Annotated in this window: 56 protein-coding genes and 1 tRNA gene (2 of these 57 only partly in view); 28 read left to right on the plus strand and 29 right to left on the minus strand. The window is 58.7% G+C overall.

What is annotated here, in order from left to right:
- Positions 1 to 356 carry the 3' portion of a TrkA family potassium uptake protein gene (locus MHY24_RS00540; protein ID WP_005329053.1) on the plus strand. It extends 337 nt beyond the left edge of the window, so 356 of the gene's 693 nt are visible here — the last part of the coding sequence; its start codon lies beyond the left edge, outside the window; its stop codon occupies positions 354 to 356.
- Here MHY24_RS00540 and pth (MHY24_RS00545) read toward each other — a convergent pair.
- On the minus strand, positions 353 to 1,000 hold the full coding sequence (gene pth, locus MHY24_RS00545) for an aminoacyl-tRNA hydrolase (protein WP_239227993.1): 648 nt from the start codon (positions 998 to 1,000) through the stop codon (positions 353 to 355). The two genes, MHY24_RS00540 and pth (MHY24_RS00545), sit on opposite strands and share 4 nt — an antisense overlap.
- Before the next feature lie 35 nt (positions 1,001 to 1,035).
- Between pth (MHY24_RS00545) and MHY24_RS00550 the strand changes: the two genes are divergently transcribed.
- Together MHY24_RS00550 and MHY24_RS00555 are read left to right on the plus strand one after the other, a co-directional pair.
- Positions 1,036 to 2,019 (plus strand): nitronate monooxygenase, encoded by a 984-nt coding sequence (locus tag MHY24_RS00550; protein ID WP_239227994.1) that lies wholly within the window; start codon positions 1,036 to 1,038, stop codon positions 2,017 to 2,019.
- Positions 2,020 to 2,074: 55 nt separating this feature from the next.
- Positions 2,075 to 3,538, plus strand: a complete 1,464-nt coding sequence (locus tag MHY24_RS00555) for a glyceraldehyde-3-phosphate dehydrogenase (RefSeq protein ID WP_204609698.1) — start codon at positions 2,075 to 2,077, stop codon at positions 3,536 to 3,538.
- A 137-nt stretch (positions 3,539 to 3,675) separates the two neighbouring features.
- Here MHY24_RS00555 and MHY24_RS00560 read toward each other — a convergent pair whose 3' ends face one another.
- The 11 genes from MHY24_RS00560 to MHY24_RS00610 form a co-directional block, all read right to left on the minus strand.
- On the minus strand, positions 3,676 to 5,076 hold the full coding sequence (locus MHY24_RS00560) for a hypothetical protein (protein ID WP_239227995.1): 1,401 nt from the start codon (positions 5,074 to 5,076) through the stop codon (positions 3,676 to 3,678).
- Between the two features lie 82 nt (positions 5,077 to 5,158).
- On the minus strand, positions 5,159 to 5,872 hold the full coding sequence (locus MHY24_RS00565; RefSeq protein ID WP_239192698.1) for an ATP-binding cassette domain-containing protein: 714 nt from the start codon (positions 5,870 to 5,872) through the stop codon (positions 5,159 to 5,161).
- An 86-nt stretch (positions 5,873 to 5,958) separates the two neighbouring features.
- Positions 5,959 to 6,669: a response regulator transcription factor gene (locus MHY24_RS00570; protein ID WP_239227996.1), complete on the minus strand. Its 711-nt coding sequence runs from the start codon at positions 6,667 to 6,669 to the stop codon at positions 5,959 to 5,961.
- Positions 6,611 to 7,795, minus strand: a complete 1,185-nt coding sequence (locus tag MHY24_RS00575; RefSeq protein WP_239227997.1) for a sensor histidine kinase — start codon at positions 7,793 to 7,795, stop codon at positions 6,611 to 6,613. Before MHY24_RS00575 ends, MHY24_RS00570 begins: the two co-directional genes overlap by 59 nt.
- A 29-nt stretch (positions 7,796 to 7,824) precedes the next feature.
- Positions 7,825 to 8,712, minus strand: coding sequence for a polyphosphate kinase 2 (gene ppk2 / locus MHY24_RS00580; protein WP_150851573.1), 888 nt, complete (start codon positions 8,710 to 8,712; stop codon positions 7,825 to 7,827).
- A gap of 76 nt (positions 8,713 to 8,788) precedes the next feature.
- Entirely contained in the window at positions 8,789 to 9,649 is an 861-nt protein-coding gene (locus MHY24_RS00585) for a fumarylacetoacetate hydrolase family protein (RefSeq protein WP_239192692.1), read from the minus strand.
- A gap of 5 nt (positions 9,650 to 9,654) precedes the next feature.
- Positions 9,655 to 10,185: an aminoacyl-tRNA hydrolase gene (gene pth, locus MHY24_RS00590; RefSeq protein WP_239227998.1), complete on the minus strand. Its 531-nt coding sequence runs from the start codon at positions 10,183 to 10,185 to the stop codon at positions 9,655 to 9,657.
- A gap of 92 nt (positions 10,186 to 10,277) precedes the next feature.
- Positions 10,278 to 10,928, minus strand: a complete 651-nt coding sequence (locus MHY24_RS00595) for a 50S ribosomal protein L25/general stress protein Ctc (RefSeq protein WP_239192689.1) — start codon at positions 10,926 to 10,928, stop codon at positions 10,278 to 10,280.
- Between the two features lie 242 nt (positions 10,929 to 11,170).
- Positions 11,171 to 12,145, minus strand: coding sequence for a ribose-phosphate diphosphokinase (locus MHY24_RS00600; RefSeq protein WP_204609681.1), 975 nt, complete (start codon positions 12,143 to 12,145; stop codon positions 11,171 to 11,173).
- 15 nt (positions 12,146 to 12,160) lie between these two features.
- Entirely contained in the window at positions 12,161 to 13,606 is a 1,446-nt protein-coding gene (glmU, locus tag MHY24_RS00605; RefSeq protein WP_239227999.1) for a bifunctional UDP-N-acetylglucosamine diphosphorylase/glucosamine-1-phosphate N-acetyltransferase GlmU, read from the minus strand.
- A gap of 67 nt (positions 13,607 to 13,673) precedes the next feature.
- Complete coding sequence (locus MHY24_RS00610; protein ID WP_239228000.1) at positions 13,674 to 14,870, minus strand: MFS transporter; 1,197 nt, start codon at positions 14,868 to 14,870, stop codon at positions 13,674 to 13,676.
- 122 nt (positions 14,871 to 14,992) lie between these two features.
- Between MHY24_RS00610 and MHY24_RS00615 the strand changes: the two genes are divergently transcribed.
- The 3 genes from MHY24_RS00615 (at position 14,993) to mfd (ending at position 20,113) form a co-directional block, all read left to right on the plus strand.
- Positions 14,993 to 15,709 (plus strand): trimeric intracellular cation channel family protein, encoded by a 717-nt coding sequence (locus tag MHY24_RS00615; protein WP_239192683.1) that lies wholly within the window; start codon positions 14,993 to 14,995, stop codon positions 15,707 to 15,709.
- Between the two features lie 159 nt (positions 15,710 to 15,868).
- A complete protein-coding gene (locus tag MHY24_RS00620) occupies positions 15,869 to 16,474 on the plus strand; it encodes a TetR/AcrR family transcriptional regulator (RefSeq protein ID WP_005329018.1) in 606 nt (201 codons plus the stop codon).
- Positions 16,475 to 20,113: a transcription-repair coupling factor gene (gene mfd / locus MHY24_RS00625; RefSeq protein WP_239228001.1), complete on the plus strand. Its 3,639-nt coding sequence runs from the start codon at positions 16,475 to 16,477 to the stop codon at positions 20,111 to 20,113.
- Here mfd and MHY24_RS00630 read toward each other — a convergent pair whose 3' ends face one another.
- Positions 20,114 to 21,589 carry an amino acid permease gene (locus MHY24_RS00630; protein WP_239228002.1) on the minus strand — a complete coding sequence of 492 codons (1,476 nt, stop codon included), beginning with the start codon at positions 21,587 to 21,589 and terminating at the stop codon, positions 20,114 to 20,116.
- A 57-nt stretch (positions 21,590 to 21,646) separates the two neighbouring features.
- Between MHY24_RS00630 and MHY24_RS00635 the strand changes: the two genes are divergently transcribed.
- From MHY24_RS00635 to eno, 3 genes are all read left to right on the plus strand, one after another.
- Positions 21,647 to 22,234: a MazG nucleotide pyrophosphohydrolase domain-containing protein gene (locus MHY24_RS00635; RefSeq protein WP_198492789.1), complete on the plus strand. Its 588-nt coding sequence runs from the start codon at positions 21,647 to 21,649 to the stop codon at positions 22,232 to 22,234.
- Between the two features lie 11 nt (positions 22,235 to 22,245).
- On the plus strand, positions 22,246 to 23,007 hold the full coding sequence (locus tag MHY24_RS00640) for a lytic transglycosylase domain-containing protein (RefSeq protein WP_239228003.1): 762 nt from the start codon (positions 22,246 to 22,248) through the stop codon (positions 23,005 to 23,007).
- Positions 23,008 to 23,097: 90 nt separating this feature from the next.
- On the plus strand, positions 23,098 to 24,375 hold the full coding sequence (eno, locus tag MHY24_RS00645; protein ID WP_239192666.1) for a phosphopyruvate hydratase: 1,278 nt from the start codon (positions 23,098 to 23,100) through the stop codon (positions 24,373 to 24,375).
- Here the strand turns inward: eno and MHY24_RS00650 are convergent.
- Positions 24,365 to 25,540: an HNH endonuclease signature motif containing protein gene (locus tag MHY24_RS00650; RefSeq protein WP_239228004.1), complete on the minus strand. Its 1,176-nt coding sequence runs from the start codon at positions 25,538 to 25,540 to the stop codon at positions 24,365 to 24,367. The genes eno and MHY24_RS00650 overlap by 11 nt on opposite strands.
- Before the next feature lie 290 nt (positions 25,541 to 25,830).
- On the opposite strand from MHY24_RS00650, the gene MHY24_RS00655 reads away from it, so the two are divergent.
- The 7 genes from MHY24_RS00655 to MHY24_RS00685 all read left to right on the plus strand — a co-directional run bounded on the left by MHY24_RS00655 (position 25,831) and on the right by MHY24_RS00685 (position 31,954).
- Positions 25,831 to 26,391, plus strand: coding sequence for a septum formation initiator family protein (locus MHY24_RS00655; protein WP_239228005.1), 561 nt, complete (start codon positions 25,831 to 25,833; stop codon positions 26,389 to 26,391).
- A gap of 8 nt (positions 26,392 to 26,399) precedes the next feature.
- The gene (locus MHY24_RS00660) at positions 26,400 to 26,948 is read left to right on the plus strand and encodes a DUF501 domain-containing protein (RefSeq protein ID WP_239192654.1); all 549 of its coding nucleotides are present in this window, start codon (positions 26,400 to 26,402) and stop codon (positions 26,946 to 26,948) included.
- A 10-nt stretch (positions 26,949 to 26,958) separates the two neighbouring features.
- Complete coding sequence (locus tag MHY24_RS00665) at positions 26,959 to 27,924, plus strand: Ppx/GppA phosphatase family protein (protein ID WP_049379137.1); 966 nt, start codon at positions 26,959 to 26,961, stop codon at positions 27,922 to 27,924.
- Positions 27,925 to 27,964: 40 nt separating this feature from the next.
- A tRNA-Leu gene (locus MHY24_RS00670) sits at positions 27,965 to 28,041 on the plus strand.
- Between the two features lie 210 nt (positions 28,042 to 28,251).
- The gene (locus tag MHY24_RS00675; RefSeq protein ID WP_239228006.1) at positions 28,252 to 29,001 is read left to right on the plus strand and encodes a Bax inhibitor-1/YccA family protein; all 750 of its coding nucleotides are present in this window, start codon (positions 28,252 to 28,254) and stop codon (positions 28,999 to 29,001) included.
- Between the two features lie 362 nt (positions 29,002 to 29,363).
- On the plus strand, positions 29,364 to 30,062 hold the full coding sequence (locus MHY24_RS00680; protein WP_239228007.1) for a hypothetical protein: 699 nt from the start codon (positions 29,364 to 29,366) through the stop codon (positions 30,060 to 30,062).
- A gap of 308 nt (positions 30,063 to 30,370) precedes the next feature.
- The gene (locus tag MHY24_RS00685; RefSeq protein ID WP_239228008.1) at positions 30,371 to 31,954 is read left to right on the plus strand and encodes a hypothetical protein; all 1,584 of its coding nucleotides are present in this window, start codon (positions 30,371 to 30,373) and stop codon (positions 31,952 to 31,954) included.
- 45 nt (positions 31,955 to 31,999) lie between these two features.
- Here the strand turns inward: MHY24_RS00685 and MHY24_RS00690 are convergent, their stop codons facing one another.
- From MHY24_RS00690 to MHY24_RS00700, 3 genes are all read right to left on the minus strand, one after another.
- A complete protein-coding gene (locus MHY24_RS00690) occupies positions 32,000 to 32,278 on the minus strand; it encodes a thiamine biosynthesis protein X (RefSeq protein WP_239192640.1) in 279 nt (92 codons plus the stop codon).
- Between the two features lie 41 nt (positions 32,279 to 32,319).
- On the minus strand, positions 32,320 to 32,841 hold the full coding sequence (gene greA / locus MHY24_RS00695; protein WP_239228009.1) for a transcription elongation factor GreA: 522 nt from the start codon (positions 32,839 to 32,841) through the stop codon (positions 32,320 to 32,322).
- A 120-nt stretch (positions 32,842 to 32,961) separates the two neighbouring features.
- The gene (locus MHY24_RS00700; protein ID WP_239228010.1) at positions 32,962 to 33,432 is read right to left on the minus strand and encodes a DUF4307 domain-containing protein; all 471 of its coding nucleotides are present in this window, start codon (positions 33,430 to 33,432) and stop codon (positions 32,962 to 32,964) included.
- A gap of 95 nt (positions 33,433 to 33,527) precedes the next feature.
- Here MHY24_RS00700 and mca point away from each other — a divergent pair, with 95 nt between their 5' ends.
- The 3 genes from mca to MHY24_RS00715 are packed head-to-tail and all read left to right on the plus strand — an operon-like array spanning position 33,528 to position 35,522.
- Positions 33,528 to 34,418 carry a mycothiol conjugate amidase Mca gene (gene mca / locus MHY24_RS00705; protein WP_239228011.1) on the plus strand — a complete coding sequence of 297 codons (891 nt, stop codon included), beginning with the start codon at positions 33,528 to 33,530 and terminating at the stop codon, positions 34,416 to 34,418.
- Positions 34,419 to 34,421: 3 nt separating this feature from the next.
- On the plus strand, positions 34,422 to 34,733 hold the full coding sequence (locus MHY24_RS00710; RefSeq protein WP_204609642.1) for a hypothetical protein: 312 nt from the start codon (positions 34,422 to 34,424) through the stop codon (positions 34,731 to 34,733).
- A gap of 18 nt (positions 34,734 to 34,751) precedes the next feature.
- Positions 34,752 to 35,522 carry an isoprenyl transferase gene (locus tag MHY24_RS00715; protein WP_269953294.1) on the plus strand — a complete coding sequence of 257 codons (771 nt, stop codon included), beginning with the start codon at positions 34,752 to 34,754 and terminating at the stop codon, positions 35,520 to 35,522.
- A gap of 3 nt (positions 35,523 to 35,525) precedes the next feature.
- On the opposite strand, the gene coaA is transcribed toward MHY24_RS00715, so the two are convergent.
- Positions 35,526 to 36,452, minus strand: coding sequence for a type I pantothenate kinase (gene coaA / locus MHY24_RS00720; RefSeq protein ID WP_204609640.1), 927 nt, complete (start codon positions 36,450 to 36,452; stop codon positions 35,526 to 35,528).
- 118 nt (positions 36,453 to 36,570) lie between these two features.
- Between coaA and glyA the strand changes: the two genes are divergently transcribed.
- Entirely contained in the window at positions 36,571 to 37,854 is a 1,284-nt protein-coding gene (gene glyA / locus MHY24_RS00725; RefSeq protein ID WP_005323605.1) for a serine hydroxymethyltransferase, read from the plus strand.
- Here the strand turns inward: glyA and MHY24_RS00730 are convergent.
- On the minus strand, positions 37,851 to 38,180 hold the full coding sequence (locus tag MHY24_RS00730) for a DUF5997 family protein (protein ID WP_023021891.1): 330 nt from the start codon (positions 38,178 to 38,180) through the stop codon (positions 37,851 to 37,853). The genes glyA and MHY24_RS00730 overlap by 4 nt on opposite strands.
- Positions 38,181 to 38,251: 71 nt before the next feature.
- Here MHY24_RS00730 and MHY24_RS00735 point away from each other — a divergent pair, with 71 nt between their 5' ends.
- From MHY24_RS00735 to MHY24_RS00750, 4 genes are all read left to right on the plus strand, one after another.
- Positions 38,252 to 38,926: a LysR family transcriptional regulator substrate-binding protein gene (locus MHY24_RS00735; RefSeq protein ID WP_239228012.1), complete on the plus strand. Its 675-nt coding sequence runs from the start codon at positions 38,252 to 38,254 to the stop codon at positions 38,924 to 38,926.
- Between the two features lie 146 nt (positions 38,927 to 39,072).
- Positions 39,073 to 39,714 carry an LGFP repeat-containing protein gene (locus MHY24_RS00740; protein ID WP_239228013.1) on the plus strand — a complete coding sequence of 214 codons (642 nt, stop codon included), beginning with the start codon at positions 39,073 to 39,075 and terminating at the stop codon, positions 39,712 to 39,714.
- Positions 39,715 to 39,898: 184 nt separating this feature from the next.
- A complete protein-coding gene (locus MHY24_RS00745; protein ID WP_239228014.1) occupies positions 39,899 to 41,263 on the plus strand; it encodes a PhoH family protein in 1,365 nt (454 codons plus the stop codon).
- Between the two features lie 78 nt (positions 41,264 to 41,341).
- A complete protein-coding gene (locus MHY24_RS00750; protein WP_239228015.1) occupies positions 41,342 to 41,911 on the plus strand; it encodes a GNAT family N-acetyltransferase in 570 nt (189 codons plus the stop codon).
- 310 nt (positions 41,912 to 42,221) lie between these two features.
- Here MHY24_RS00750 and MHY24_RS00755 read toward each other — a convergent pair whose 3' ends face one another.
- The 4 genes from MHY24_RS00755 to glpX all read right to left on the minus strand — a co-directional run bounded on the left by MHY24_RS00755 (position 42,222) and on the right by glpX (position 47,081).
- Positions 42,222 to 43,790 carry an MDR family MFS transporter gene (locus tag MHY24_RS00755; RefSeq protein WP_239228016.1) on the minus strand — a complete coding sequence of 523 codons (1,569 nt, stop codon included), beginning with the start codon at positions 43,788 to 43,790 and terminating at the stop codon, positions 42,222 to 42,224.
- On the minus strand, positions 43,784 to 44,407 hold the full coding sequence (locus tag MHY24_RS00760) for a TetR/AcrR family transcriptional regulator (RefSeq protein WP_239228017.1): 624 nt from the start codon (positions 44,405 to 44,407) through the stop codon (positions 43,784 to 43,786). Before MHY24_RS00760 ends, MHY24_RS00755 begins: the two co-directional genes overlap by 7 nt.
- A 174-nt stretch (positions 44,408 to 44,581) precedes the next feature.
- Positions 44,582 to 45,982 (minus strand): class II fumarate hydratase, encoded by a 1,401-nt coding sequence (locus tag MHY24_RS00765; RefSeq protein WP_239228018.1) that lies wholly within the window; start codon positions 45,980 to 45,982, stop codon positions 44,582 to 44,584.
- Positions 45,983 to 46,067: 85 nt separating this feature from the next.
- Entirely contained in the window at positions 46,068 to 47,081 is a 1,014-nt protein-coding gene (glpX, locus tag MHY24_RS00770) for a class II fructose-bisphosphatase (protein WP_239228019.1), read from the minus strand.
- Between the two features lie 188 nt (positions 47,082 to 47,269).
- Here glpX and MHY24_RS00775 point away from each other — a divergent pair, with 188 nt between their 5' ends.
- Entirely contained in the window at positions 47,270 to 47,839 is a 570-nt protein-coding gene (locus MHY24_RS00775) for a DUF4245 domain-containing protein (RefSeq protein ID WP_200435108.1), read from the plus strand.
- Here the strand turns inward: MHY24_RS00775 and MHY24_RS00780 are convergent.
- The 3 genes from MHY24_RS00780 to xseA are packed head-to-tail and all read right to left on the minus strand — an operon-like array spanning position 47,823 to position 49,723.
- Positions 47,823 to 48,191 carry a hypothetical protein gene (locus MHY24_RS00780; protein ID WP_239228020.1) on the minus strand — a complete coding sequence of 123 codons (369 nt, stop codon included), beginning with the start codon at positions 48,189 to 48,191 and terminating at the stop codon, positions 47,823 to 47,825. The genes MHY24_RS00775 and MHY24_RS00780 overlap by 17 nt on opposite strands.
- Positions 48,191 to 48,460: an exodeoxyribonuclease VII small subunit gene (locus tag MHY24_RS00785; RefSeq protein ID WP_150851804.1), complete on the minus strand. Its 270-nt coding sequence runs from the start codon at positions 48,458 to 48,460 to the stop codon at positions 48,191 to 48,193. Before MHY24_RS00785 ends, MHY24_RS00780 begins: the two co-directional genes overlap by 1 nt.
- A 21-nt stretch (positions 48,461 to 48,481) precedes the next feature.
- Positions 48,482 to 49,723 (minus strand): exodeoxyribonuclease VII large subunit, encoded by a 1,242-nt coding sequence (xseA, locus tag MHY24_RS00790; protein ID WP_239228021.1) that lies wholly within the window; start codon positions 49,721 to 49,723, stop codon positions 48,482 to 48,484.
- A 141-nt stretch (positions 49,724 to 49,864) separates the two neighbouring features.
- On the opposite strand from xseA, the gene MHY24_RS00795 reads away from it, so the two are divergent.
- Positions 49,865 to 50,815, plus strand: a complete 951-nt coding sequence (locus MHY24_RS00795; protein WP_239228022.1) for a 4-hydroxy-3-methylbut-2-enyl diphosphate reductase — start codon at positions 49,865 to 49,867, stop codon at positions 50,813 to 50,815.
- A 65-nt stretch (positions 50,816 to 50,880) separates the two neighbouring features.
- Here MHY24_RS00795 and MHY24_RS00800 read toward each other — a convergent pair whose 3' ends face one another.
- The 3 genes from MHY24_RS00800 to MHY24_RS00810 all read right to left on the minus strand — a co-directional run bounded on the left by MHY24_RS00800 (position 50,881) and on the right by MHY24_RS00810 (position 54,323).
- Positions 50,881 to 51,684: a DUF6542 domain-containing protein gene (locus MHY24_RS00800; protein ID WP_239228023.1), complete on the minus strand. Its 804-nt coding sequence runs from the start codon at positions 51,682 to 51,684 to the stop codon at positions 50,881 to 50,883.
- Between the two features lie 62 nt (positions 51,685 to 51,746).
- On the minus strand, positions 51,747 to 52,817 hold the full coding sequence (locus tag MHY24_RS00805) for a DNA recombination protein RmuC (RefSeq protein WP_239228024.1): 1,071 nt from the start codon (positions 52,815 to 52,817) through the stop codon (positions 51,747 to 51,749).
- A 36-nt stretch (positions 52,818 to 52,853) separates the two neighbouring features.
- Entirely contained in the window at positions 52,854 to 54,323 is a 1,470-nt protein-coding gene (locus MHY24_RS00810; RefSeq protein WP_204609608.1) for an AI-2E family transporter, read from the minus strand.
- A 47-nt stretch (positions 54,324 to 54,370) separates the two neighbouring features.
- On the opposite strand from MHY24_RS00810, the gene ychF reads away from it, so the two are divergent.
- Both ychF and MHY24_RS00820 read left to right on the plus strand, forming a co-directional pair.
- Complete coding sequence (gene ychF / locus MHY24_RS00815; RefSeq protein ID WP_239228025.1) at positions 54,371 to 55,456, plus strand: redox-regulated ATPase YchF; 1,086 nt, start codon at positions 54,371 to 54,373, stop codon at positions 55,454 to 55,456.
- Between the two features lie 130 nt (positions 55,457 to 55,586).
- On the plus strand, positions 55,587 to 56,063 hold the 5' portion of the coding sequence (locus tag MHY24_RS00820) for a type 1 glutamine amidotransferase domain-containing protein (RefSeq protein ID WP_239228026.1). Its footprint extends 57 nt past the window's final position; 477 of the gene's 534 nt are visible here — the first part of the coding sequence; it begins with the start codon at positions 55,587 to 55,589; its stop codon lies off the right edge, out of view.

Raw genomic sequence — 56,063 nt, forward strand, 5'->3', positions numbered from 1 at the left:
CCAAGGCTGATTCGGAAGCACACGCGCGTATTCTCAGCCAGATTGGTACCCACCATGTCATCCGGCCAGAGCGTGATACCGGCCGCCGCGTGGCTTATCTTTTGGGCGGGCGTTTCCGTGATTTTGCGGAGATTGCCACCGATTATGGCGTGACCCAGATGGCCGTGCCTAGCTCATTGGTGGGCCGGCCGCTCGACCTTTCTGCCATCTGGCGCACGCACCGCGTGCAATTGGTCTCTGTGCGCCGCGCGGAAGGGGAGTGGGCCCCGCTTGCCGACGCCACCGAGCTCACCCCCACCGATTTCATCGTCGCCGCCGGCAGCCCCAAGGCACTAGAAAAATTCTCCCAGTGCTAGCGCGAGTGGATCTGGTTTTGGGCCTTGCCTAGCCCATCCGTCACGATGAGGCGGGCGGCCTCGGCCGCGGTGGCGATGGCGTCATCAAAGCCTGCGCCCGCATCCACGGGGCCCAATACGTAATCCGGAATGGACGAACCCTTGGGCGGCCGGGCAATACCAATGCGCACGCGCAGATAGTCGCGGGTGCCCAAGCGCTCAGTGAGCGACTTGAGGCCGTTGTGGCCGTTTTCATTTCCACCCTGCTTGATCCGGATCTTATTGGACGGAAGGTCCAGCTCATCGTGGAGAACAATGACGTGATCTGCGGCGATGCCAAGTTGTTGTGCCAGTGGCGCTACTGGATCGCCAGAAAGGTTCATAAAGGTGCCCGAACGTACGGCAAGTACTTTCTGTCCCGCCCAGCTAAGCGGCGCGACCTGCACATCCATCCCACGTACCGGCTCCAGCACGTCACCGCCTGCGGCTAACAGATCATCGATGGCCATATAGCCCACATTGTGGCGGGTAGCGGTATACTTCGCGCCGGGATTGCCCAAGCCCACAATAAGCCACTCCGCCTCTAGCACATCCGGATTGAGGCCTGGGGTGGGTTTATTCTTCGAGCCGAAGAATCGCGCGAAAAAATCTCCTAAAGGTGCCACTGCACTAGCTTCCTCTCTCGGTAGGGTGGGGTGCTATGAGTCAGGTTATAAGCTCCCTTTCCCGTAGAGTAATCCCCGCGCCCATGGCCGGCGGTCCCACCACCCCGGAACTTGTGCGCGCTGCTTATGCAGCCGGTTCATTTGGCACTCTTGGTTTGGGCTCTGCCAGCATAGACGCTGCCCGCACGCAGATTGACCAGTGCGCCGGCATTCCGTTTGGAGTAAATCTCTTTTGTCCACAACAGCCGCTTTCCGGGGCGCAACATGCCGCCGCACGCGAGCTGGCGCAAGCAGAAAACCAGCCACTGCCTGATCCCGATTACTCCTTTGGCTTCGAAGAGAAGCTGGATCTAGCGCTGCGCGGTGGCGCCCGCGTGGTGTGGTCCATGTTTGGCACCTTCACACCCGAACAGATAGAGCGGATCCACACCGCGGGGGCAGAGGCTTGGACCACCGTCACCACCCCTGCGGAGGCAACCGTGGCCGCGCGTCGGGGGGTCGACGTGCTCTGCGTCCAAGGCCCAGCCGCCGGCGGCCATCGCGGAACCTGGGACTTAGCCGCGACTCCCGATTCCCGGGATCTGGAAGAGCTAGTGTCCGATGTCCATACAGCAGCCCCTGATCTTCCTCTGATCGCTGCTGGCGGCCTGCGCTCTGCAGACGATATAGCCACCGCTATGTCCTGGGATGGCGTCGCCGCATGTTCCTGCGGTTCCGCATTCTTGCTCACCGAAGAGGCGGAAACGAGTGACTACAACCGGCAGCTACTGCGTCGTGGTGGGCAGACCGTGTCTACCCGTGCTTTCTCGGGCCGCTTTGCCCGTGGACTAGAAACTCAGTACACCCGCAGTCACCCCAACCTTCCCCCGGTTTATCCGCTCTTGAACCCTGTGCTTAAGGAACGCCGTGCGCAGCACGATGATGCCGTAGCCTACTGCCTCGTAGGTACCGACGTGGCAAAAATTAACGGGGGTACTGTGGCCAACATCCTGAACGATCTATGCCAAAACCCACACTAGTAAGCGCTAATATTTATGTTTGAAGATTTAATGCCACCCCCGTGACAGAAAAGGAATGAATTACGTGACTGCGAACGCACATGTTGGCCATGATGATTGGAACGAGCGCCTCGAGCTGGCGCAGCAGATGATTCCGCTCATCCACCAGCTGCACCGCAACAATAACGTTGTCACCACCATCTTCGGCCGCCCACTGGTGGGCCAGACCGATATCGACATCATCAAGTCTCACCGCTATGGCCGCCGCATCGCGCAGCGCCACCTGTCCACGGCGGAGACCCTGCCTATCCTGGTGGAATTGGCAGACATGAACCTGGGCGCCGCAAGCGTCGACCTCGGCCGCTTGGTCCTCGGGTGGGAGGAATCCAACGAGGAAAACCTCCGCATGTACTTGGAAGGCGAGCTGTGCGAGATCGTCGGTGCTGGCGTTGACCTAGAGACCACCGACGTCGTCCTCTACGGCTTCGGCCGCATCGGCCGCCTGTTGGCCCGCCTGCTCGTCGCCCGCGAGGCAGCTTACGGTGGCGTTCGCCTGCGTGGCATTGTCCTGCGCAAGAAGGGCGACGGTGACATCCTCAAGCGCGCTTCCTTGCTGCGCCGCGATTCCGTCCACGGTGCTTTCAACGGCACCATCTCTGTAGATGAGGAAAACGAGGTTATCTGGGCTAACGGCACCAAGATCCAGATGATCTACGCCAACGATCCCGCCGAGATTGACTACACCTCTTATGGCATCAATAACGCCATCTTGGTGGACAACACCGGCGCATGGCGCGACCGCGAGGGCCTGTCTCAGCACCTCAAGGCCAAGGGCATCTCCCGCGTGCTGCTGACCGCACCGGGCAAGGGCGATATCAAGAACATCGTCTACGGCATCAACAACGACAACATCAGCGATGAGGATCAGATTCTCTCCGCTGCATCCTGCACCACCAACGGCATTACCCCGGTTCTTAAGGTCATCAATGACCGCTACGGTGTAACCCACGGCCACGTGGAGACCGCGCACTCCTTCACCAATGACCAGAACCTCATCGATAACTACCACAAGGGCGATCGCCGCGGCCGCGCCGCAGGCCTGAACATGGTGCTTACCGCCACCGGCGCAGCCAAGGCTGTTGCTAAGGCTCTGCCGGAATTTGAGGGCAAGCTCACCGGCAACGCCATCCGCGTTCCTACCCCGGACGTGTCCATGGCTGTGCTCAACCTCGAGCTGTCCAAGGAAGTAGAGCGCGATGAGGTCAACGACTTCCTGCGCAATGTCTCTTTGCACTCCGACCTGCGCCAGCAGATTTCCTACATTGCCTCCCCAGAGGTTGTTTCCTCTGACTTCATCGGCAATACCCACGCCGGCATTGTCGACGGCGTTGCTACCATCGCCTCCGGCAAGCACCTGGTGCTGTACGTGTGGTACGACAACGAGTATGGCTACTCCAACCAGGTAGTACGCATCGTAGAAGAGCTCGCACACACCCGCCCGGTTGTTCTGCCGAAGCGCGTATCTCCTTCTGAGCTTTAAGCTCACCTAGCTCTAGCCCGCGGTTTCCGCGGGCTTTTGCCGTTTTCTCCCGGCTCCAACCACCCCACCCCGAAAAGCAGCCACGCTATCGGCCTGGAAGCACGCCAATGGACTTGAAACGTGTCTGCATTATGCGGTTAATCCATTGGCTGCAGTGCTTTTGTCTGCAGCAGCCGTTTCGCGGTCCATGAACCAACGGCGGCGATGAGCAATGTTAAGAATGCCGCGACAGCGTAGCGTGCAGGAGTGTTGGCATTTATCGGCCACGCCGAAAAGGCAATTAGCCACAGGTAAGTCTTGGCGAGGACATCACCGCCGAGAGTTGCAGAAACAATGGTGCCCATGATGGTGAGGGCGAGTGCACTAATAATCCCGAAGCGCACCACGATGCACAGGGAAATCACCGCAATACTGAAACCTACACCTACGGCCAGCGGCAGTCGTCCCAATACAGCAGGAGCAGAAGTACCGGCGCAGATTGAAGCGAGCGAAGCAGCCGTGCACACGAATACTATTGCCCCAAAGATCCAGATGAGAAGGGCGTTAGGGCTATGACGTGATTCGCTGTAGCTCAGCGGCCACGCCGCCTCTAGCAGTGGCCACACTATGCAAGGGAGGACTCCCGCGCCCACAGGCAGGAGCGCAAAGACGAAGAAGCCGTGGACATAATCGGCAGGGTAGGTGAGGGCAATGACGGCTAAAGCCACGATGCTCAGCACTAGACACCCGATAAGCAAGGGACTGAACGCCGCACGGTGCAGCCCGATCAGCGCGCCAGATAGCTTGGACCGAGCGGAAGCTCTCGGAGTAGCAGTAGGGGTCCACTCCCCACCAGTGGTGATTGCGCCAGCATCTTTATGAGTATCGCCCTGGGGCAGGCGCAATCTAAGAGGTTGTTTGCGGCGAGGAGTAAAGATTGCCGCGCACGTACCTACAGCCGCAAGAACTAGGCATAGCAGTGCGGCGGGCAGTGGACCTTCTTGCAGTAGCGGATCATCTGGATCGAGAGGAACAGAGTTCTGATGAATCCGCAGGGCAGAAAGCAATAATCTCATCGGCCACGCAGGTGGGAATGCCCACCACGCGTTGCCCTCGACAGTGCTCGGTAGAATTCCAATTCCTTGCCAGACAATGCTTCCAGCCAACGCGGCGACGAGGCCGCAGCGGCGCGCGCACCCTGCAGCGAGCCCGGCGATCCCGATAGCCCCTAGGAAGGAAAAGAGCCCAGCCACTACTAATAGCTGATGGTTGGCACGGCCCTGAAGAGCCACGATTGCCCAAGAAAGGCCGAAATTGAGGACATGGAAGATCGCCAGGCTAGAAAGTATGACAAGAAAGCGCGAGGTCTGTTCATAGTGGGCGTTGAACCGGCGCCAGAGCGTACCGCCGCCGCGAGTACGGACTTCTCGGCGCTCGGGAATGGCGGCAAAAAGCGCAATGAGAGGTGCATACATGCCCGTGATGAACATGGACTGCCATCCCAATACGCCGGTGGCGTCCTGCGTGGGAGAAGCAAGCGCGGAAAACAACGCTGTCATTACCACTAATGGTACGGCCAGTAGAGGGAGCCATTGCAGCGCGCTCCCGCGGCTGCGAAGGACCTCGGCGGAAAGGTAGCGATTAAACATGAGCCTCACCATCCGGGGAGGTCAGGCGGAAAAACTCGGCTTCCAGCTGACCACTGGGAGCCAAATTCTTAAGCGAACCAGAATAGCGGATGGTGCCCTCGGCAAGGATGGTGATGTCCTGGGCTAAGTGGACAATCTCACCGAGCTGATGGGAGCTGACGATGACGGTATGACCGGCGCCGGCCAGGTTCTGCAGGAGCTCACGAAGCTCTACGATGCCCTGCGGATCAAGGCCATTTTGTGGTTCATCGAGAACGAGGATTTCGGGATCACCGAGCAGTGCTTGGCCTAGGGCGAGCCGTGCCTTCATGCCAGTAGAAAATGACTTAGCCTTTTTCTTCCCAGCCCCGTTGAGGCCCACGATGGCAAGCACTCGCTCTATCTCGGATTCTGGTAGACCAAGCAACCGCGTATGGACGCGAAGATTGGCTGCTGCAGAAAGGTGCCCATAAAAAGCTGGACCGTTAACGGAAGCCCCCACGTGGTCGAGAACCTCGCGTGACCAGGGCGCACCGGCCACGCGAATAGTCCCGGAATCGGCGGCAAGAAGGCCTAGAAAGATGGAAAAGAGCGTAGATTTGCCGGCGCCGTTACGCCCTAAAAGAGCATGGACGCGACCAGGGGTGATGCTAAATTCTACATCCCTCAAAACTGTGTGGGAGCCAAAAGACTTTGAGACCTGCTCAAAGGAGATTTCATAATTCATACTGCGAAGTCTCGCGTGCTGGGGCGCGAAAATCTTCCGCCCGCAAGACGGACTTCGCAGTGAATGTCTCCTACTGCAGTAGGAGACTAGGCAATTCCAGCGCGCTGGGCGAACAGCACCAGCGCCACGCGGTCGCGCGCCGCAAGCTTAGACATGAGCGAAGAGACGTGCGTCTTTACCGTCGTTTCCGCAATGACCATCTCGGCGGCGATCTCGGAATTTGTAGCACCGCGTGCGATGAGCGAAAGAACTTCCATCTCGCGCCGGGTTACCAGGCTAAGCCCTTGGCGCTCCTGCGCGCTCAACTGGCCGCGGGTAAGGGCGGTGCGATAGGCCTCCAAAACTGGTCCGGTGACCTGAGAAGCCAGCACCGATTCGCCCTTGGCGACGTCCCAGACTGCTCCCACTAGCACCTCCGGATCTGCATCTTTGAGAAGGAACCCATGCGCGCCAGCGGCGATAGATTGAGCCACCAATTCTTCTTCATTAAACGTGGTGAGCATGATGATTCGGCATTCGGGGACGCGGGAAAGAATTGCTTGAGCCGCAGCGATGCCATCCATGCCGGGCATTCGGATATCCAGGATGGCTACGTCAGTGCGGTGGCTCAATGCCGCGGTGACGGCCTCTGAGCCGGTATTTGCGGTGGCCACGACCTCAATATCATCTTGTGCGTTAAGGATGGTAGACAATGCGGCAACAAGCATTGCTTGGTCATCGGCGAGTAGGACACGAATCTTAGGTACGGTTTTCCTTCTGCATCGGTAGTTCGGCACGCAGTATGAACTTTGTTGCATCACCCGAGCTCTCTAGTTTTCCACCTAACGTGTGAGCACGCTCTTCGATGCCGATTAGACCAACACCACTATCGGGGATTTCGCTGGGAGTCGGGGAGGGATTGGTAGAGGTTAGGGTGATCCGGGCGGCGTCGGCAAGCGCGAGCTCTACTTCTACCTGCGTGCCGGGGCCCTGGTGGCGCAGCGCATTGGTCAGGCCTTCAGAAATGATGCGTACCAAGGCCAATTGCGTAAGTGCAGGCGCCTCATAGGTCTCTGGTAAGTCCGTAGCAATCTCCAAGCCCGCCGCGCGGAAACCATCGATGATTCCCTCGATGTGCTCTAGCTGCGTGGTTGGCTTCAGTGTGGTGGGACCAGTGCTGCGCAGCGCCGTGACGATGCCGCGAACCTCTTCCAACGCAGAATCTGCACCATCGCGAATGCTGGCCAGCGCTTCCTCGGCAGCTTTAGCATCTGATCGCCCGGCAATGATTCCAGCATTGGCCTGAACCTTTATCAAAGTTAGGGAATGGGCCAGTACATCATGCAACTCTCGTGCGATGAGCAATCGCTCTTCCTCTTGGGCTTGGTGGAAACGCTTTTGGGCTAGGTGCTCGCGCTGGCGTGCCAAATCGAAGTAGCGTGCGGCGGCGAAGTATGTGGTGCCCAAAACAGCCCAGTGCACGACCAACATGGCCAAATAGCGGCGGTCCAGTTGGTAATGCAAAACGAAAGATTCCGGATCTATGCGCCACATGAATGGCGAAATGAAGGAGCCAAGAATCGTTAGAGCCAGTACCGTGCGGGGAATGGCGCGGCGCGTGACATAGCGGGAGGTGGAATACACCGCCATGGGTGCAGTCAAGGCCCAGGGGGTAAGTCCTAGATTGGTGGGAAGCTGGCTCATCCAAGCCGCGGCCCATGCCGCGAGCAGCACAATAAAGCCCGTGGCGCTGAGCACGGGACGGCTCCGCCAGATCCACATAAATGGCAGGAATAGCAACGATAGACCTGCCTGAATAATCTCAATTATGCTGGGATTCTTCGCGGCAGTAATGACATACACATACAACAGCGCAATGAGCACCGCCACCGCGGTGAGGATTTTATCTCCTAAACGCGCTTGCGCGACGGTGTCAGTGCTCATGAATGAAGATAGTAATACAGCCGGTGCTGCTACTTCTTCTTATCCTTCTTCTTGCCCTTTTTGGACGTCTTCTTCGCTGTCTTCTGTTCGGACTTGCGCTCTAGCTTGGCAGCGACGTCCGGTACGTAACGGAACTCTTCGCGGGCAGGGCGTTCATAGGTTTCGCCATCGGAATCCGGGCGCTGCGGAATCTCCGGCATTTCGCGCTCGATCTTCTCGTACGGAATGGTGCTCAGAAGGTGCGAAATGACGTTAATGCGGGAGCGTTTCTTATCTTCTGATTCCACGGTGTACCACGGGGCGGTTGGGGTATCGGTGTGGATGAACATCGCATCCTTGGCACGGGAGTAGTCCTCCCAGCGGGTAATGGACTGCAGATCCATAGGGGAGAGCTTCCACCGGCGCAGCGGATCGTTGCGGCGGGATTCAAAGCGCTTAATCTGCTCCTCATCAGATACAGAGAACCAGTACTTGCGCAGCATGATGCCGTCTTCTACCAACATCTGCTCAAAGGTGGGTGCTTGGTGCAGGAAGCGGACGTATTCCTGATCGGTACAAAAGCCCATGACGCGCTCGACACCGGCGCGGTTGTACCAGGAGCGGTCAAAGATGACGATTTCGCCCTTGGTGGGCAGCTTTTCCACGTAGCGCTGGAAGTACCACTGGCCCTGTTCGCGAGAGTTCGGTGCGGGCAGTGCCTCGATGCGGCAGGTGCGCGGGTTGAGGTACTGGGTGATGCGCTTGATCGCGGAGCCCTTGCCGGCGGCGTCGCGGCCCTCCATGATGATGACTACGCGGGCGCCGGTTTCAACGACCCATTGCTGCATGTCCACGAGCTCCGCCTGGAGGCGTTCGAGCTCCTTTTCGTAGGCCTTCTTGTTGAGTTTCTTAGGGGCTTTACTGCTTTTTGTGCTCATTAGTCCAGCTTAACCGGCACTAGCGGCTGGGATGAAAACGGGACCGCCCACTTTGGAGTGAGAACCTGGGCACAGCCTAGGAGCAGGTACAGCTGGGGCCGCAGCCGGGCTCGCCATAGCGGGTGGTATTGGAAATATGCCCCAAGCCTTCGATGGCGATGGTGACGTTTTGGCCGTCCTCGATAAATTGCTGCGGGGTGCGGGCAAAACCCACGCCCTCCGGTGTGCCGGTAATGATGACGTCGCCCGGATTGAGTGGATAGAGCTGTGAGCAGAACTCAATGAGCTCAGCTACGGAAAAGATGAGGTCATCGGTATTATCGCGCTGCCTTTCCTCACCGTCTACGGTAGTGGTGAGGACAGCTCCGGACCCCGGTGACCACTCATCCGCGGTGGTAAGCCAAGGGCCGAAGCCGGCGGTGCGATAGAAGGATTTACCGGCATGGAACTGGCTAGTTTGGCGCTGGAAGTCACGCAGTGTGTAGTCATTCATGATGGCGTAGCCGGCCACATAATCTAGGGCCTCGTCGCGGCTGACACGGTGGGCGCGCTCGCCGATGATGACCGCCAATTCTCCCTCATAATCCAGCTTCTGTGTGCCATATTCGGGAATGAAGACATCATCATAAGGGCCGGTGAGGGCGTCGGCGAACTTGATGAACAAGGTGGGATGTTCGGGGAAATCGCGTCCCATTTCGCGGATGTGCTTGGCGTAATTGAGCCCCACGCAGATGACCTTCCCGGGAGTTGGTACGACGGCTTCCAAATCAGCGTGGTCGAAGACCACGGGCTCGCCGGAAAGCTGGGCGGCCTTGCGCCAATCTTCGCTGCGCAGCAGCTGGCCGACATCTTCATAATCCAATTCAACACCCACGTTATCGCCGTCGATGCGGATAGCGGAAGTTCCAAAGCCAGTGCGTAGGGTAGCCAATTTCATGGCGACTATCCTACGCGCAAGATTTCCTCGACCGCGTCGGCGCAAAGGATGGGGATTTCTGCCTTTTCCTGCTTTGCCCAAGGCTTGAGCACAAACGACGCCGGATCCATGCGCCCCGGTGGGCGCCCGATTCCTACCGAAAGGCGCTGATAGTCTTTGGTGCCCAGGGACTTTGTGGTTGAACGCAACCCATTGTGGCCATGGTCGCCGCCGCCTGTGCGGAGCTTTATAGTGCCGAAATCGAGTTCTAGCTCATCGTGAACAACGATGATGTCGGCGGCGGAGAGATGAAAGTATTGGGCCAAAGCTTTGACCGGCCCGCCGGAGAGGTTCATATAGGACCGTGGCTTTGCGCAGATAATTTTGCGGCCGCCAGCTATGCCCTCAGCGACTTCGGTGTTGGTCTTTTTGTGTACCGAAAAGCTGCTCATGAGCTCTCCTGCGAGTTCATCTGCCACATCGAAGCCGATATTGTGCCGGGTGCCTGCGTACTTGAGGCCGGGGTTGCCAAGGCCTACTACGAGAAGTGGAGTCACGCGCTCAATTGTCTCATAGACAGAGAGAAAAACGGCAAGGCCGCCGCGAGAAGTGATTCTCACGGCGGCCTTTGCGTGTAAAGGGGAGGGGATTACTCCTCGGAGTCGGAGGACTCTTCGCCCTCGTCGACGGACTCGGCACCAGCGTCAGCGCCGCCTTCCTCAGCAGCCTCGGCTGCTTCCTCGAGCTCCTCATCAACCTCAGGCAGGGAGATGGAGACGATAACGGTGTCTTCCTCTGCCACCAGGGTGGTGTCTTCCGGCATGGTGACGTCGCCAGCGGTGATAACTGCGCCGTCCTCGAGGCCTTCGATGGAAACCTCGATCTCTTCCGGAATGTTCAGTACGTCTGCCTCAACCAGCAGTACGTCAGCATCCTGGATGTGCATGGTGCCTGGGGCCGCCTCGCCGGTCAGGGTAACCGGAACCTCAACCTCAACCTTCTCGCCGCGCTTAATAGCCAGCAGGTCAACGTGGTCGATGTCGAAGGTCAGAACGTTCTGGTCAACGTGCTTAACCATGGTCAGGTACTGCTCGCCGTCGATCTCCAGCTCCAGAACGGCGTTGACGCCGTTGTTGCGGACGAGGGACTGGATGTCCAGCAGCGGAACTGCGAAGTGGACCGGCTCCTGGTGGGAACCGTAGATGACGCCTGGAACCTTCCACTCGCGGCGCAGGCGGCGTGCGACACCCTTGCCGAATTCGGTACGTGCTTCAGCCTTGATTACTGGGCGCTGTGCCATGCTTCATTCTCCTTAGTTAAAGTAGTGCGGCGCGGCCAACGCGATAAAAACGACGAAAGCCTGCCGATGGACGTCTTGGACGAGTCATCGCAGGCGTATATAAAAAGCAACATGCTCTAACTTCAATCGCGTCGATAACGGCTTCCTCATCCTGAGGTCGCCCTCGCCGAGACTGAGTTAGATTAGCACGCGCACCAGAAGCAAATCAAAAGCCGCCGAGGTAAGTCTCGGCGGCCCTGCGCTTAGGCGCGATCGAAGAGGGTGGTTACGGAACCATTCTCAAAAATTTCGTGGATGGTCTGTGCCAACAGCGGAGCGATGGACAGCACCGTGAGGTTGGACCAGCCCTCGGTGGACTGCGGCAGGGTATCGGTGGTGATAACTTCCTCCGCGCCGCACTCGGAGAGGCGCTCGCGGGCTGGATCAGAGAAGACGCCGTGGGTGCAGGCAATGATGACCTTCTTCGCACCGGCGTCCTTCAGAACGCGCACGGCGCCGGCGATGGTGCCACCGGTGTCAATCATGTCGTCGAGAAGCACGCAGTCCTTGCCGTCAACATCGCCTACCACGCGGTTGGACACCGTCTTATTGGCCTCGGTATTGGAGCGGGTCTTGTGTACGAAGGCCAGTGGGGCATCGCCCAAGTCGTGGGCCCACTTTTCCGCAACCTTCACGCGGCCGGCGTCCGGGGAAACCACGGTGATGTTATCGGTGGCGTACTTGGACTTGATGTAATCGGTCAGGATGGGCTGAGCGTGCATGTGATCGACCGGGCCGTCGAAGAAGCCCTGGATCTGATCGGTGTGCAGGTCCACGGACACGATGCGGTCCGCACCAGCAGCCTGCAGAAGGTCTGCTACCAGGCGGGCGGAAATCGGTTCGCGGCCCAGGTGCTTCTTATCCTGGCGTGCATATGGGTAGAAGGGCAGGATGGCGGTGATGCGCTTAGCGGAGCCGCGCTTCAAAGCATCGATCATGATGAGCTGCTCTACCAGCCACTTATTGAGCGGCTGGGTATGAGACTGCATTACGAAGCAGTCGGCACCACGCACGGACTCTTCAAAGCGGATGAAGATTTCGCCGTTGGCGAAGTCGCGGGCGGTGGTAGGAACCAGATCGGTCTTGAGCTCCTTAGCCACAGCCTCTGCCAACTCTGGGTGTGCACGCCCAGAGAAGAGCTTCATGTTCTTGCTGCTACCAGTTACCTTGCCAGTCATGGGAGAATATGCCCCTTACTTTTCGTTGTCCTGCGCACGGGCTGCGGCCTCAGCCGCGGGAGTACCCGGACGCTTCTTTTGAACCCAGCCCTCGATGTTGCGCTGTTTGCCACCGGAGACTGCGAGTGCTCCCGCAGGAACATCGTCTTTAATTACTGTACCCGCACCGGAGTATGCGCCATCACCGACATTGACCGGAGCGATAAACATTGTGTCCGAACCGGTGCGCACGTGGCTGCCGATGGTGGTGTGGTGCTTGTTTACGCCGTCGTAGTTGACGAAGACCGAGGAGGCACCGATATTGGATTGCTCGCCCACGGTGGCATCGCCGATATAGGTCAGGTGCGGAACCTTGGAGCCGCGGCCAATCTGGGCGTTCTTTGCCTCTACGAAGCCGCCGAGCTTTCCGTCCTCGCCCACCACGGTCTTCGGGCGGATATAGGTAAACGGGCCGACCTTGGCGTTGGTACCAATGACGGAATCGCTGCCATGGGTGCGCACGACGGAAGCGCCCTCGCCCACCTGCATATTGGTCAAGGTGGTGTCGGGGCCAATCTCGGCGTTATCGGCAATGCTGGTAGCGCCCCACAGCTGCGTGCCTGGGTGAATAATGACATCGGAGCCCACGGTGACGTTGACGCCAATCCAGGTGGTCTCTGGATCCACGATGGTGGCGCCGCCGCGCATCGCCTTTTCTACCATGCGGCGGTTGAGCTCACGGCCGGCAGCGGCGAGCTGCACGCGGTCATTGACGCCCGCGAGTTCGGCCGGATCCGCTGCTACGTGCGCGCCGACGCCGTGTCCTGCGGTGCGGGCAATCTCGAGCACATCGGTGATATACAGCTCGCCCTGGGCGTTATTGGAGTCCAGTTTCTGGAGGGCGTCGGCAAGCACGCGCCCATCAAAGGCAAAGACGCCGGAATTGACCTCATCGACCTGGCGCTGCTCTTCGGTGGCATCCTTTTGCTCCACGATGGCAGACACGCTGCCGTCCTCAGCGCGAATGATGCGGCCGTAACCGGTCGGGTCAGCCAGGCGCATCGAGAGCACAGTGACCGCATTGCCCTGCTCGGTGTGGGTGGCGCGCAGGCCCTCGATGGTCTCTGGGGTCAGCAGAGGGACATCGCCGTTGGTGACAATGACGGTGCCCTCGAAGTCCGGAAGCGGCTCCAAGCCGCAGGCTACGGCATGACCGGTACCCAGCTGCTCCTCCTGCACCGCCTGCAGTACCTCGCAGTCCAGCTCCTGGGCGATGGCATCCACGGAGGGGGAGACCTGATCGCGCTGGTGTCCTACCACCGTCACGATGCGCTCCGGGTTGATCCCGGCCGCAGCATGCAGAGCGTGGCCGAGCAAAGTGCGCCCGCCAATCTCATGCAAGGTCTTCTGCTTGGTGGACTTCATGCGGGTGCCGGCGCCAGCCGCAAGGACGACGACAGCACACGAGGTTGTTGCTACCACGGGTTATTGAACTCCTGGGGTCGAGTCTGATTCTTATCCGGACTACATCCTATAGCCCGAGTGCGATTTATGTGTGAGAAACCTCTTTCAGGCCGCGGGCGCGCCACACACCGAAAAAACCAATGAGGGCAAGGAAGAGCAGCGCCGCCTCAGGTCCGGCCAGTGCCACCACGGAGGAGATGCCACCGACGATAAGCAAGATAATGCCCATCATCGTATTGGCCGCACCTACGTACTGGGTGCGCTTATCGCCGCCGGCCATATCCACCACGTAAGTCTTACGCGCCACGCGAATGGCCGTGTGCGCCAGGTTCACGGCGAAGAAGCCAATCGGCATGACCCAGGCATTGACCGCATCCGGTGCCCAGTGCGAGCTGGCGACCAAAAGCACCAGCACGACGGAGGCCACGGCCGCGCCCACGGCCATGGTGTTCTTAGAGGACTTATCCGAATACACACCGGAGATGCGCCCGCCCACCAGAGAGGCTAGGCCGGAAGCTAGCACGAATCCGTAGAGCCCAGAAAGGTTGCTGCTGAGCAGCACAATAAAAGAGGTCGATAGCGCCGAAACGAGCAGGAGCGCGCGGACGATGACGAAGTTACGAAATTGGCCGTCGCTGGTAAAAAGCTGCCAGGTATCTTGCCACCAGCGCTTATCGATGCCCCCTTCGGCTTCCTCTGGCACCGGCTCATCCACGTGCGAAAAGACCCACGCGGCAATGGCCCAGGTGGACGCACCAATGGCGAGGACCGTGCCCATCATGGGAATGCTGAGCTCGCCCAAAAAGTAGAGGATAATGCCGGTCAGCAAAGTAGCACCGCCACCGAGGGCTGCCGCGCTACCGGTCACCCGGCCGCGTGCGCCCTTAGAAATCGTGCGCGCCTGCACGTCCTTGCCCGCAATCGAGCACAGCGCGCGGAAGAGGGAAAGTGACGCCAAGGCCACCAGCACCACCACGCCCAATACAGCCCCGCGGGTAAAAAATGCCGCGAGCGCGATGACCGCGGCGGATACCGCTTGGCCCAAAGAGCCGATGATCCATAGGCGCTTGCGGGCCCTATAGGTAGTCACCCACGGGGTCAGCGCCGCCTGCGGCAGCATCGAACCGGACTCGCGGATAGGGGTGAGCAGACCGGTAAAGAAGGCAGGCACTCCGGCCGCACTAAAGAGCGCGGGCAGCACCGTCTTGGCGGCAACAATCTGATCGCCCAAATTTTGCAGGCCATTGGACCAGATGAAATACCGGGCATTGGATTTAGACATGAGAAATGCGATCTTTCAGAGAAACGAGTTGGTTAAATAAGAGCCATGCTGACACGCCGGAGAGTAAAACACGGCCGCAGTCACGCCGAAATTCTACCCGCGCGGCAGGAGGCCTAAGAATCATGCACGATGTCGATCCCCTCATCAATTCGCTGTACCAAGCCTTCGATCTTCTCGGCGTGGTTTTGAACGGCATCATTGGCGGCACCCTTGCCCGCCGCCGTGAATTCGACATCGTGGGCTTCGTGTTCCTCGCCCTCTTTTCTGGGCTGGCCGGTGGCATGATCCGCGACATGCTCATCGGGGATGGAGCAGCGGCAGCGATCTCAGACCCGTGGTACCTCGGCCTTGCTTGCTGTGGTGCGCTTATTGCGTTTCTTATCGATCTCAAGGGCAAGGAGTGGGAGCTTTTCCGCGAACACGGCGATGCCATCATTCTCGGCGTGTGGTCCACCACCGGCTGCGTTAAAGCGCTCACCCACGGCATGCCACTTATTCCCTGTGTCTTTCTGGGCGTGCTTACCGCGGTGGGCGGAGGAATGGTCCGCGATATAGCTTCGGGGGAAATCCCGTCCATCTTTGGCGGCAGCCCCCTGTATGCCGTGCCCTCTATCCTCACCGGCATCGTCATGGTTACCTTTGCCGATTATGGACAGTTTGCACTCGGCATGGTGGTCGCGCCGATCGTCGGCAGTGGCATGGCCATCGTGTCCTATTGGCGCGGCTGGGTCCTGCCCCGCGCCGGTGTCGCCCCCGTTAACTACACCGCTGCCCAAGTGGCGGCGATTGCGAAGAAAGCCGAGCTCAAAGGCTTTCGCCGCGGCAGGAAGAAAAACTAAAAAAGCTTCCCCACCAGGACTCGAACCTAGAATGACGGTACCAAAAACCGTAGTGTTGCCGATTACACCATGGGGAAACACAGCAAAAGCCGTAGGCATAGCGTACCTGACACCCCCGGGTAAATCACAAATTGCGGGGCAAAGGATAGGGTGGAGGGCATGGCTCGACAAAGGATGACCGGCCGGGAACGCCGCGAACAACTCATTTCCATCGGACGCGCTGCATTCGCGGAACTAGGCTTTGAAGGAACCAGCGTCGAAGAGATCGCGGCACGCGCCGGGGTATCCAAACCCGTTGTCTATGAGCACTTCGGGGGCAAGGAAGGCCTTTATGCGGTGGTTGTTGACCGCGAGATGCTGGCCCTGGAAAAGGTCATTACTGATTCCTTGAAGACCGGCAGCTGGCGCGAGCGCATCGAGCAGGCCGTCATGGCCATTTTGACCTATGTTGAGGAAGAAACTGATGGCTTTCTCATCCTGGTGCGCGATGCCAAGCCCGGTGACGAGCGCAGCTTCTCCACGTTGTTGAATTCCGCGGTGGGCCAGGTTTCCTATATTTTGAGCGAAGCATTTGAGCACCGTGGCATCGACCCGGATTTGGCGGATATTTACGGTCAAGCGCTGGTGGGAATGGTATCGACCACTGCGCAATGGTGGCTGGATGAGCGCAACCCGGACAAGGAAGTCGTCGCCACGCATATTGTCAATCTATGCTGGAATGGTTTGTCCGGTATGGAAGTAAAGCCCAAGCTAGGAGGCAAATAGATGGCGACCCCAATGCTGGCCGGCCTGCTCAAGGTAGCGGCCTCGGATCCCAAGCTCAAGGGCATGATTTCTCATGTGGGCGAAGACCTCCACATCACAGGCTTGGATCAGTCCCGGCCGTGGGCCTTGGGCACCTTGGCTCATCATGCCCCAGTGCTCGTGGTAACCGCTACGAGCCGCGAGGCCGAGGACCTCACGGCGGAGCTTACGGCGATGCTGGGGCAGAAGGTGGCCATGTTCCCCTCCTGGGAGACCCTGCCGCACGAGCGCCTGAGCCCCGGCGTAGACATCATCGGCCGCCGCGCTGAAGTTCTGCACAATCTCGATAGCCTGCAGGTCATCGTCACCGCCGCCCGCGGCCTGTCCCAGCCCATCCTCCAGGAGGTGGAGGGCCGCGCTCCCGTCCACCTCGAAGAAGATCAAGAATATGACTTCGATGAGGTAGTCCGCGAGCTCGAGTTCCGCGCCTATAAGCACGTAGACATGGTGGCTAAGCGCGGCGAGTACGCTACGCGCGGCGGCATCATCGATATTTTCCCCACCACGCTGGATTATCCGGTCCGCGTGGAGTTTTGGGGCGATGAGATTACCGATATCCGCCAATTTTCCGTAGCTGACCAGCGCACCATCCCTGAAATCGAGGTGGGCCGCGTAGACATTTTCCCGGCCCGCGAGCTGCCTATTACGGACGCCATTGCCAAGCGTGCGGCCGATCTCGCCGTCAATCACCCCGGCAATCCCGCCTTGGTGGAGCTGCTGACCAAGGTAAGCGAGCACATCCCGGCCGAAGGTATGGAGGCGCTCCTGCCCGCGCTTTCCGACGCCCCCATGATCACCCTCCCCGAATTCCTGCGCCCCTCCACCCACGTGGTGATGGTCGGCCCGGAAAAGATTCGCCGCCGCGTGGCAGATCTAGAAAAGACCGATGCGGAGTTCCTCGCCGCCGGTTGGGAGGCCGCGGCCATGGGTGCCGATGGCCCGCTGGCTACCGAAGGACTCGATACCGAGGCATCCAGCTATCGCTCCTATGAGTCGCTCGAGGTCTCCATCAGCGAGTCCGGCTTGCCTTTGTGGACTTTCTCCCCACCGGGAATGCTCGCCGCCCCGGAAGAGGAGACCCTCCCGCTCGAATTCGAACCAGGGCCCACCCCGCGCGGCAATATCGAAGAAATCGACGCCATGATGGCCCAACTCCTCGCGCACACCAACGCCGGCGGCCGGGCAGCTTTCATCGCGCCGGCGCAAGGTGCCATCAAGCGCATGGTGGACCGCTTTGCAGAAAAGGGCATCCGCACCAAGGTAGCCACCCCTGGCTGGGAACCCACCGCCGGTGAAGTCACCCTCTACCAAGCACTAAGCCACGCCGGCCTGGTATTTCCTAAGGTGAAAAAGCCTAAGGATGCCGAAGCCCTCCCGCTGGTCGTTGTGACCGAGACGGATCTGACCGGTAACCGCGTTGGCGATATCGCCGAAGCGAAGCGCCGGCCCGCCAAACGCCGCAATAAGGTTGACCCGCTCGCCCTCAAGCAGGGCGATTTTGTGGTGCACGAGACTCACGGCATCGGCAAGTTCCTCAAGATGGCCGAGCGCACCATCCAGTCCGGCGATGAAACCAGCCGCCGCGAATACATCGTGCTCGAGTACGCGCCCTCCAAGCGTGGTCAACCCGCCGATCAGCTCTGGGTTCCCATGGACTCGCTGGATCTGCTCAGCAAGTACACCGGTGGCGAATCGCCCCACCTGTCCAAGATGGGCGGTTCCGACTGGAAGAACACCAAGAAGAAGGCGCGCGCCGCCGTACGCGAAATCGCCGGCGAGCTCGTCGAGCTCTACGCTAAGCGCCAGGCCGCGCCGGGGCACCAATTCTCCCCGGATAATCCGTGGCAGGCGGAGATGGAGGATAATTTCCCCTTCGTCGAAACCGAAGACCAGATGCTGGCTATTGACGCCGTCAAACACGATATGGAGTCCACGGTGCCGATGGACCGCGTGGTCGTCGGCGATGTGGGCTACGGCAAGACCGAGGTGGCCATCCGTGCCGCCTTCAAGGCCGTGCAAGACGGTATGCAGGTGGCCGTCCTCGTGCCCACCACGCTGCTGGCGCAACAGCACTTTGATACCTTCAGCGAGCGCATGACCGGCTTCCCCGTCAAGATTGAGGTGCTTTCGCGCTTTACCTCAAAGAAGGAAGCGAAGGACATCTTCAAGGGCCTGGCCGATGGCAGCGTCGATATCGTCGTCGGCACCCACCGCCTCCTCCAGACCGGTGTGCACTGGAAGAACCTCGGCCTCATCGTCGTGGACGAGGAGCAGCGCTTCGGCGTGGAGCACAAGGAACACATTAAGGCGCTCAAGGCCAGCGTGGATGTGCTTACCATGTCCGCAACACCTATTCCGCGCACCTTGGAGATGTCCATGGCTGGCATCCGCGAGATGTCCACCATCTTGACCCCGCCGGAAGACCGCCACCCGGTGCTGACCTACGTCGGCGCTTACGAGGACAAGCAGGTAGCCGCGGCCATCCGCCGCGAGCTGCTGCGCGATGGTCAGACCTTTTTCATCCACAACAAAGTCTCTGATATCGAAAAGAAGGCCCGCGAGCTGCGCGACCTGGTACCGGAGGCCCGCGTCGTCGTCGCGCATGGCCAGATGAACGAGGAGGTGCTCGAGCAGACCGTCCAGGGTTTCTGGGACCGCGAGTACGACGTCTTGGTGTGTACCACCATCGTGGAAACCGGCCTGGATATCGCCAATGCGAATACCCTCATTGTGGAAAACGCCCACCATATGGGCCTGTCCCAGCTGCACCAGCTGCGCGGGCGCGTGGGCCGCTCCCGCGAGCGCGGCTATGCCTACTTCCTGTACCCCAAGGGAGCTACGCTCACGGAAACTTCCTATGACCGCCTGGCAACTATCGCGCAAAACAATGACCTTGGTGCTGGCATGGCCGTAGCCATGAAGGACTTGGAGATGCGCGGTGCCGGCAACGTCCTTGGCGCCCAACAGTCCGGCCACATTGCCGGTGTGGGCTTCGATCTCTACGTGCGCCTCGTTGGCGAGGCGGTCGAGACCTTCAAATCGCTCGCCCGCGGCGAGGCCCCCACCGTTACCGATGAGGGCCCGAAGGAAATCCGCATCGATCTCCCCGTGGACGCGCATATTCCGGAAGGCTATATCGACTCCGAGCGCCTGCGCCTGGAGGTCTACCGCAAGCTTGCGGCCTCGCAGAATGACGATGATCTCAAGGCCGTCATCGAGGAGATGGAAGACCGATTCGGCCCGCTGCCGCAGGAGGTGCTGCGCCTGCTTTCGGTAGCGCGCCTGCGCCACCAGGCGCGCCGCGCCGGCATCTCCGATATCACCGTGCAAGGCACCCGCGTCAAGTTCCATCCAGTGGAGCTGCCGGATTCCAAGCAGGTACGCCTCAAGCGCCTATATCCGGGCTCCAGCTTCCGCGCGGCCGCGAAGGCAATCAACGTGCCATTCCCCAAGGCGGGGCGCAATGTCACCTCCCCGAAGCTGCGCGATACCGAGCTCATTCAGTGGGCGGCGGACTTCCTAAGCGCGCTTTTCGACGTCGACGCCATCAACGTCAGCGGCGCCCAGCCGACCTCGAACGTGGTCAGCGTAGGGGAGTAGCTAGAGGGTGAGCCAGCCGGTGCTCAAGCCCCAGATGGCGGTGGCGGCACCGGCAAAGACAATGGCCACCACGCACCACTCGAAGGTGTTGAAGATGCGTTCCTTCTTCCACAACCGGGTGCCGACATACGGAATAAGTCCCGGTACCACGGCCAATGCGCCGAGTAGGACGTAGACGAGGTCGGCCGCATAAATTAGCCACAGGGAGTAGATAAACGCGAGCAAAGAAATGACCAAGTGCTTGCGGTTATCCTTGCGGCCTACCTCTGGTCCAGAAAGATCGAACTTGATACCCGCCTGCGGGTGAGACAGCCCCTTGCCCCGCAGCGCCAAGAGCAGCAGGTACAGGGAAGAGAAGATATAGGGCAGCAAGTACATGATGGTTGCCAGCTGCACCATGGCGTTATAAGACGCCTCGTTGAGGTAGAAGACGATGATGAACAACTGGATGGCCATCGTGGAAATCAGCTGCGCTACCCACGGCGCACCCGCCACGTTAATGGTGCCAATGCGGCGGGGAATGAGGCCGTCGATGGCCATCATTACGATGGGCTCGGCGCACAACATCTGCCAGGAGACATAGGCGCCCAGAACCGACAAGCACAGTCCAATAGATACCAGTGCGCCGCCCCAGGGGCCGATGACCTCGGTGAGCACAGATGCCATGGAATTATCTGGCAGCGCGGCTAATTCTTCTTTGCTCATCACGCCAAAGCTCAAGGTAGACACGGAAACCAGCAGCGCCAGCACGGAGAAGAAGCCGATGACGGTCGCGCGGCCGACGTCGGTGCGCTTAGAAGCCTGCTTGGAATAAACGGATGCGCCCTCCACACCAATGAAGACCCACACGGTAAAGAGCATGATTCCCTGGACCTGCTCAAAGACGCTGGCCTCAGACGCGCGTCCCCAGAAATCCAAGGTGAATTTATCCCAGCTGAACCCGAGGAACGCAATGAGCACCACGAAGGCCAGGATGGGCACGATCTTGGCAGTTGTGGTGATGAGGTTTATGAAGGCGGCCTGCTTGATGCCGCGAGCAAGCACCGCGAAAATACCCCAGGATAGGAGGGAGACGGCGATGGCGGAGGACCAGTAATGGTCGGCGTCGAAAAGCGGCAGGTAATGGCCCAGCGTATTGAAAAAGAGGGTGGCATACCCCACCTGCGCCATAACGGAGCCCAGCCAGTAGCCCCAGCCGGAGGTAAAGCCAATAAAATCGCCCAGGCCGGCGCGCACATAGGAATAGACGCCAGAATCAAGGTGCGGCTTGCGGCGGGCCAAAATCTGGAACACAAAAGCCACAGAGAGCATGCCGATGCCCGCTACCAGCCATCCAATGAGCATCGCGCCCGGGCCGGCAACGGAGGCAATGTTTTGTGGCAGCGAGAAAATGCCCGCGCCCACGGTGGAACCGATAATCAGCGCGACGAGGGTCCACAACGTCACGGAGTGGGATTTATTCTGGCTGGAGGTCATTGGCCTAAAATACCTTGAATAGCCCCATAATGGGAACTCGGGCTAGACTTTGTGCACATGACTGTGCTGTTGCTCGATGAACGCTGGCCCACCATGATCCCCATGCAGGCGCACGGGAAGCTGCGTGGCCCTGTCCACTTCACGGGTGAAGTACCCGTGTCCGTACGGTGGAATTTCTCCGATCTGCTGGTAGGCGAGGACGCCACCGGCACCTTGGTAAGCACCGACGAACACGATCCGGAAACTCGCGCCCGCCTCGCTAGCGGCGAGTCCGTCATTCGCGCCGAATCCCTTGCGGATCCCATCATGCAGGCGCGCCAGACCATGGCCACGGCGCGGCGCATTGGGGAGTGGGAGCGCGAGCAAACCCATACCTCACTCTTGCCTTATCTTGAGGAGGAATCCGCCGAATTCGCCGCGGCCGTGCGCAATCGCGAACCGGAAAGCGAGATGCTCAAGGAATTGGGCGATATCTTCCTCCAAGTACTTTTCCATGCGGAAATCTCTACCTTTTCGCTTGACGACGTCGCCCAGAGCTTCCTCACCAAAATGCGCGCCCGCGCCCCATATCTCTTTGATGGCACCACGGAGATTGTCGACGTTGACACGCAAGAGAGGCTGTGGCGCGAAGGCAAGGGAATGTAGGATGGCTTCTCATGAAGAGGCTCCTGCAGATATTCGGGGGCTGCGGGGTGGCCGTAGCCGTGATCATCGCGTTGGTGGCATGGCTGTTGACGGGGTACGGCACTTCACAGGAGCCCGTACCGGAGAACATTCCGCCCGTTGAAGGCAAAGAGGTCGCGCATATTGACGTCAACGCCCCCGGCCGCACCGCGGATAAGCTTACCTACTGGGCCTCTGACCTAGCTGAGCAGACGGGCATCCCGCCGGCCGCCCTGCGCGCTTATGGCAACGCCGAACTCATCGCTCAGCAAAAATGGCCGAATTGTCATCTGCGCTGGAATACCCTTGCCGGGCTGGGCTACGTGGAGACCCGCCATGGCACCTACAACGGCAATTGGTTTAAGCCCTCCAAGCTTGACGACGCCGGCTACCCCCAACCACCCATCAACGGCATCGCCCTCGATGGCCTGAACAATACGGCGCACACCCCAGATACCGATAATGGCGACATCGATGGGGATTCCGAATATGACCGCGCCGTCGGCCCGATGCAATTTATCCCGACCACGTGGGAGTCGGTGGGCGCTGATGCCAACGGCGATGGGAAGGCGGACCCCAACCAAATCGACGACGCCGCAGTTGGCGCCGCCGGACTTTTATGTTTTGGTGATAGAGATCTCTCTAACCCAGAACAGTGGGAGGAAGCAGTCCTAAATTACAATCAGTCCAGCGAGTATTTGCATAAAGTTGCACACGCCGCCAATGCTTACTCGGTTCCGCAAAGTGCCAAGTAGCGTCACACAGTAAAGTTTTCTGCAACAATTGACAACGTAGCTGGGCCGGCTGGTCCAGAGCGAACTTTTTTATGAGGAGTGAAAAACAGCATGGCTGATATCATCCACACTTTCGCCCGCGAAATTCTTGATTCCCGTGGCAACCCAACCATTGAGGCCGAGGTCTTCCTTGATGACGGCGCCCGCGGTGTTGCCGGCGTTCCTTCCGGTGCTTCTACCGGTGTGCACGAGGCTCACGAGCTGCGCGACGGTGGCGAGCGCTACCAGGGTAAGGGTGTTCTGAAGGCTGTTGAGAACATCAACGAGAAGATTGCCGATGAGATCGCCGGCTTCGAAGCCGACGACCAGCGCCTCATTGACCAGGCACTGATTAAGCTGGACGGTACCGATAACAAGTCCGAGCTCGGCGCAAACGCCATCCTGGGCGTTTCCATCGCCGCAGCCAAGGCCGCTGCAGAGTCCGCTGCACTGCCGCTGTACCGCTACATCGGCGGCCCAAACGCTCACGTGCTGCCAGTGCCAATGATGAACATCCTCAACGGCGGCGCACACGCTGACTCCGGCGTTGACGTTCAGGAATTCATGATCGCTCCGATTGGTGCGGAGTCCTTCGCCGAGGCTCTGCGCATGGGCGCCGAGGTCTACCACGCACTGAAAGCAGTGCTGAAGGACAAGGGTCTGTCCACTGGCCTGGGCGACGAGGGTGGCTTCGCTCCGTCCGTTGACTCCACCAAGGCTGCTCTCGACGTCATCGTGGACGCCATCAAGAAGGCCGGCTTCGAGCCCGGCAAGGACGTAGCCCTGGCACTCGACGTTGCTTCCTCCGAGTTCTTCAAGGACGGCAAGTACCACTTCGAGGGTGGCGAGCACACCGCTGAAGAAATGTCCAAGGTCTACGAGGACCTCATCGACCAGTACCCGATCGTCTCCATCGAGGATCCGCTGCAGGAAGATGACTGGGATGGCTACACCGCCCTGACCGCCGCAATTGGCGAGAAGGTACAGATCGTCGGCGATGACTTCTTCGTCACCAACCCTGCCCGCCTGCAGGAGGGTATTGAGAAGAAGGCTGCTAACGCCCTGCTGGTTAAGGTCAACCAGATTGGTACCCTGACCGAGACCTTCGACGCAGTCGAGTTGGCTCACCGCAATGGCTACCGCACCATGATGTCCCACCGCTCTGGTGAGACCGAGGACACCACCATTGCGGACCTGGCTGTCGCTCTGAACTGCGGCCAGATCAAGACCGGTGCACCGGCTCGTTCCGAGCGTGTAGCTAAGTACAACCAGCTGCTGCGTATCGAGCAGGAGCTTGGCGACGGCGCAGTTTACGCCGGCCGCTCCGCTTTCCCGCGCTTTAAGGCTTAATCGCCTCCTTTCGTAGCGCCCTCGCATTGCCGCGGGGGCGCTTTCGCATGTCTAGGTATTGTTGCCAGGTTTGCTTCCAATTCATGGTCCGCGGTGCTAAAGGCCCTTGGGCACGGCCAATTTCGAAGGTGCCGTCCGAAAAGAGCCAGGCAACGTCCCCAGTGATGGGATCCATGATGTAGCGTGCCCTACCATCGGTCTTTACGTTGTGGTGGTGTTGACAGAGAGTGACAAGATTATCGACGCTCGTCGGTCCGCCGTCGGCATACTCCACTCGATGATCAAGCTGGCAGTAATGCGCCGGCATGGAGCACCCCGGCCAACGGCACGTGGCATCGCGACCGTGAACCCATGTCCTGATTTGTTCGGTGGGAACGTAGGAGGATGTTTCTTCTGGGCACAGCTCGCGAGTCATCGAGTAATTGCTTAAATGTTCTGTAAGAACGCACCATCCCGCCGAAGGTATGTATACGCGAGAAGCATCGTCACCCGCTGCGTAGGTATTGATTACTACTTTTGTCTGGGTGCGATTAAAGATCAGCGCCTCCAAAGCCTCTGGCTTTGTGATGCTCTTCTTTCGCGCTGCTTTATCGATGTGCCGTGAAATAGCACCGGCGGTTGCTTTATCCGTTTTCAGGGTGATGGTGGCTTGGCCTTTGGAATAAGAAATGGAAACAGACCGCTCAATTTCCTTCTCAATAACTGGCTTGAGAATGCCATCGATGTAATCGCGCAAGAATCTACGGATTTCAGATTCCGTGGGGACATGCTGAGCAGGTTCCTTCGGGGTGAGGAAATCTGCAAGGGCGGCATCGACTAGTTGGATGCCCTCGGCGTCGTCGCCAAGCGGGGCAAGCTCGGCATCAATGACGTGCAGCCGCGGGAGGTCAAGAATCCAATGTTCGGTCTGTACTGCCGTGGTTAACGGCAACTCACGCATGCGCAGGTGAGAGCGCAGTGCGGATAAAACGCGCCAGTAGCTCAAGCCCACCCGCTTAGCCAAAGCAGCGGTAGTGCATTCGACATCGTCTTCTAACCGTGGAAGTACAGATTGGTATAGCTGCCAGGATTGAATGCGTTGGAGCATACCCAAAACGCAAACCGTGTCGTCGAGGTTATTGGTAGAAAAATAAGCTTTCTTTGGTGGTGCGTCGCTGACTGTCACGGAAAGTTCCCCCCTCTGGAATAAATCGCACACACAATCGAATTTCTACCCTCAGTATAAGCCGCCTTGCTGGCTTGCGCAAGGTTTGAAGCGAAAAAATGTGCGAATTTTAGGAGAGATTTGGGCGGAGGGGCTGCAGCTGGCGAGGAATAAGGTTGCGGTGAGAACGGGTAGGAGGCGTTTGAGGGACATGAAACTTCCTCCCTGTGCGGGAGAATTTCCTTTAGTGTATCTAAATTGCGCGTGCCACGTCCCTGTTACAGGAGTGACAGCGCTAGGATTAAAGGCCTATGGCACGCGAAAAGAAGACGCAGCGAAACCGGAGCCGTACTAGGGTTCCGGTAGCCTCGCGTGCTGCGGATATCCGTAAAGCTCAGCGTGCACAGCTGAAGCAGAAACAGAAGCCGGACCGGATGAGTATTGCCGGAGTAGGCGTAATCGTAGCTATAGTGCTTGTTGTTTTGTTTGCTATTACCATTCCGCTGCGCAATTACTACCACGGCCGGTCCGAAATTGCCCGCCTCAATGAGTCAATCGCTGCCAAGCAGGATGAGAAAGCTGCTTTGCTGGAGAAGATTGATAGATATAAATCCGATGAGTACATCAAGCAGGAGGCGCGGCGCCGATTCGGGGTCGTCGATGAGGGCGAGACCGCCTACCGCATCATTGACCCGCAGATTAAGCCGGATGACCAGCTCACCACAGATGGTCAGAAGGAAGAAGATTCCCGCGAATGGTACGAAGTTTTGTGGGATTCCGTAGCCGAGCCGCCTGAGGAAGAAGCTCCGTCCGAGCAGGTAAATCATCTTCCGATTGAGCCGGCGCCGGAAGAGAATCCAGATGTGCGATAATTGTCCGCATGACCGTCACTGATGCAGATATCGCTGTAGTAACTGAGCAATTGGGCCGCACCCCGCGCGGGGTCCTGGAGGTTTCTTATCGCACGCCGGATGGGCAGCCCGCGGTAATTAAGACGGCGCCCAAGCTTGCCGACGGCACCCCATTCCCCACCCTCTACTACCTCACCGACCCACGGCTTACTGCCGAAGCCTCACGCTTGGAGGTTGCCCACGTTATGAAGTGGATGGAAGCCCGCTTGGGTGAGGACGAGGATTTGGCTGCCGACTATCAGCGCGCCCACGAATACTTCCTGGCCAAGCGCAATGACATCGAAGACCTTGGCACCGATTTCTCCGGTGGCGGGATGCCCGATCGGGTGAAGTGTCTGCATGTGCTCATCGCGTACTCGCTTGCTGAGGGCCCACAGCATTTCCGGTTGGGAACTGAAGCGGTGGCCATGGCCGCTGACCACGGCAAGCTACGAGGCGCTGCCATCCCGCAGGACTGGCCCAGCGTCGAGGATCTGGGGATTGACCTGGCCCAGTTCGATTTCTCTAACGCGGAATAGGAGGGCTGCTATGACTCGCGTTGCTGCGATTGATTGCGGTACGAATTCGATTCGCTTGCTCATCTCTGAGATTCAGGATGACGGCAAGGTCCGCGATATTACCCGCACCATGGAAATCATCCGCCTGGGAGAGGGAGTCGATGCCACTGGCGAAATTGCCCCTGCGGCCCTAGACCGCGCCCGCGTGGCCTTGGAAGGCTACGTACGCCAGATGAAGTTTGAGAAGGTCACCCGCGTGCGGATGGTCGCTACCTCCGCTACTCGCGATGCCAAGAATCAACAGGAATTCTTCGACATGACCGCTGAGTTGCTCGGCCAAATTCAGCCTGGCGCACAGGCCGAGGTCGTCTCGGGCGAGGAAGAGGCTCTGTTGTCCTTTAATGGCGCCGTGGCCGATGTGGAGCCAGACCGCGGGCCATTCTGTGTCATCGACCTGGGCGGCGGATCGACCGAGTTCGTCGTCGGCACGGCCGATGGCGATATCTTGGGCACCCACTCTGCCCGCATGGGGTGCGTCAGGCTAACCGAGCGCATTATGCGTACCGATCCGCCTACCGAGTCGGAGATTGAGATTGCTTCCGAGTACGTCGGCGAGCGCACGGCGGAAGTGGAGAAGATAGTACCTATTTCTAAGGCCCGTACCATCGTCGGTTGCGCAGGCACCTTCACCACTCTTTCCGCATTGGCTCAGGGCCTTGAGCGCTACGACGCCGATGCCATTCACGGGTCTGAGCTCCGCTTCGATGCCCTGCGCGTGCTTTTGCAGCAGCTAATTAGCCTGCCTTCCGACGTCCGCGCCCTCAACCCCGTCATTCACCCCGGCCGTGCCGACGTCATTGGCGGTGGGGCGGTAGCCGTCGAAGGCATCATGCAGCTTATCGAGCGCAATTGCGATGCGCGCAGCTTTTTCATCAGTGAAAAGGACATTCTCGACGGCATTATCGCTGGTCTGGCTGCTGAGGGTACCCCTCGTTAACTCCCGTAGGGTGGGGTGGCCTAAAATATTCCTTGCCCTTGCCCCCATAGCCCAATCGGCAGAGGCAGTCGACTTAAAATCGATTCAGTGTGGGTTCGAGTCCCACTGGGGGCACCATGTGAAGTCTCGAGACATCGTTCCGGTCGGTGTCTCGAGACTTTTCTAGTCAACAGGTCTCCACAGACTTTATGCGGAAGTTGCACACAAAACTTCTAGCTAAATGGAAAGAATGTGGAACTTTATGGGGTGGTGTCTCGTTGAATGGGGTGAGATAGCTAATTTGCACCTCTCTTAGAAAGGACAACCGTGCGTTCAAGCAATCCGGTAATGAGTTCTCTGACCGAAAATAGTAGCCGCCAAAACTCTGGTTATGAGGACGTATCTACTCGTCCCATGACCGTGGATGACGTAGTGACCAAGACGGGTATTACCCTCGGCGTTATCATCGTCGCCGCGGCCATCAACTTCGCCCTGGGAATGCTAGTAAGCCCGGGTATCGCTATGGCCTTGACTCTGGTCGGTGGTATCGGTGGCTTCATTACCGTGCTCGTTGCCTCTTTTGGCAAGAAGTGGGGTTCTGCTGCAGTCACCCTGATTTATGCCGTATTTGAAGGCCTATTTGTCGGTGGCTTCTCCTTGATGTTCGCCAACGTTAACTTCCAGGGCGAAGGCGGCATGGCCATCATTGGCCAAGCAATTGTCGGCACGATTGGTGTATTCATTGGCATGCTGATTGTGTACAAGACTGGCGCAGTGAAGGTGACTCCGAAGTTCACCAAGATCCTTTTCGGCCTGATTGCTGGCGTTGCTGTCATGGCTCTTGTTAACTTCTTGGGCGCGATTTTCTTTGACTTCAACCCACTGCGTGATGGTGGCCCGATTGCCATCATCTTCTCGCTCGTCTGCATCGTTCTTGGTGCCCTGTCCTTCCTGACTGACTTTGATCAGGCTGACCGCATGATCCGCGCCGGTGCTCCCGCTAAGAACGCATGGGGCGTAGCTCTCGGCCTCGCAGTTACCTTGGTCTGGCTCTACACTGAGATTCTCCGTCTGCTGAGCTATTTCCAGCGAGACTAATTGACTTTTTGTATTGGCCCGCACTTCGGTGCGGGCTTTTTTGTTGCCGAGAATCGCTTACAAACGTGTAATTTCTGGGGTAATCCTGGGGGATAAAGTGCGGGTTTAACCTTCATTTGGTCTACAAAACCACTCCCAGGACTGATACAGCTAATGAGCAGGAAACTTCGCCTTTTAGGCGTGATGGGTGTGACATATGGGACAAATAATTTTGTTAAATTGCCGTTAACGTTTGCGGTTGTGTAGAAAATTCTTGGAGTCTCATGCATGCTGTGTACCGGAACGGGAAATACGAAGTGAAAAGTTCTCTGTTTCACTCTTCCTGTTCCTCTCGTCAGGAAGTGAGTGCGCGAAGGATTGTTGTGAAGCGTCAGGTCACCGTAGCAACGTTGATGGTCAGCACCGTTATGCTGAGTAGCTGCGTTGCGGATATCGGCACGAGGAGCGCGTCAGAGGAGACCACCAAGGTGGGCGAGGCTGGCGGCATTAGTTCGACCGACGGTGCAGGGGGAGCCAACGGGGACCCGGGGGATGACGCGGAAGGCAATCAGGGGGAAACGGCACACACTAATGGCGGGAAGAATGCGGACGGCGCCGGCCAACCGGGGGAGGCCGGCGCCACGGGGTCGGGAGACACTTCCGGCGTTCTACCGCCACTGGGGGAATTCGATCCGGCTCAGCCAGGGTTCCGAGTATTCGATCCTTGTACAGAGGTTACGGAAGCTCAATTGCAGGAGCGGAAAATAGAACGATTTGGGGAGCCAGATTTTGTAGAGTCTGGTCACAAGGGGTGTAGTTATAAAGCATTTCCTGAGGGCACAGAATTTTCAATTACAGCATTCCGTGAGCAAGTGGATAGTAAACCCGAGCTGTTGGTTCAAATAAAAGAAGAGCAAGAGGCTGGGGTTGTCCTATCGCGGGGAGAAGTATTTTCCGATTCCATGTGTCGTGCTTCTGCATCGACAGTCCGGGGAGTTGTCACAATTACCGTAAGTGACTTTTCGTCGAATATAGACCAGATTTGTTATCGGGCTAACGAATTGTTTAATGAATTAATTTAACTTTTACTTTTGGGGGAAGTATGAAAGTAAATACTGAGAATTTGAGCCAGAATGCGCGCGGAATTCTTGACATCATCAGTACGGCCCAGAGCGTGGCAGCGGACACACAAAGTCCACTAAATAGAGGATTTACTAGTGTAAGTGGGTTGGACCATGTTGGCGATGTTCACGAAAGAGTCTTAACCACGGACCCTGGTTCTGCCTTGAAATCTTTGGAGAGCTTTGTAAAACAGCTGGAGTGGCTGTCTGATTCTTTGGGGCGGGAGGCCCGAGGGTTTCAGGCGCAGGAGGACGCGAATAGTCGGGGAATGGAGATCGCGGATGCGGGTGGGGATATCGGCATTGAGTCGATGCCGATTATGAACCAGCCGGAGCCGGGGTACAGCCCATTTGGGTTTTCCATGCCGGTGGTGAATGTCGGTACGGACATTGTGAAGCTGGCTACGGACCTGATGTCGACGCAGATTTGGAATGTGTCGGAGGCGAATGCGCGGTGGACCTCGTTGGCGTCGGAAGTCGACGATATCGTTAGCGGGTTGCAGGAAGCAGCTGGGTCGTTGGAAGGCGAGAACGACAGCGAAGCCACGTCGAGAGCGGCGGCCAAGATTAGGGAAGTGGCGGCGTCGGGAAGCCACTTTGTTGCAAATGCCAAGGTCATGGGGGAGAAACTGACCGGATTCCACGCCAAGCTGATGGGCATGCAGCCGACTGCGATGGCCATGGCGATGGAAGTGATGGCCATCCCGGAACCGGTTGAGCGCGAGATTGCGGAAAAGGCCGCATTGGCCGCGTTGCAACCTGACCTGCAGCGCTTCGCGGTAGAAGCAATGCCGTACCAGCACGCTTTGATGGAACAATCGCCGGCGTCGGGAGGCGGCGGTGTCGACGCGGGCCTTGCCGGAGTTGACGGTGATGGGCAGCGCTACACCACCGATGCCGTGGTATGGCCAAAGAAGATTGCGGAAGCGATAGCGCGCGGTGATTTGGGGCCGGGGAACTTCGACGTCGTCAATGGCAATGTGGACGGGCTAGAAGCAGTGGGGATGAGCCCACAAGAGATTAATGATTTTCACCAGCAGATGCATACTAGCGGCAGGAATGCGCTGGAAAGGCTTGGTCTGGGAGACCAAGTAGCCATCGGTGGGAATGAGGTGTCCACCCAAGGGGCGTCCGTGCCGAGTGTCGCTTCGGCTAACGGGGCGATGGGGCAGGTTCCTGGTGGTACAGCGCATCCGGTTGCCGCAGGAGCACATGCAGGCGCACTTAATAGCAGCGGTGCGATGGCACCGGTAGCTACAGCGCAATCCGCTACTTCTGGGATGGCGCCGATGATGGCAGCCGGACGGCCTGCGGACGCGGGCCGCGGCGTACTCGGCGGTCAGTCGCTACGAGGCGGAATTGGATCCGCTGCAGGAAATGTAGGTGGCGGCGCCGATGTGGTGCGCGCCGGAAGAGGAGCGCAGTCGGGCCTGCACCTTGCACGCGGAGCCGGGGCGCCCTACGCCGGTGTCGGTTCAGGCGTGCGCGCTGGCCATGGCAATGCACTCGGCGGCGGTTCTAGCATGCGTGCTGGTCTTGGCAGCGGTGCTGGAACCGGTGCTGGTGCGGGCATGCGGCCCGGCGTAGGTGGCAGCCTTGGTCATGGAACAGGCGGCGGTGAAAGTGCCGCGGCAGCGCGCGGTGGCAATGCAGGCCGCTCCACCGGAGGGGCGCGAGCCTATGGTCCAATGATGGGGATGCGCGGAGGCAAAGACAGTGAGAAAAAGCGCGTAAAGTCCGTCACCACGCAGGTGGAACGGGATCCAAATAAGCGCGACCTCTTGGGAGAGCCGCCTGCTGTCGTACCCGGTGTCATCGGGGATTGGGTGCGGGAAGTGGACCCAGAAAAATAGCATGAAAAAAGGGCCGAGGAAATCCCTCGGCCCTTCAAGCCCTTATTACTGCTGTGGCAGCTCGGTGGCGGTACCGTTCAAATGCGGCTGCGCTGGCTCTTCTGGAACACCGGACTCGACTACAGGTGCTTCCTCTTCAATAACGGTTTCGGGTGCGGAAGAGCTGGTCTCAGCGTCCTTCTGCATCGGGGCCTCACCGGTGAAGGTGGAGGCATTTTCTACCTTGGAATCAGAATCCTGCTGGTTCGGTGGGTGGCAAGCAGCGAGGGAGAGGCCAGCAGTGAAGACCAGGCCAGCGGCGGCGAAACGGGAGAACTTCTTCATGGGGATGTGCTCTTTCTCCAGAGTGGTAAGTGGTTAAAAGTTTAGGACTCGCGTGGTGCAGCGGCCTTAGCAGAATCATACGGCGCTGCGGACTCGATGGTGACCGAAATGGTCTTGCCATTCGGAGCGGTGTACTCGCGGGTCTCGCCCTCTTGTGCGCCAATGATGGCAGCGCCCAGCGGGGACTGCTCGGAATAGGTTTCTAGGTCCTTGTTATCGGAAGCAGCGGCGCGGGTACCGATGAGGAAGGTCTCCTTATCGTCCTTGTCACCGTTGTAGTAAACGTGAACTACGGAACCGGTGTGGGCAACGCCCTCCTGAACAGCACCGCGCTCGGTGGTGGCATTCGCAAGAACCTCAGAAATCTGCTTAATGCGGGCCTCTTCCTGGTCCTGCATCTCACGTGCGGCGTCGTAACCGGCGTTCTCTTTGAGGTCGCCTTCCTCACGGCGCTCGTTGATTTCAGCCGCGACTACTGGGCGGTGGTCGATGAGCTCTTGCAGCTCGGCCTCGAGCTTCGCCTTGGTCTCTGGGGTGATGTACTGCTTTTGCTGCTCAGCCATTCTGCAACCTTCCGTAGATAGGAATTGTGGTCAAAGCCCCTGCTAATCCCTGGGGCTATAGGTAAAAGTGGAACTGGGCATATATCCAGTTCTAGGCGCTACAAATCCTAGCACACGCGGCTAGCGGCTTTCCGCGTAGTCAGGGTTATCCATATCCAAGTATTCGGGGATATTGCCGGAACAACCATAGGCCCCGCCAGCTACGGCACGAGCGTTGGTTGGGACGTCGACAGCGATGCGCTGGGTTTCGTTTCCGCCCGCGGGAACAGGGAATTCACGGCGGCCTACTTCGGCCTTGGAATAGTCATAGGCTTGGACAATGCAGTAGGCATCTTCATCGGTGTGATTGCGGGTGACATCGACCCAAACGCGGGTGGAATCATCGCTCAAAACCTCCTGGGTCACGATGGACACCTGTGCGTTCACCCGCTCCTTTTCCTGGAAATACCGGAAGCCGAAGAAAATAAGTGCAATAAAAATGGCGACAAAGATAAGCACCAGCGCCTTATTAGTCCAGCTACCAGAGTTCTTTTCAGAGGAGCCGCGGGAGCCGTAGCGGGCGGCTGAGCGAGAGTTTCCGGCGGAAGTCATGGCTTCCACTCTAGTCGAGGACCATGGTTTTCCAATTATCTACTAGGATAATCATCTGTTCAAAGAACCTAGATTAATAAGGGGATGGATTTTCAGTGAGCGATTTTCGCCTACTAGCTATCCACGCGCACCCAGACGATGAATCTTCCAAGGGTGCCGCAACCACCGCGCGCTATGCCGCAGAAGGCAATGAGGTTTTGGTGCTGACCTGTACCGGTGGTGAGCGCGGCGATGTGATTAACCCTGCCATGGACCGTCCGGAAATCAAGGAAAAGATGGGCGAGGTCCGCCGGGAAGAAATGGCTAACGCTGCGCGGGCACTGGGCGTACAACATCGCTGGCTGGGCCACGTTGATTCCGGATTGCCGGACCCGGTTGAAGGCAAGACTATGGAGGAATTGCTGCCGGAGGGCTGTTTCGCGTTGCTGGGAGATGACACCGTCGCGCAGGAATACGTCCAGGTTATCCGTGAATTTCGACCACACGTCATTGTCACCTATGACGAAAATGGTGGCTACCCGCACCCAGACCATTTGATGGTGCACCGGGCTTCTATGATCGCGTGGGAGAAGGCAGGCGATGCCGCGTACCACCCAGAGCGGGGTAAGCCGTGGGAGCCGCTGAAGCTGTACTACTCGCACGGCTTCGTCTACCAGCGCATGAAGATGTTCCATGATTTGCTATTAGAAGAGGGGAATACCAGCCCCTATGGGCCGATGCTGGCGCGCTGGGACACCACTTTTGGCGATATCATGGCGCGTGTAACCACCCAGGTGGAATGCGCGGATTACTTCAGCAATCGCGAGGAGGCCTTGCGGGCGCACGCCACGCAGATCGATCCGGCGGGTGCCTTCTTGGCGACGTCGGTGGAGGTACAGCAGCGCCTTTGGCCCACCGAGGAGTTTGAACTGGCGAAGACCCGCGTTTCTACCTCCCTGCCAGAAAATGACCTTTTTGCCGGCATCGAAGAGAAAGAGGAGGCCTAAGACATGAGCATGTATGGCTCTTTCGTTCTGGCCGCACATGACGTATTTGTACTAGCCCAAGGAACCGAGGGCGCCGAAGGTGGCCCAATGGGCCCTGAATTTGGCAAAGCTTCGCCCATCGGTCTACTGATCTTGGCGCTTATGGGAGTTGCGGTGCTGTTTGCAGGCTGGAATTTCCATCGCCGTTACTCACGCTTTCGTCGTCGCATGATGTTTGCGGAGGATCACGGAATCGATCCGTTCGATGAGGAAGCCGTGGATGAGGCGATGAAGGAAGCCGGCATTTACGATAACCGCAAGAAGTCCATTTTCTAGGCGGATAGACTGATGAGCGTGAGTTCTCTCAAGCAGCTGGCTTACCCAGCTTATGAAGCGCGGCTGGCGCGCCTGATCAAGGGCAAGCCGCAGCCTAAGCACATCGCCATTATGGCCGATGGCAATCGTCGGTGGGCGCGTGAGGCTGGTTTCACCGATATCAGCCATGGTCACCGCCAAGGTGCGAAGAAAATCGGAGAGATGATTTCGTGGTGCCGCGATACCGATATCGAAGTGGTCACCATTTATTTGCTGTCCACGGAGAATCTGAAGCGCAGCGAGCAGGAAGTAGAGCTGCTCTTTGACATTATCTCGGATGTGGTCACGCACCTATCCCATAGCGACGTCGGCTGTCAGGTGCGCTTGGTCGGCCACCTCGATCTACTCCCGGATGATATTCGCCAGCGCATGGTGACGGCGGCAGCGGAAACCAAGGACAATACGGGTGTCATCGTCAATGTGGCGGTGGGCTATGGCGGGCGCCAAGAAATTGTGGACGCCGTGCAGAACTTGGTGCGTGCGGAAGCAGAGAAGGGAACTACCGCAGCTGAGATGGCGGACCGCGTCACCGCAGAATCCATTGGGGAGCACCTGTACACCAAGGGTCTTCCGGACCCAGATTTGGTTATCCGCACTTCTGGTGAACAACGCCTGTCGGGCTTTCTGCTGTGGCAGGCCGCGTACTCCGAAATCTGGTTTACGGATACTTACTGGCCTGCATTCCGCAAGGTGGATTTCCTTCGCGCCTTGCGGGATTACTCCCAACGTTCGCGCCGCTTTGGCAAATAGGCTCTAGAGCTTGCGCATTCGCACCTGTTCTACCAGGTGATGCGAGCCCTTTTTCAGCACGAGGGAGGCTCGCACACGGGTGGGCAGGATATTTTCCACCAAGTTCGGCAGGTTAATGGACTGCCAAATTTCGCGGGCTTGGGCGCGGGCTTCCTCATCGTTCATGTCTGCGAAGGAAGAGAAGTGGGCGTTGGGCTCGCGGAAAGCGGTGTGGCGCAGAGTAAGGAAGCGGTCGATATACCACTGCTCGATATCGTCGGTGCGGGCATCAACGTAGACCGAGAAATCAAAGAGGTCCGCCACGGTCAACGTGGGGCTCGTTTGTAGCACGTTGAGCCCTTCCAGGATGAGGATGTCGGGCTGGTGAACTTCTTGGTACTCACCGTCCACAATGTCATAGGTGATGTGGGAATAAAGCGGTGCCTTGACAAATGGCTTTCCTGATTTTACGTCTGTGACAAAGCGGAGGAGTGCGCGCCGGTCATAGGATTCCGGAAATCCCTTGCGCTGCATGAGGCCGCGTTCCTTGAGAGTCTTGGTGGGGAAGAGGAAGCCGTCGGTTGTCACGAGCGCCACCTTGGGGTGGGATTCCCAGCGTTGCAGCAGCACCTGCAGGAGACGGGCGGTGGTGGATTTTCCCACTGCCACGGAGCCGGCCACACCGATGACAAAGGGAACGTGCGTCGGAGGATTGCCTAAGAAGGATTCGGTAGCCGTGGTGAGCTGCTGGCGTGCCATGACCTGCATATGGATGAGGCGAGAGAGGGGAAGGTAGACATCAGCTACCTCGTCTAGGTCGATGCGGTCTCCTAGGCCGCGAAGCTTTTCCACCTCGGTTTCCGTGAGCACCTGAGGCATGGATTTACGCAGTTCACGCCAGGTCTCGCGGTCAAAATCTAGGTAAGGACTCGAATCCAATGTGCGCGCCATGGCTCTATTGTCGCACTTGCATAATCCGTGGGTAAAAGTATGCCCCCTAAGGGTGCATGGCACGATAAGATATGCAGCATCCCATACCGCTTGATTTTGAGAAGGGGACCACACCTTTATGGCTTCTTTTACCTCTGACCTCCGCGACCTCGATCCGGACGTATTCGGCGCAATTCAGGGAGAGATTTCCCGCCAGCGCGAAACCCTGGAAATGATCGCTTCTGAGAACTTTGTGCCTCGCGCCGTGCTCCAGGCACAGGGCTCCGTGCTCACTAACAAGTACGCCGAGGGCTACCCGGGTCGCCGTTACTACGGTGGCTGCGAGCATGTCGACGTCGTGGAGGACCTAGCCCGCAACCGCGCTAAGGAACTCTTTGGTGCGGAATTCGCCAACGTTCAGCCGCACTCCGGTGCGCAGGCGAACGCAGCGGTGCTTTCCACCATCGCTGAGCCGGGCGACAAGATTTTGGGCCTGTCCCTGGCACACGGCGGCCACCTCACCCACGGCATGAAGTTGAACTTCTCTGGCAAGCTTTATGATGTCGCTGCCTATGAGGTGGATCCAGAGACCATGCGTGTGGACATGGATAAGCTGCGCGAGCAGGCGCTGAAGGAAAAGCCGAAGGTGATTATCGGCGGCTGGTCTGCCTACCCGCGCACCATGGATTTCGCGGCCTTCCGTGAAATCGCTGATGAGGTCGGCGCTTACCTGTGGGTAGATATGGCCCACTTTGCTGGTCTCGTGGCAGCCGGCCTGCACCCGAGCCCAGTGCCTCACGCGGATATCGTGTCCACCACCGTGCACAAGACCCTGGGCGGCCCGCGCTCCGGCATGATTCTGGCCAAGCAGGATTATGCCAAGAAGATCAATTCCAACGTCTTCCCGGGCCAGCAGGGCGGACCGCTGATGCACGTGGTCGCTGCCAAGGCCATTGCTATGAAGATTGCTGCTACCGAGGAATTCAAGGAGCGCCAGGAGCGCACCTTGGAGGGTGCTCGCATTCTGGCAGAGCGCCTTACCGCAGATGATGCCAAGGCGGCTGGCGTGGACGTGCTGACCGGCGGCACCGATGTGCACTTGGTCTTGGCGGACCTGCGCAATTCCGAATTGGATGGACAGCAGGCAGAGGATCTGCTGCACGAGGTAGGCATTACCGTTAACCGCAATGCCGTGCCGAATGACCCGCGTCCACCGATGGTCACCTCTGGCCTTCGCATTGGTACCTCTGCGCTGGCAACCCGCGGCCTCGACGCCGAGGCCTTCACCGAGGTTGCAGATATTATCGGCACCGCCCTGGTCCAGGGCAAGAATGCCGATGTGGAGGCCCTGCGTGCTCGCGTGGACAAGATTGCCCAGCACTACCCGCTGTATGAGGGCCTCGAGGACTGGAAGCTGGTTTAGTCCTTCACCTCATGGCCACGGGCCTGCGCCATGGTAGCGCGGGCCTGCTGGAGCCATTCCGGCTGCTCTTGGAGGAGCTGATTGATTTCCGCTGTGGTCAGCGGCTTATCCATATCGTTCTTCTTGAGCGCGGTAACAGAGATTCCCAGCTTATGGGCAACCTCGGGGCGGGGGTGAGGCCCTTCGCGGCGCAAGGTTTGGAGCCACTCGGGCGGATTATGCTGCAATTCGCGCAGCTCTTCGTGGCTAATGGCACTATTTTGGAACTCGTCCGGCGCGGCGGGTAGGTAGATGCCTAGCTTCTTCGCCGCGGTTTGGGCACGCATAGCGGTGCCGGATGGTTGCTTTTGTTCTTCAGTCACGCTTTTACCGTAGCACTTTCAGTAGACTGTCCTCTATGCTGCGCTTAGCTTTTGCCACCGGCACAGAGCCTGGAAAGTGGTTCCGCCGATTCGAGGAAAATACTGCTCATGGTGGCTTGTACACCGTTGATGCGGACGATGCGCTTGCCCCGCTGGTAGCCGGCGAGGTGGACCTAGCTCTTGCGCGCTTGCCGGATGCGCGGGTGGATGACACCTTTCATGTGGTGCGACTTTATAAAGAGGCCCCTGGCATTGCCGTTCCCAAAGACTCGGTCTATGCGGAGGTGGGCGAGGAGCTTGCGCTTGCCGACGTCGCCGATGAACACCTCAACTACCGCCTCGCCGATTCCGGGCTTGTCGATGTCCCCGCCGTCCGCGACGCCTTGCAGGTAGTGGCGGCCAATGTGGGTATCGCGATTGCGCCGCGGCCCCTGCTGAAGGTCCTGAGTAAAAAGCAGGTGGTGCCGTTGGGCCTTAAGGACGAGTCCGTGCCGGTGACGGAGATTGCATTGGTGTGGCGCAAGGACGATGACGGGGAAGCAATTCAGGACTTCGTGGGCGTCGCTAAGGGCCGCACGGCCCGTTCCTCCCGCCAAGAGAAGCCGAAACGCAGCGCCAGGGAAAAGGCGAAGGCGAAGCAAGCGCGGAGAAACGTTAACAATTCGTTACACAAGAAAAAGAAGGCCCCTAAGCAGCGCAAACGTAGGTAGGCCTTTACTGTTTGCTGTCTACTTCCTGTCTGAGCGGGTGGTGCCAGCTGGGAGTCGTCGTTACGGTGGGCTTTGTTCGTCATAAAGGACGATTTAACAATAATTTTAGAATTAACTTACTTTCTCGATGAAAGGATGATGCAGTAATGCAGAAGATGACCCGTCGTATCGCAGGTGGCTTTGCAGCCGCAACCCTGTCCGTAGCTCTCGTAGCATGCTCCGATGCTGAGGATGCAGCTAACGACGCTAAGGATTCCGCCGGCTCCGTAGCTGCAGACGCTACCGACGCTGCTGGCTCCGCTGCTGCTGAGGCTACTTCCAATGATGACGCTGATGACGCGGACGATTCTGAGGATGCAGAAGCATCTGACTCTGAAGATGCCGACGACAAGGATGATGCTGACGACAAGGGCGGCGCTACCAAGTCCATCGCTACCGCTAACGGTGACGTAGATGTTCCGGCTGATTTCGCTTCCGCTATTGAAGAGAAGAAGGCTGAGTGGGGCGACGTAAAGAGCATCGAGCAGGGTGACGACGATGAGTTCCTCGCTAACTTCGATAACGGCAACATGCTGACCTTCGGCGACGATGAGGGCGCTCAGCCTATCGTCGGCAAGATTGCTGAAACCTGGAAGGAGCAGGGCGGCTTGGACTCTGAGGTAGGCCTGCCTAAGGCTGCTGAGGAAAAGGCTGCTCAGGGCAAGGGCTGGACCCAGCAGTTCGACGATGGCGTAATCTCCTGGATCCAGGACGAGAGCGGCAAGTTCACCTCCTCCGTAGAGAAGTAAAAAGCTACTTTAGAGCTTTTCCCTCTGCAGCATGTGCTGCGGAGGGATTTTTCGTTTTCTTAATGTTCATCTTGCACCCATGTAATTTCAACCTTCGGTGCCTACTTTGGGTGGCAACCCCGGGGATTCGGGGTGATTCGGAAGAAGTCTGATCTACCGCACACTAAGGGAGAACCCTGCCATCATGTCTCGTCCCTCTGTACTTTCTACTCCGCTTGCCACTACTGATAACACCGTCGCTACCAAGACCTATGTAGTGGATACCTCGGTCTTGCTGTCTGACCCTTGGGCCCTGCGCAAATTTGCAGAACACGATGTGGTCCTTCCCGTTGTAGTTATTTCTGAACTGGAAGGAAAGCGTCATCACCCAGAGCTTGGCTGGTTCGCCCGCCAAGCTCTTCGCTTTTTGGAGGAGCTGCGCGCTACCTATGAGGCCTTAGACCAGCCGGTGCCCGTCAATGTGGATGGCGGCACCCTGCGCGTGGAATTGAACCATCAAGACCAATCCTTGCTGCCTACCGCGTTCCGCGGGCCAGAAGGCGACCACCGCATCTTGGCGTGCGCTCTCAACCTTGCGCACGAAGGGAAGGACACCGTGCTGGTCACGAAGGACGTGCCGCTGCGCGTGAAGGCCGGTGCAGTTGGTGTGCAGGCGGATGAGTATCACGCCCAGGACGTAGTCTTGACCGGCTATACCGGAATGGCGACGGTGCAAACCAGCTCGGATGTCATCGATGCCCTCTATCGTGATGGGGAAGTCATGCTAGACGGCGTCGAAACGGAAAAGGGCACCGCCGTTGAGGATCTACCGGTGCACTGCGGCTTGACCTTGGCTGCGGGCGCGCAATCCGCGCTGGGTCGGATGACTGCGGATGGCGTGGTCGAGCTTGTACGTGGTGATATCAATGCCTTTGGCCTCCAGGGACGCTCCGCGGAGCAGCGTATTGCTTTGGACCTGCTGATGGACCCAAACGTAGGAATTGTCTCCATCGGTGGCCGTGCCGGCACCGGCAAGTCGGCACTCGCCCTGTGTGCCGGCTTGGAGGCAGTGCTCGAGCGTGGTGAGCACCGCCGCATTGTGGTCTTCCGTCCGATGTATGCGGTGGGCGGACAGTCCCTGGGATACCTACCGGGTACCGAATCGGACAAGATGAACCCGTGGGCGCAGGCGGTCTATGACACCTTGGAGGGCTTGGTGTCTGACAACGTCATGGAAGAGGTGCACGAACGCGGCCTCATCGAGGTCTTGCCGCTAACGCATATTCGCGGTCGCTCGCTGCATGATGCTTTTGTCATCGTGGACGAGGCGCAGTCCTTGGAACGAAACGTCCTGCTTACTGTGCTTTCCCGGTTGGGGAAGGGCTCGCGAGTAGTTCTTACTCACGATGTGGCGCAGCGCGATAACCTTCGCGTGGGCCGGCACGACGGAGTCCAAGCAGTGATTGAAAAGCTCAAGGGGCACGAGCTTTTTGCACATATTACTCTGCAACGTTCTGAGCGCTCGGCCATTGCGGAGCTCGTTACTGACCTATTGGAAGGCGGCAACTAGGCCAAGTTCGTTCGCGTTGGGTGATCTTTATGTGTACAGCGTGGCGAAGCTGGGCATGTCCCAGTAATAATGTTGTATATGAGCGAGAACGCCAAGCAGACGTCTTCGGACGACAAGAAGAAAGATTTCCGCATCCGCCCCTTCACCGCGGCGGATTACCCGCAGATGCGAGAGATCTATGAACAGGGGCTCAATACTGGGCACGCTACCTATGAGACCCGATCCCTGACCTTTGAAGAATTCAAAGCCGGCAAGATCATGCCTTCGGTGTATGTGGCCGTTGAAGCAGATGATGATTCAAAGGTCCTGGGGTGGGTTTCTGCGGCCCCTGTATCTACCCGCACCGTCTTCCACGGAGTAGTGGAGGATTCCATCTACCTAGGCACCGAGGCGCAGGGCCGCGGTATCGGCGGCGCACTTTTGGACCGCCTGATTGAGGTGTGTCAAGACCTGCACAAGTGGGCCATCCACTCATGGATTTTCCCTGAAAATGCAGGTTCTGCGGGGCTGCATAAGTCGCGCGGCTTCGTGAAAGTGGGTACCTACTCGCACATGGCAAAGATGACCTACGGCGAGCTTGCGGGCCAGTGGCGCGATACCGACGTATATGAGCTGCTTTTGCCCAAGCCGGAGGAAAAGAAGCGGTAGCTTCCCCGGCGCATACTAGCCCCTGCTCGTACCACACTCGTGGTAACGATGGCAGGGGCTTTTTGTTTAGGCCTTAGAACCAGGGGAGCGGCAATAAAAATGCCCCGCCTAGGGCGGGGCATATCGGTCCACCGTGCGCGCGGGCTTGCGCCACACCTCGATGGGATCGGCCTGGATTTGCAACGCCGCTTGGAGGGCGCCGGGGCATATCCAAGGGCGGATTCTATGGGGGCGTCGGCAAGCGGGAGTGCATCGCGCAGGGCGTGCAGCTCCTGGCTAGTGGCCTGTATTTCTGCAGGTGAAGGTGATATTAGTCAATCGTTTCCTTCAGTCGTTCCTCGCGCAGTGGCAGGAGGAGGATGAGGGCGACGATAACCAGCGGAACCATGAGGGCGATGACCGGGGTCAGTCCGTCATTGTAGGAGTTGAGGATGGCTTCCTCGATGGGCTTGGGGAAGGATGCAACCAAATCCGGGGTGAGGCTATTGGCACCGCCATTGGCATCGCCAAACTTCTCCGCGTAGGCAGCACCCTCCGGGCCCATCTTCTGGAAAGCCTCAGGCATGCGGGTGGCCATCTCATCCTTCATATTGTGGATGAACATGGAGCCGACCAGGGAAGCGCCGAGGGCGGAGCCGATCTGGCGGAAGAAGTTATTCGCCGCGGTAGCCGTACCCACCTGGGACAGTGGGAAGGAGTTCTGGACGATGAGCACGAGGACCTGGATAACCATGCCCAGACCGATGCCGAAGACGAGGAATTCGCAGCCCAGCTGCTTCAGGGAAGTCTCTACGGAGAGGTGGGACATCCAGAACAGGGCGCCGGCGGTAATCGCCAGGCCGATGATGGGGTAGACCTTGTAGTGGCCGGTGCGGGCGATAATGAAGCCTACGCCGGTGGAGGTGCCGATAAGGCCCACCATCATCGGGATCATCATGAGACCCGCCTTGGTTGGGGTCAGGGTGTGCACCATCTGCAGGTAGGTAGGCATGTAGCCCAGAACACCGAACATTGCCAGGCCAAGTACCACGCCGGAGAGGGTGGTCAGGGCCATGTTGCGGTTCTTGAACAGGCGAACCGGGATGAGCGGTTCCTTGGCGCGCAGTTCCATCAGGACGGTGATGATGGCGCCGATGATGGTGATGGCACCCAAGGTGAGGATCATGGAAGAGCCCCACTCGTACTCGGTGCCGCCCCAGGTGGTCATGAGGATAAGGGAAGCGGTGGTGATGGCGATGAAGGTAGCACCAAGCCAGTCAAAGCGCTTCATATCGGCATCGCCTACGCGCAGGTGCAGCACTAGGGTGCACACGATAATGGCGAGGATGCCCAGCGGGATATTCATCCACATGCCCCAGCGCCAGCCTGGGCCGTCGGTGAACCAGCCGCCGAGGACGGGGCCGAGAACGGAGGACAGGCCGAAGACGCCGCCCATGATGCCCATGAACTTGCCGCGCTCACGGGAGGAGGTGACCTCGGCGATGATGGACTGGGAGGAAATCATCATAAAACCTGCGCCGAAGCCCTGCACAGCGCGGGCGATGATCAGCAGCGTCATGGAGTTAGCAAAGCCGCCGAGGGTAGAGCCCACGACGAAGATGGCGATACCGCCGATGTAGAGCCACTTGCGGCCCAGCATGTCACCCAGCTTGCCGGAAATGGGCATGGCGATGGTCATGGTGACAAGGAAGGCGGAGATGACCCAGCTCATGTGGTCGACGCCGCCCAGCTCACCAACGATGGTTGGAAGAGCAGAAGAGAAGATCATTTGGCCCAAAGAGCTCATCAGCATGGTGAGCATCAAAGCCGAGAAAATGAGCCCGAGGTTATCGGCTCGGGACTGACCCTGCGAAGGGGCCTTTGCGGCCGTATCTACCATCGCATTCCTTTCATAAAATCTGTTATTAGCGTGAGGGAAGTATCGAGTCGCGCGTCGAGGTCTTCGCTGCAATCTGCATCGGGGGATGCCATCGCGAGCCAAAGTGCCTCGCGGACGAGGCTGGCGATGAGCATCGCCTCGGTGCTCGAGGAGCAGCTATCGAGGACGCGAAGTTCCGGTTCTGAGGTGAGGCGTTTTTCAATGAGGTCGATAAGCTCAACGGATTTTGCCCGTTTCCGGCTTATTGCCGCCGCGGCCGCATCCGGATCATTAGAGATGCGCTTGCGGCGGTCCCGGATGGTCGGGTTGATGTGGTGGCCTTCCATATGCTGCCTGACCAACTGGAGGACGAGTCCTACCATGCTGGTCGTTGGCTCCGTGAGGAAGAATTCCCGCATCTCCTCCGTAAACTCGGTGCTCGGGGCGCCCAGTACGGCGGATTCTTTGGAATCGAAATAATTGAAGAAAGTGCGCCGAGAAATACTGGCTACTTCGCAGATCCTCTCAATCGTGACCGCGCTAAAGGATTGTTCATCCACCAGTTTCGTGGCGGCATCCTCAATGCGCAGGCGAGTCTCGAGGCGCTTCTGCTCGCGTAGTGATAATTCTTCTTGCACGCCATGCAACTTTACACTCGGTGCAAACTTGCACCAAGTGCAAAAGTGGTGACTTTAGAGGTGCGTTTCCCCTAATGTGTGCTAAGCCATAGCGCTTGCCGACGCCCCCCTTACCCCAGACATGCGAAACCCCGCCCGAGTCCTGCCCGGGCGGGGTGGCGGTGCGGCGATTACTTAGAAGTTATCGCGGTCGCGGTTGGTCATGCTCAGCACGTTGAGGCGCTTATCCAGCTCCTCCTCGGTGAGGTTTTCGCCGTCGACGAAGCCCAAGTCAATAACGGCCTGGCGGACGGTGATCTTCTCGTGCAGGGCGTGCTTTGCCGCCTTGGCTGCGTTCTCGTAGCCGATGGCAGAGTTGAGCGGGGTCACGATGGAGGTGGACGACTCCGCAAAGTGCTTCATGCGCTCCTCGTTGGCCTCGATGTGATCGATGCACTTATCGGCGAAGACGCGGGAAGCATTTGCCAGCAGGCGAGCGGACTCGAGTACGTTGCGCGCCATCATCGGGATGAAGACGTTGAGCTCGAAGTGGCCCTGGGCGCCGCCGAAGGCTACGGCGGCGTCGTTGCCTACCACCTGGCCCGCTACCATGGTGACAGCCTCCGGAATAACCGGGTTGACCTTACCCGGCATGATGGAGGAACCCGGCTGCAGGTCCTTCAGGTGAATCTCGGCCAGGCCGGTCAGCGGGCCGGAGCCCATCATGCGCAGGTCATTGGCAATCTTATTGAGGGATACAGCAATCGAGCGCATGGCGCCGGAGAATTCCACCAAGCCATCGCGGGCAGCCTGTGCCTCGAAGTGATTTTCTGCTTCCTTCAGTTCCTTCACACCGGTGAGCTTCTTAAGCTCCTCGGTCACCTTGGCGCCGAAGTCAGCGGAGGTATTCAGGCCGGTACCGGTGGCGGTGCCGCCGATGGCCAGCTCACCCAGACGCGGCAGGGTGGCCTCAATGCGTTCGATGCCCAGCTCGATCTGGCGGGCGTAGCCGCCGAATTCCTGGCCCAGGGTAACCGGGGTGGCATCCATCAGGTGGGTGCGGCCGGCCTTGACCACATCAGCGAATTCCTTGGCCTTCTTGGTCAAGGACTCGTGGAGGACCTTCAGGCCCGGGATGAGGTCATTAACGGCAGCTTCCGTAGCAGCCACGTGCGTAGCGGTGGGGAAGGTGTCATTGGAAGACTGGCCCATGTTCACGTGGTCATTCGGGTGAATTTCCACGCCATTGTTATGTGCCAAGGAGGCGATGACCTCATTGGTGTTCATATTGGACGAGGTGCCGGAACCGGTCTGGAAAACGTCGATAGGGAAGGCATCGTTATGCTTGCCCTCGGCGATTTCGGTAGCAGCGGCAATAATGGCATCGGCCTTATCTGCATCCAGCTTGCCGGAATCCTTATTTACCTGGGCGCAGGCTGCTTTGAGCAGGCCAAGAGCGCGAATCTGCGCATTTTCCAGGCCACGGCCGGAGATAGGGAAGTTGTCCACTGCGCGCTGGGTCTGTGCACGCCACAGGGCATCTGCAGGAACCTTAACTTCGCCCATGGTGTCATGTTCAATGCGGTATTCAGTCATGTGAAGATCACCTCAGTTAAATGGGTAGTGTGTGCTTTCCAGTATGGCGGAGAACTACAAGAAGGGCCGCCTTCGGGGGTGAACCCTAGTTTTTGGTCGGGGTGGTGTAATCCACTACGGAATACTCCTGCAGCTTAGATAGCTTATGGATGGAGTCGATGTAGCGGATGGTGCCGGACTTAGAACGCATAACCAGCGAGCGGGTCGTAGCGCCGGAATTGCGGTAGGAAACACCGCGCAGCATGTCACCATTGGTCACGCCGGTGGCAGCGAAGTAGCAGTTTTCGGAGGAGACCAAGTCAGTGGTCTTGAGAACGCGGTCCAAATCATGGCCGGCTGCACGGGCCTTTTCTGCTTCCTCTTCATCCTTCGGCCACAGCTTGCCCTGGATTTCGCCGCCCATGCAGCGCATAGCGCAGGCGGTGATGATGCCTTCTGGAGTGCCGCCGATGCCCATCATCATGTCGATGGAGTTCGAATCCTGGCAGGTGGCGATGGCGCCGGCTACGTCACCATCCATGATGAGGCGTACCTTGGCGCCAGCGGCGCGAATTTCAGAGATGAGCTGTTCGTGACGAGGACGGTCAAGGACCACCACCGTCAGATCGGAGGGGCGAATATTCTTCGCCTTTGCCACGGACTGGATATTCCATTCCACGGACTCGTTGATATCGATAGCGCCAACTGCCTCGGGGCCAACGGCAATCTTTTCCATGTAGAAGACTGCGGAAGGGTCATACATGGTTCCGCGTTCGGCAGCCGCAATGACGGAGATGGCGTTGGGGCGTCCTTCTGCCATCAAACGGGTACCGTCGACTGGGTCTACGGCGATATCCATGGCGGCACCCTCGCCGGTGCCTACCTCTTCGCCGTTAAAGAGCATGGGGGCCTCATCCTTTTCGCCCTCACCAATGACAACGACGCCGTTCATCGCTACGGAATTGATGAGCTTGCGCATGGCGTCGACCGCCGCGCCATCGCCCTCATTCTTCTGGCCGCGGCCTACCCAACGGCCGGAAGCGAGTGCTGCTGCCTCGGTGACACGAACCAGTTCCATTGCCAGGTTGCGGTCAGGAAGATAAGACGTATTTTCGGACATGTGTAGTGGTTGCCTTCCATAGTTTTCTCATCGAGGGGTGTTCCCCTTGATGCTCTACCTTTCCATTCTCGCACTTTTTTGCTCTAATGGGTTCGATTTTGCGCCCCATTTGTGGGGGATTGACAGATCTTTCGGAGCAAAAGGGGCCGTGTGGCTTTTTGAAAGCAGGCCGTGCGATACTAAGGCGCGTGGCTGCAGAAGAAAGACCAAAGATTTTTGAAGGCGCGAAGGATATTTCCCTGTCCCTCGCCGTCGTGGTGATTATGATGCTGCTCGCCGTGGGAGCGACCGGCCTGTGCTCAATTAACTCCGAAACCCAGCAGGGAGCGGTGCAGGAAGTGGATGAACAAACCTTCCTAGACACCCAGGCTCGCGCAGGGGTCGGTGCTATTCGCAATCCCGAAATGCCGGAGGGCTGGGAGGCCAATGCTGCCCGCCGCGTAGATATGGGCGGCGAGAATGCCACCGTGGTCAGCTGGGTGACCGCTGACCAAGGGTTTGTGGAGTCTACACAAACGCAGGTCGCGGCCGATAAGGCAGGCGAGGCGTACGATGCCAACTACCGCGGCATTGAATCCGCCCGCGAGGTCAAGGGCCACCAAGTGCGGGTGCTAGAAAGCGACGATGATTCCGTGCGCCGCCTGTGGGTTACGGATTTGGGCGATGCCCGCCTCATCATTTCCGGCGCCGCGGACGACAGTGACTTTGAGGCTGCTACCGCTGCGTTTATCGACGCCGCACCTATAGCCGAAAAATAACCTCGCCCAAGCCTTCTTCCGCGGCGGTGGCGCTAAGACCGTCGCCGGCCTGGGCAATAACCTCCGCCAAAGCCTCCGCATCCAGGCCGCTGAGGCGTGTCTTTCCTACAAAGACATCGATGCGCTCACGCTGCGAGCGCTGCGGATAAACGGCGATTTCGCGTACTTTGTCGTCCGTAAAGCGCAGCACCACGGATCGGGAGAAGTAGCTCACCTCATTATCGTCGCGGGTGTGTGCAGGACCGAAGAATTCTTCTACGAAATCTCGGGAATCTCCCGCCATGATGGAACCGGCGGCCGCGGATTTCGACACAAAATCCACGCGCTCGCCTGGATAACCATAGATCTGCACTACTCGTCTCCTTCAGCGTCTGCGTCCTCGGCCTTATCGAGCGCGTCTTCCACACGCTTCGCCGCGCCGTCGAGGTGCGACTCGCACGCACGGGCAAGGGCCTCGCCGCGCTCCCAATACTTTAGCGACTCATCCAAGCCCATCTGCCCAAGCTCGAGAATCTTCACGGTCTCAATAAGCTCATCGCGGGCTTGCTCATAGCTCAATTCTTCTACTGGGGTAAAAGCATCCTGGCCTGGCTGGCCGGTACCAATGGTGTCATCGGACATGATTTTCTCCTCGGTTGGTGATTAATCGGCGGCCTGGGAGGCCATAGAAACTGCGGTAATAGATCCATCGCCCACTCGAATGCGCAGTTGAGCGCCAGGCGGGGATTGCTTATAAGAGGTGACAACCTCGGGCCCGGAACCGTCCTTGGGCACTACTTGGACAATGGAGTATCCGCGGGCGAGAGTCGCCGACGGTCCCAACGCCGATACGCGGGCGCGCAGCGATTCAACGTGTCGGGTTTCCCGCTCCACCATGACTTCAATTTCTCGCCGCATGGTAGCGCGGGTTCGCTCCACCTCTTCGCGGCGCGCACGGATAGGGGTCATCGGGTCTGCCATGACAGGCCGGGAACGAATATTGTCGAGGCCGCGACGTTCCCTTTCCACCCAGCCGCGCAGCGCGGCCGCCATGCGAGAGCGAGCCTCTGCGACGATGGCGCGTTCCTCGGCCACAGAGGGCACGACGCGCTTGGCGGCGTCGGTAGGCGTCGCAGCGCGCAGGTCGGCGACGTTATCGAGCACCGGGCTGTCCGGCTCATGGCCAATGGCAGAGACTACCGGGGTGCCGGCCGCAGCCACTGCGCGTTGCAGTGCTTCTTCCGAGAAAGGCAGCAGATCTTCCACGGAGCCGCCGCCACGGGCGATGATGATGACGTCGACTTCAGGATCCGCATCAAGCTGCTGGAGCGCATCAATAACCTCAGGCACGGTATTCGCACCCTGGACCGCGGTATTGAGGACGCGGAACTGCACCGCTGGCCAGCGGTCATGGGCTACCGCCATCACATCCCGCTCTGCAGCCGAGCCGCGTCCGGTAATCAGCCCAATTTTGTGTGGCAGGTAGGGGAGGGGCCGCTTGCGTGCGGGATCGAAAAGGCCTTCAGTAGCCAGCTGTTGGCGCAGCTTTTCAATACGAGCGAGCAGATCGCCAATGCCTACATGACGAATTTCGGTGGTCCACAGTGAAAAGGACCCGCGTCCCGCGTAAAAGGCTGGCTTGCCATGGACAATGACGCGGTCGCCGTCTTTCAGCGGTGCTGACAATGACTGCAACATCGATGATGGGCAAGTCAATTGCACGGACTTTTCCTGCTGTACGTCACGCAGAGTGAGGTAGGACAGCTTCCAGGTGGGCTTGAAGTTAATTTGGGTCAACTGACCCTCTACCCACAGGTAACCCAGGCGCTCGATCCAGCCCTTGACTTGGTCATTGACCTTGCCAACGGGCCAGGGAGTATCCGGAGTATTTGCCGGTTGATTCACACAGCCTCCCTTTCTTCAGTCTGCCGTGTTCTTCCGTCTAGTTTAGGGGCCAGCGCGGTCTATTGCCCCGCTCGGGGTAGCCAGAAAGGTGACGTTAGGCCCCACTATTGTTTTGCGTAGTGTTTCGATACTCTGGGAGCCATGACTGATGGTAAAAATGTTCTCCTCGCGGCCCCGCGCGGATACTGCGCAGGCGTGGACCGCGCGGTCGAGACCGTAGAAAAGGCGCTGGAAAAGTACGGCGCGCCCATTTATGTACGCAAACAAATCGTGCACAACCGTTACGTCGTAGAATCTCTGGCAGACCGCGGCGTCATCTTCGTCGACGAGGCCTCTGAGGCACCAGAAGGCGCCCACCTAGTCTTCTCCGCCCACGGTATTTCCCCTGCCGTGCGCGCAGAAGCAACGCAGCGCAAGCAGCTTACTTTGGATGCCACCTGCCCATTGGTAACCAAGGTGCATAAGGAAGCCCAGCGCTTCCAGCGCGATGGCTACCACATCCTCTTGGTTGGCCACGAAGGCCACGAAGAAGTAGAAGGCACTGCCGGCGAAGCACCTGAGGTCACCCACCTCGTGGACGGTGTCGAGGGCGTCGCCAAGCTGCCAGATTTCTTGCAGGATGAGAAGCTTATTTGGCTGTCCCAGACCACGCTATCGGTGGATGAGACCATCACCATTGTCAATAAGCTGCGCGAGCGCTTCCCACACCTGGAGAACCCGCCTTCAGACGATATTTGCTACGCCACCCAAAACCGCCAAGAATCCGTCAAGGCCATTGCGCCACAGTGCGACCTGATGATTGTGGTGGGCTCTAAGAACTCCTCCAACTCGGTGCGCTTGGTTGAGGTGGCGCTGGAGGCAGGCGCCAAGGCTTCCCACCTCGTGGATTTTGCCAAGGAAATCGACGAATCTTGGTTGGAAGACGTCCAGACCGTCGGCGTAACCTGCGGTGCTTCGGTACCTGAGTTGCTGGTACGCGAAGTACTGGAGTTCCTAGACGAGCGCGGTTATAGCGACGTAGAGCAGGTAACTACCTCTACCGAGACGATTACCTTCGCCCTGCCGCGCGACCTGCGCCCAGCACGCACCTAAGTAGCGTTCGCCTATACGGCGGTGAAAACGAAAGAAAGGCCCGGAAACGGGCCTTTCTTTTTGCTTTAATCCTCGTCGTAGAGGTTATCGTCCCAGCCTTGCTTAGGCTGTTCCTTCTCCTGCTGAGACGCCGGGACGGAATCGCCAGCGCGCCGGGCTGGATCCGGGCGCAGCGGATTGTCGCGTTCCTCTTGTTGCATTCGGCGGCGCTCTTCACGGTCGCGCCCACGCAGGCGATCCTTTGGCGCTGGGCGTGACTTCTTTAACGTGTGCGAGGCGCGGGCGCGCTGCGGTGCGGCTTGAGACTGCTTGGAGTTCTTTGCCGGCTTATCGCGCGCCATCAAGTCTGCAACCGATAGGCGTTCCTCGCGGTTGCGTCGGTCTTGTTCGGCGTCGGCACGGCGGGAAGCGGTTTCCATTTCGGCGGTGCGCTTGGCCGTCTTGCGATAGCGTGCCCAGCGCAGCCAGGCGATGATTGCCGCACCCACGAAGGCAATGAGGAGCCACAGGAACCTCTGGACAAGGGGGAACGCCGCGGTGACGATCGCCGTCTTGGAAAACGCCGATGCGCCGTCTGGCAAGTTGGCCTTGGTGATAAAGAAACCGGCCACGCCCACCGTTATGGCATACACAATGGGGATAGAAGCCACGGTGAGGAAGAGGCCGCGTTCTTCTACGATGAGCGCCACCAGCAGCGAGCCGATGACAAGGAACGCGAGGTAAGCCCACCCGATGGAACCCATCAGGATGGAAATCAACGCGCCCGTGAGCAAGAGTGCCGCGAGCAGCCCAAGGCCCTTGCCCAGCGTGATGCTGGGGAGACCGGAGCTTTGGGCGGCGGAGGACTTTCTTTGCTTGGCTTGTGACACGTCGGAAGATCCTACCGGTTGCCGCCGGCCCATGGCTATTTCCACGCACGAAAGCGGCGGATTTATAGTGCCGAATTCCCGCGCGGCCAGGTATCAATAGGCAAGGGCTCCCGCGGGGTGCGATCCGTGCGGCCGGGGATATCCATCTCATGCAATTTGCGGGCGGTCACGCCCACGCGGGAATCAAGCGAAGAAAGCGTGGCATTATAAGCCTCGACTGCTTTCTCCAGGTTATGGCCCACCTTGCTGTAGTGATCAGAAAGCGTATTCAGGCGCGTATACAGTTCGCGCCCTAAGCGCTGGACCTCCTTAGCCTTGGCGGAGATATCTTCTTGGTGCCAGCCCATGGCCACCGTGCGCAAGAGGGCAAAAAGCGAGCTGGGGGTGGCAATGACTACATTGCGTTCAAAGGCGTACTCGATAAGTTCTGGATCCACCGATAGCGCGGCATCAAGGAAGGGGTCTGCGGGAACGAAGAGGATGACGAACTCGGGCGTTGGTTGAAACGCCTCAATGTAGTCCTTCTGCGATAGTGCTTGGACGTGGCCGCGCATTAAATGCGCGTGGCGGCGGAGGAAGCCGGCGTGTTCTTCCGGGTCATCGGTTTCTAGGGCGTCAAGGTAAGAGGTAAAAGGAACCTTGGCATCGACGATGATGTGGCGGCCACCGGCCAAATTGATGAGCATGTCAGGGCGGACGATGCGCCCGCCTAATGGGGCGGAGACCTGGCAATCAAAGTCCACGTGTTTGGTCATACCGCCTAGCTCCACCACGCGCTCTAATTGCACCTCGCCCCAACGGCCACGCACATTGGGTGAGCGCAAAGCGGTTACTAGTTTGTCGGTGCGTTCGGTCAGGCGGGAGGAGGTGCGGGTCACCGCCTGCACCTGGCTGGAGAGGGAGGCGAGCAGCGCGGTGCGGTCTTCCTCAATTTCTTGGAGCTGAAATCCCAAGCGGTCCATGGCCTTTTCTAGCGGTTGGAGTTCGGCTTGGCGGCGCTGCGAGTCTTGTAGCGCGCGGTGCTCGGCGCTCGGCGCGGAGCGCGTAGCGGAGTAAGAATGGGCCAGCCAGCCCATTACCGCGCCGAGGATGAGGCCGATAAAAAGTAGCAGCACGGGCAAAGTGGAAGTCATGACTTCCAGCATGGCACGCGCGGCCGACACGACCCATTATTTTTTCGAATCTCCGTTCAAAAGGCCTTCGAAGGCGTCGCGGGCGCGGCGCAGGTTTGCGCGCATGCCGGGCTTGTCATGCTCCTTGGGGGTGGATTCCACATTGAGGGCGGCGTCGAGGGAATTGGAATCGCCGTCCGCGGAGACGTCGGCAAACGCGCCTTCTGGGGCTGCATAGTCCGGCATCTTGAGCCATGCCTCGCGCTTATAGCGCCCTTGGTCTTCGGTGTAGCGGCCGATGAGATAACCAGCTACGGTAGAAAAGTCCAGATCCGCGGCGGTCTTTTCGCCTGACTGTAGCTTCATCATGTCTTGTCCGTAGCGGTAGGCCACCGCAAACATGGCGGCCGTCGGAACCGCGAGGAAACCACCTATCAGGCCAAAGAGAGCTGAGCCGACCGTGACGGAAACCAAGACGATGACCGGGTGCAGGTCCATGGCCTTGGACTGCAGCCAGGGCGAGAGGACATTGCCCTCCAACTGCTGGACCAGCAACACCAAGCCGAGGACGAGAAGAGCCTTGGTTACGCCAAGGGAGACCAACGCGATGGTGACGGAGAGGGCGCCGGCCACGATCGCGCCGACGAAGGGGATAAAACCCGCGATAAAGGTGATGATCGCCAAAGCCATGGCCAGCGGAACACCGATAAGGGCGAGGCCGACGCCGATAAAGACGGCGTCGACAAGCGAAACCACTGCCTGCGCGCGAATGAAGCCGCCCAGCGTATTCCAGGCGCGAGTAAGCAGCTCCGTCAGATGCCAGCCGGCGCGCTTGCCCGTGGCATCGCGCAGCCAGGGAAGGAACTTAGCGCCGTCCTTCAGGAAGAAGAAGGTCAGCACCAACACGATGAAGAGCGTGACCAAGATGGAGGTGGCGGTGCCGATGCCGGTAAAGACCGAGCCCGCGATGGCGCCGGCACGTTGCTGCAGCCAGGACGCCGCCTCGTCGATGTAGCTACTCATGTCATCGCTATCAAGGTTGAGCGGTGGACCCTGGGCCCAGAGCTGAAGGCTTTGGATGCCGGAGACCGTCTGCAAATACAGTGACCGGGATTGGCGCATGAAGTCTGGGGCGACAAATGCAATGAGGCCGCCGACGGCCGTGAAGGAAACCAAAATGGTTACGGCGGCCGCCAACGCGGCGGGAAGGCCAATATTGCGCAGCTTTTTAGCCACCGGTGCCAGAACGGTGCAGATAATAAGGGCCAAAAGAACTGGCAAAAGCCCCTGCCAGAAGTTACCCAGCAAACGGTAGAGGGCGTAGAGGAATACGCAGATGATGAGCAGGCGAACGGCCCATAGGGAAGCGGCCTTAACCACCTCGCCGGCGATGACGGAGCGGTCTACCTGATCGCCTGGTGGATGTGGGGATACATCCTCCAGCTTGCTGGTGTCGAAGCTTTCATCAAACTTATCGCCCAGGCCCGCTTGGGGGTCATCGGGCAGCGGTTGGTTATCAGAATTCACCCCACCATCTTGCCTTAAAAGAAGGCGGGTGCGTTAGGATTGGCCCCGTGAGTCTTACACTAGGAATCGTCGGCCTGCCCAATGTGGGCAAGTCCACTTTGTTTAATGCCCTGACCCGTTCCGAGATCCTGGCGGCGAACTACCCGTTTGCCACCATCGAGCCCAACGTGGGCTTGGTGGAGCTGCCGGATTCCCGCCTGACCCAGCTGGCGGAGATGTTTAACTCTGAGCGCATCCTGCCTGCCACCGTGTCCTTCGTGGACATCGCCGGCATCGTCTCCGGCGCTTCGCAGGGTGAGGGTATGGGCAACGCGTTCCTAGCCAATATCCGCGAGGCAGACGCCATTTGCCAGGTAGTACGCGCCTTCTCTGATGACAATGTCATTCACGTCGATGGCAAGGTGGACCCGCGCAACGATATCTCCGTTATTAATACCGAGCTCATTCTTGCGGACCTCCAGACCATCGAAAAGGCCCTGCCGCGCTTGGAAAAGGATGCGCGCAAGAATAAGGACTTGGCCGCCGAGGTGGAAGCAACCAAGAAGGCCCAGGAGATTTTGGAAGATGATCGCACCCTCTTCGCCGCAGCGAAGGAGGGCGAGATTGACCTCGCCCTCGTGCGCGATCTGCACCTGATGACGGCTAAGCCCTTCCTCTATGTCTTCAATTCGGATGAAGCAGTGCTTACCGACGACGCTAAGAAGGAAGAACTCCGCCAGCTCGTCGCCCCGGCTGAGGCCGTATTCCTCGATGCGCAGACCGAAACCGAGCTGCTCGAGTTGGAAGAAGATGAAGCGCGCGAATTGCTCGAGGCCGTAGGCCAAGATGAGCCCGGCCTGGCTACCTTGGCCAAGGCAGGCTTCGCCACCCTGGGGCTGCAGACTTACCTCACAGCAGGTGAGAAGGAAGCCCGCGCGTGGACTATCAAGCAGGGCTCTGCCGCCCCGCAGGCCGCTGGCGTTATTCACACTGACTTTGAGAAGAAGTTCATTAAGGCCGAGATTGTTTCCTTCGATGATCTTGTAGAAGCCGGCTCCATGGCTGAAGCTCGTGCGCATGGCAAGGTCCGCCAAGAAGGCAAGGACTACATCATGCAGGACGGCGATGTGTGCGACTTTAAGATCGGCGGCTAATTCCACACCGCTTTGAACCGGCCCTTTGTCAGAGCGAGAAGGCACCGCCCACTCACGCACAAAAGAAGGTAGCGAAGGCGAAACTTCCGCGTTACTGTGGGCGGCGTACCCGAACAAAGGAGGCTGCAACATGGCTGACCTAGATAACAAGACCATTGCCATCATCGCTACCGATGGCTTCGAAGACTCCGAGCTGACCTCCCCGTTGGAGGCCGTGAAGAACGCCGGCGCTACCGTGCGTGTCCTCGCCCCAAAGGCCGGCACCATTACCGGCAAGAAGGGTACGGAAATTTCCGTTGACGCCGCTACCGTTGACTCCACTGGCGAGTCTTTCGATGGCATCATTCTGCCTGGCGGTACCGAGAATGCTGACCTCATCCGCTTGGACAAGGCCGCAGTAGAAATCGTGCGCAACCACATGAGCAAGGATCTGCCGCTCGGCGCCATCTGCCACGGTGCTTGGATCCTGGCTGATGCTGAGGCCCTCAAGGGACGCACCCTGACTTCCTTCCCCTCCCTGCAGACCGACCTGCGCAATGCAGGTGCCACCTGGGTAGATGAGGAAGTCCACTGCGACCAGGGCTTGGTCTCGTCCCGCACTCCAGAT

The organism is Corynebacterium sp. ACRPQ, from assembly GCF_022347225.1.
GTDB classification, from domain to species: Bacteria; Actinomycetota; Actinomycetes; order Mycobacteriales; family Mycobacteriaceae; genus Corynebacterium; species Corynebacterium tuberculostearicum_D.

Bases quoted from the DNA above. Each gene is read 5' to 3' on its own strand.
- glpX (WP_239228019.1), bottom strand. From the start codon at position 47,081: ATGTCCGAAAATACGTCTTATCTTCCTGACCGCAACCTGGCAATGGAA.
- MHY24_RS00685 (WP_239228008.1), top strand. From the start codon at position 30,371: ATGGAGATCGCGGATGCGGGTGGGGATATCGGCATTGAGTCGATGCCG.
- MHY24_RS00690 (WP_239192640.1), bottom strand. From the start codon at position 32,278: ATGAAGAAGTTCTCCCGTTTCGCCGCCGCTGGCCTGGTCTTCACTGCT.
- ppk2 (WP_150851573.1), bottom strand. From the start codon at position 8,712: ATGAGCACAAAAAGCAGTAAAGCCCCTAAGAAACTCAACAAGAAGGCC.
- MHY24_RS00795 (WP_239228022.1), top strand. From the start codon at position 49,865: ATGACTGATGGTAAAAATGTTCTCCTCGCGGCCCCGCGCGGATACTGC.
- MHY24_RS00575 (WP_239227997.1), bottom strand. From the start codon at position 7,795: ATGAGCACTGACACCGTCGCGCAAGCGCGTTTAGGAGATAAAATCCTC.
- eno (WP_239192666.1), top strand. From the start codon at position 23,098: ATGGCTGATATCATCCACACTTTCGCCCGCGAAATTCTTGATTCCCGT.
- MHY24_RS00620 (WP_005329018.1), top strand. From the start codon at position 15,869: ATGGCTCGACAAAGGATGACCGGCCGGGAACGCCGCGAACAACTCATT.
- MHY24_RS00660 (WP_239192654.1), top strand. From the start codon at position 26,400: ATGACCGTCACTGATGCAGATATCGCTGTAGTAACTGAGCAATTGGGC.
- coaA (WP_204609640.1), bottom strand. From the start codon at position 36,452: ATGGCGCGCACATTGGATTCGAGTCCTTACCTAGATTTTGACCGCGAG.
- MHY24_RS00785 (WP_150851804.1), bottom strand. From the start codon at position 48,460: ATGTCCGATGACACCATTGGTACCGGCCAGCCAGGCCAGGATGCTTTT.
- MHY24_RS00805 (WP_239228024.1), bottom strand. From the start codon at position 52,817: ATGACTTCCACTTTGCCCGTGCTGCTACTTTTTATCGGCCTCATCCTC.
- MHY24_RS00565 (WP_239192698.1), bottom strand. From the start codon at position 5,872: ATGAATTATGAAATCTCCTTTGAGCAGGTCTCAAAGTCTTTTGGCTCC.
- MHY24_RS00555 (WP_204609698.1), top strand. From the start codon at position 2,075: ATGAATTACGTGACTGCGAACGCACATGTTGGCCATGATGATTGGAAC.
- MHY24_RS00570 (WP_239227996.1), bottom strand. From the start codon at position 6,669: ATGCAACAAAGTTCATACTGCGTGCCGAACTACCGATGCAGAAGGAAA.
- MHY24_RS00745 (WP_239228014.1), top strand. From the start codon at position 39,899: ATGTCTCGTCCCTCTGTACTTTCTACTCCGCTTGCCACTACTGATAAC.
- MHY24_RS00635 (WP_198492789.1), top strand. From the start codon at position 21,647: ATGACTGTGCTGTTGCTCGATGAACGCTGGCCCACCATGATCCCCATG.
- greA (WP_239228009.1), bottom strand. From the start codon at position 32,841: ATGGCTGAGCAGCAAAAGCAGTACATCACCCCAGAGACCAAGGCGAAG.
- MHY24_RS00740 (WP_239228013.1), top strand. From the start codon at position 39,073: ATGCAGAAGATGACCCGTCGTATCGCAGGTGGCTTTGCAGCCGCAACC.
- MHY24_RS00750 (WP_239228015.1), top strand. From the start codon at position 41,342: ATGAGCGAGAACGCCAAGCAGACGTCTTCGGACGACAAGAAGAAAGAT.
- MHY24_RS00550 (WP_239227994.1), top strand. From the start codon at position 1,036: ATGAGTCAGGTTATAAGCTCCCTTTCCCGTAGAGTAATCCCCGCGCCC.
- MHY24_RS00755 (WP_239228016.1), bottom strand. From the start codon at position 43,790: ATGGTAGATACGGCCGCAAAGGCCCCTTCGCAGGGTCAGTCCCGAGCC.
- MHY24_RS00700 (WP_239228010.1), bottom strand. From the start codon at position 33,432: ATGACTTCCGCCGGAAACTCTCGCTCAGCCGCCCGCTACGGCTCCCGC.
- MHY24_RS00630 (WP_239228002.1), bottom strand. From the start codon at position 21,589: ATGACCTCCAGCCAGAATAAATCCCACTCCGTGACGTTGTGGACCCTC.
- MHY24_RS00665 (WP_049379137.1), top strand. From the start codon at position 26,959: ATGACTCGCGTTGCTGCGATTGATTGCGGTACGAATTCGATTCGCTTG.
- MHY24_RS00765 (WP_239228018.1), bottom strand. From the start codon at position 45,982: ATGACTGAATACCGCATTGAACATGACACCATGGGCGAAGTTAAGGTT.
- glyA (WP_005323605.1), top strand. From the start codon at position 36,571: ATGGCTTCTTTTACCTCTGACCTCCGCGACCTCGATCCGGACGTATTC.
- MHY24_RS00735 (WP_239228012.1), top strand. From the start codon at position 38,252: ATGCTGCGCTTAGCTTTTGCCACCGGCACAGAGCCTGGAAAGTGGTTC.
- MHY24_RS00655 (WP_239228005.1), top strand. From the start codon at position 25,831: ATGGCACGCGAAAAGAAGACGCAGCGAAACCGGAGCCGTACTAGGGTT.
- MHY24_RS00730 (WP_023021891.1), bottom strand. From the start codon at position 38,180: ATGCGTGCCCAAACCGCGGCGAAGAAGCTAGGCATCTACCTACCCGCC.
- MHY24_RS00640 (WP_239228003.1), top strand. From the start codon at position 22,246: ATGAAGAGGCTCCTGCAGATATTCGGGGGCTGCGGGGTGGCCGTAGCC.
- MHY24_RS00600 (WP_204609681.1), bottom strand. From the start codon at position 12,145: ATGACTGGCAAGGTAACTGGTAGCAGCAAGAACATGAAGCTCTTCTCT.
- MHY24_RS00710 (WP_204609642.1), top strand. From the start codon at position 34,422: ATGAGCATGTATGGCTCTTTCGTTCTGGCCGCACATGACGTATTTGTA.
- MHY24_RS00610 (WP_239228000.1), bottom strand. From the start codon at position 14,870: ATGTCTAAATCCAATGCCCGGTATTTCATCTGGTCCAATGGCCTGCAA.
- MHY24_RS00560 (WP_239227995.1), bottom strand. From the start codon at position 5,076: ATGACAGCGTTGTTTTCCGCGCTTGCTTCTCCCACGCAGGACGCCACC.
- MHY24_RS00675 (WP_239228006.1), top strand. From the start codon at position 28,252: ATGAGTTCTCTGACCGAAAATAGTAGCCGCCAAAACTCTGGTTATGAG.
- MHY24_RS00595 (WP_239192689.1), bottom strand. From the start codon at position 10,928: ATGGCACAGCGCCCAGTAATCAAGGCTGAAGCACGTACCGAATTCGGC.
- mfd (WP_239228001.1), top strand. From the start codon at position 16,475: ATGGCGACCCCAATGCTGGCCGGCCTGCTCAAGGTAGCGGCCTCGGAT.
- MHY24_RS00585 (WP_239192692.1), bottom strand. From the start codon at position 9,649: ATGAAATTGGCTACCCTACGCACTGGCTTTGGAACTTCCGCTATCCGC.
- MHY24_RS00615 (WP_239192683.1), top strand. From the start codon at position 14,993: ATGCACGATGTCGATCCCCTCATCAATTCGCTGTACCAAGCCTTCGAT.